Source organism: Herbaspirillum sp. GW821-FHT09A12, from assembly GCF_059418325.1.
On record NZ_JBWKPR010000007.1, the window covers coordinates 111,497 to 165,646 of the forward strand.

Consider the following 54,150-nt stretch of genomic DNA (forward strand, 5'->3'; position numbering starts at 1 on the left):
ACCAAGCCCGAGGCCATCGCCGAGAAGGCGTTCATGGCGGCGATCTACGGCAGCCACCCTTATGCCATTGACGCCAGCGAAGCCAGCGTGCAGGCCATCGGCCGCGATGATGTCGTGGCTTTCCATCGGGCCCACTATGTGGCCAACCGCGCCGTCATCGCCATGATCGGCGACATCACGCGCGCACAGGCCGAACAGATCGCGGCGCGGCTGACCCGCGAATTGCCGCAGGGCGCCCCGTTGCCGGCCTTGCCCGAAGTCGTCGCACCCACGGGCGGCGAGGTGCGTATCGCGCATCCGGCCTCGCAGTCGCACATCCTGATCGGGGCGCCCGCCATCCAGCGCGGCGATGCGGACTTTTTCGCGCTCACGGTCGGCAACTACATCCTGGGCGGCGGCGGTTTCGTTTCCCGCCTGACCGATGAAGTGCGCGAGAAGCGCGGCCTCACCTACAGCGTCTATAGCGGTTTCTCGCCGCTGGCGCAGCCGGGGCCGTTCCAGATCGGCTTGCAGACCAAGAAGGAGCAGACCGGGCAGGCGCTGCAGGTGGTGCGCGACACGTTGGCCAAATTCCTCAAGGACGGCCCGGCCGCGGCCGAGATGAAGGCCGCCAAGGACAATCTGACTGGCGGCTTCGCCTTGCGCATCGACAGCAACGCCAAGCTGCTGGAAAACATGGCCGTGATCGGTTTCTACGACCTGCCGCTGGATTACCTTGAGCGCTGGATCGGCCGCGTCCGCGAGGTCAGCATCGCCGACGTGCGCGCCGCATTGCGCCGTCATATCCATCCCGAGCAGTTGTCGACGGTCATCGTCGGCGCAGAGGCGCCGGCCGCACAGTGAGGACGGCGGCATGAACCAGGCAAACAGGAGTCGCCCGGCGCCCAAGGCCGGGCAAGGCGGCAAGCCGGCCTCGCGCGGCCCGCATCAGGTGCGCATCATCGGCGGCCAATGGAAGCGTACCCCGCTGCCGGTGCTGGATGCCGAAGGCTTGCGTCCGACCCCGGACCGCGTGCGCGAGACGGTGTTCAACTGGCTCACCCATTTGCTGGATGGCGATTGGAGCCGGGTGGCTTGTCTCGACTTGTTCGCCGGTTCCGGCGCGCTGGGGTTCGAAGCCGCCAGCCGCGGCGCGCGGCGTGTCGTGATGGTCGAGCAGAGCGGCCCTGCGGTGCGCCAGCTGGAAGCCAACCGCGACAAGCTCAAGGCCGATTCCATCGCCATCGTTCGCGGCGACGCGCAGGCCGTAGCGCGCCATGCCGCGCAGCGCGAACCGGGGGGATTTCAATTGGTGTTCATCGATCCGCCCTATCACCAGGGCTGGCTGGAAAAGATGCTGCCGGTATGCGAAGCGCTGCTGCCGCCGTCCGGTCTGGTCTATGCCGAAGCCGAGTTTCCGCTGGAGGGCGAACAGGCGCCGGCATGGATGGCGCCGTGGGAAGTGCTGCGTTCGGACAAGGCGGGCATGGTGTTCTATCATTTATTGCAACGCAAAAGCGGCGCGCAAATTCAGGCATAATGCGCGTTCTGATTGAATTGCCGGTGAGGAGACACCATGGTGACTGCAGTATATCCAGGGACATTCGATCCGTTGACGCGCGGCCATGAGGATCTGGTTCGACGCGCATCCGGATTGTTTGACAAATTGGTGGTCGGGGTAGCGGACAGCAAAAACAAGAAGCCGTTTTTTTCGCTTGAAGAGCGTTTGTCGATCGCCAACGAAGTGCTGGGACATTATCCGAATGTCCAGGTGGAAAGTTTTTCCGGATTGTTGAAGGACTTCGTGCGCCAGAACAATGCGCGCGTGATCGTGCGCGGCCTGCGCGCGGTGTCCGACTTCGAATACGAATTCCAGATGGCGGGCATGAACCGCTATTTGCTGCCGGACGTCGAAACCCTGTTTCTGACGCCGTCGGATCAGTACCAGTTCATCTCCGGCACCATTGTGCGCGAGATCGCGCAGTTGGGCGGCGATGTATCCAAGTTCGTGTTTCCTTCGGTCGAAAAGTGGCTGAAGGCCAAGATAGCGAAGCAGAACGGCTGAGGCCGGTTGCGGTAGCCAAATGCAGGCAGGGTAGGGAAATGAAGGTTGGAGCAGGAAAATTCGCAGACGGCAAGGCGCGGCGCGGGAACGGCGGCGCAAAGGAGCAGCCATGGCGCTGATGATTACCGACGACTGCATCAATTGCGATGTCTGCGAGCCCGAGTGCCCGAACGAAGCGATCTACATGGGGCCGCAGATCTATGAGATCAATCCGGACAAGTGCACCGAGTGCGTCGGCCATTTCGATGAGCCGCAATGCCAGCAGGTCTGCCCGGTCGCTTGCATCCCCTTCAATCCCGCGTGGCGCGAAAGCCGCGAGCAACTGATGGACAAGTACGAACGCCTGCAGGCTGGAGCCAAGCAAGGCTGAGGCCGGGATGCCCCATCCTGGCGCTGCGATAAAAGCCGGCATTGCCGGCTTTTATCTTTTGCCCGGGCCAAGCAAAGACAAGACACGACCATGCAACACATTCCCAAGCCTGCCATTGCGGCATTGCTGTTGAACACCACGATCTGGGGCCTGTCCTGGACCGGCATGCGCGCCCTGGAAGGCATGGGCTTGCATCCGCTGTGGGCCACCGCGGCGATCTTCGTGGGTTGCACCGCCATGCTGCTGGTGATCAAGCGCCGCGATATCGGGCAACTGCGCCGGCATCCCGAACTGCTGGGCGTGGCCTTGGCCACCGGGCTGACCAATGTCGCCTTCAACGTCGCCATCGCCTATGGCGACGTGGTGCGCGTGATCCTGCTGTTTTACCTGATGCCGATCTGGACCGTGGCGCTGGCGCGCGTGGTGCTGCGCGAAGCCATTACCGCGCGTTCGCTGGGGCGCGTGGCGCTGGGACTGACAGGCGCCGTGATCGTGCTGTACCAGCCGCGCCTGGGTTTGCCGCTGCCGCGCAGCTTGCCCGATTGGCTGGCGGTGCTGGGCGGCATGTGCTTCGCCGTCAACAATGTGCTGCTGCGCCGTTTGCACGGCGTGTCGGATGGCGCCCGCGCGATTTCCATGCTGAGCGGCGGGGCGTTCCTGGCTTGCCTGTTGGGCCTGGCGCTTGCGTTCTCGGGATGGATTGCCTGGCCAGCGGCCACGCCGATGGCGGCGTGGCCGCTGGTGGGGATGTGGTCGGTGCTGTTCCTGATATCGAACCTGTGCCTGCAATACGGCGTGGCGCGCTTGCCGGCCAATATCACGGCGGTGGTGATGCTGGCGGAGATCCTGGTGGCAAGCCTGTCGGCATGGCTGCTGGGCGCCGCCGAACTGCGGCCGCAGGATGTGGTCGGCGGCGTGCTCATCATTGCCGCCCCGTGGATCATCCGCGACCGGCGCGCGGTCGCGCCTGCGGCTGCCTGATCAGGCCATCGGCGCCAGCACCACGCGATTGCGGCCGCTTTCCTTGGCCTGGTAGAGCGCCTGGTCGGCAGCCTTGAGCATGGCCTGCTTGACTTCCTCGGCCGGGCGGCTGCGCTCCGGCGGCATCAGCGAGGCCGAGCCGATCGAAGCGGTGATCTTGAGCGGATCGCGCGAACCCTCGATCATGATGCCGCGGCCGCCGATGCCGGCGCGGATGCGCTCGGCGATGCGCGCCGCATCTTCGCGCGTGGCGTGCGTGAGCAGCACGACAAACTCTTCGCCGCCGAAACGGCCCAGCGCGTCCGACAGGCGCAGCTCCTTCTTGATCCGCGCCGCCACTTCGCGCAGCACATCGTCGCCGCTCTGGTGGCCGAACTGGTCGTTGACGCGCTTGAAATGGTCGATATCGATGAACAGGCAGGACAGCGCCGAGCGTTCGCGCTGGCCGCGCGCGACTTCCTCATGCATGCGCTGCTCGATATAGCGGCGGTTGTTGACCCCGGTGAGCGGGTCGGTGAGGCCGATATGTTTCAGGCGCTCGTTGTTGATCACGTTTTCGAGGCAGATCGCGGCTACCGTCGCCAGGCGCTGGATGAAGTCGGTGGCCAGCTTGCGCGTGAAGCGTTCCGGATAGGCGCTGCCCAGCGCCAGGTAGCCCAGCAGGCGATGCTGGCGCACCAGCGGCAGCACGGCCACGCTGACCGGCTGGTAGTTGGGAAATAGCGGGCCGTGCAGCGCCGCCAGGTACTCGCCAAGCCGGGGTTTCTCCGCCGACGGGCGGCGGCCGTCTTCATCGGGGAAGGCGATGTGCCGTTTCAGGAACAGCAGGTTGGGGAATTCGTTCAGGCCGATCTGCAGGTCGCGCAGGATGCGCTGGATCGCGTAGTCCTCGTCGATCAGGGACAGCGTCACGGTTTCCAGATTGAACACGCCGGGCATCATGGCCAGTATGGCCTCGATCAGCTCGCGGAATTCGCTGGCGCCGATGAGCTTCAGGTCGAAAGCCTGGTGGCGTTCGATGATGGATTGGTTGATGTGCGCCTGTTGCAGCAGATCCTGCAGCTCAGCCCGCAACTGCTGGTTGTCGGCGATGAGCGTTTCCGTGTCGACAGCGGATGTCATGTGCATTTTCCGGCGTTTGGCCGGCCCCCGTTGCGCAAACCGGTTTCCCGGTATCCCCTTGCTTTCCCGCCGGCGCTTGTGGCGTCCGGCAGCGTCATGCTGGCAGCTATATCGGCAGCTTCAGCCCCGCTCTGAAGCCCCGGTTTGAAACTCTGTCGCCAGAAGCGCCGCTATCTTAACCCCATTGCAAGAAATGTTCCCGCAGCCCTTCTTTGCGTTACCGTTTCAAGCGACCTGCGGCGCGAAGAAGCGCTCTCCCATCTCTTCCAGCCCCAGCGTGCGCAACACTTCCTGTAGCCGCTCGGCCGGACGGCGGCGCGGCAGGTCGCGGTATTGCGCGATGATCAGTTCATTCTTCATCGAATGCTCCCAGCCCACCAGCTCGGTCACGCTGACCTTGTAGCCGTGCGCTTCCAGTTGCAGACAGCGCAACACATTGGTGACCTGGCTGCCGAACTCGCGCGTGTGCAGCGGGTGGCGCCAGATCTCGGTGAGCGAATTGGCCAGCGACTTGCCCTTGTGGCGGTTCAGCACCGAAGCCACCTCGGCCTGGCAGCACGGCACCAGCACGATGAAACGCGCTTGCTTCTTCAGCGCGAAATGGATGGCGTCGTCGGTGGCGGTGTCGCAGGCATGCAGCGCGGTGACCACGTCGATCTGTTGCGGCAACTGGTCGGACACGATGGAGTCGGCCACCGACAGGTTGACGAAGGACATGCCGCCAAAGCCCAGGCGCGCGGCCAGTTCCTCGGACTTCTTCACCAGTTCTTCGCGGGTTTCGATGCCGTAGATGTGCGGCGCACCCTGCAATGCCTTGAAGAACAGGTCGTACAGGATGAAGCCCAGGTAAGACTTGCCGGCGCCGTGGTCGACCAGCGTCACGTCCGGATGGTCTTGCAGCACCTCGGCCAGCAGCGGTTCGATGAACTGGTACAGGTGGTAGACCTGCTTGAGCTTGCGGCGGCTGTCCTGGTTGAGCTTGCCGTCGCGCGTGAGGATGTGCAGTTCCTTGAGCAGTTCTATCGACTGGCCGGGGCGGATCTCATTGACCAGGGGCGCAGCATCGGCCGCTTGCGTCGGGCGCTTGGCGCGGCTTTTGTCGCTGCCCGGTGAGGGGATGGCTTGCTTGCTCATGGTGCTGCTATCAAGGTTGAAGCCGGCAGGATACCTGCCGGCGATGACTGCAATACGACAAAGCCTGGCGGCTGTGCGAAGTCAGACGTTGAATGGAAATAGTGGATGGAAGTCCACTTCATTGTGCAGATGCCTGCTTTTCAAACATGATGTCGAGAACGTACATAATGGGGGGGCTTGATTCAAGACAGTCTCCCTTAGGCAATCGCCTGGATGCCGTTCTTTTCTACTACGGTCAGCAGGCGCAAGGCCGGGCCGCCAGGTTTCTTTACGCCGCGTTCCCAGTCGGAGACAAGGTTCTTGCTCACGTTCAGGTAGAGGGCAAAGATGGGCTGCGACAAGTGCTCACGCTCGCGTAGCGCACGGATGCGTTCGGGGGGCATGGGTTGCGCCGGCGTCAGGCAGCTTTCGTCGAACTCGCGAATGGTCTGCTTGTTGATGGCGCCGACTTCATGCAGAGCCTCCATCGTCTCATGGATGGCCGCGTAGGCTTCACTCCTGTATTTCTTCGCCATGATCGTGTACCTCCGTAAATTGTCCTGCTTCGATCAGCTTCGCTAGGTGCGCTTCCGATAGTCCCAGTACATGCTCCGCCGCCTTCTTGAACGCAGCCTCTTCGTCATCGTCGATGTTGTCGCGTTCGTTCTTGGCGAATCCATACACGAAGAAAGCTCTCTCTACCACGCGGTACAGGATGATGGTGCGAAAGCCGCCCGACTTGCCTTGTCCAGGTCGCGCCACGCGCTGTTTGATGACGCCACCGCCTAGATCCGCATCAACTAATCCCCGTTCGGCGCGCTTGATAGCCTCTAGAAGACACTTTGTCTGCGATGCCCTGCTTGCGGGCAAAACGCTCGAACCAAGCGTTCTTGAAAACCCTCACGTAGTTCCCTGCGCAAATTAATCGTCACACATAGTATTACATGTGGCGATACCAATAGCAAGAGGGGCCTGGTTGACTGGAGAGCGCGGCTTGAGCACAGCTTCCAATGTTTCGCCATTCGGCGCTGTGGCGTAGTCGCCGATGGCGAGTACGCTTTCCTTGATATCCCCTTCACGGGCGAGCTTGATGCGGCAGCGCCACGCATTCATTGATGGATGGCGATGCGCAATATTGAACAAGCACAAACAAAAACCCCGCATTTAAGCGGGGTTGAAGGGATATTTGAACTTGGATAAACGTCGTTGAACAGTACGTTCCAGTTATACGTTGAACAGGAAGTTCATCACATCGCCATCCTTGACGATGTATTCCTTGCCTTCGGCGCGCATCTTGCCGGCTTCCTTGGCGCCTGCTTCGCCCTTGCAGGCGATGAAGTCTTCATAGGCGATGGTCTGGGCGCGGATGAAGCCGCGTTCGAAGTCGGTGTGGATCACGCCGGCGGCCTGCGGGCCGGTGGCGCCGACCGGCACCGTCCAGGCGCGCACTTCCTTGACGCCCGCGGTGAAGTAAGTCTGCAGGCCCAGCAGCTTGAAGGCGGCGCGGATCAGGCGATCCAGGCCCGGCTCCTGCATGCCCATGTCGGCCAGGAATTCGGCGCGGTCGGCGTCGTCCAGGTCGGCGATCTCGGCTTCGATGGCGGCGCAGATGGCCACGATGGGGGCGTTCTGTTCCTTGGCGTAGGCGGTCAACTGGTCCAGCAGCGGGTTATTGGTGAAGCCCGAGTCGGAAACGTTGGCCACGTACATGGCCGGCTTGGCGGTGATCAGGCACAGCGGCTTGATCAGCAGCATTTCTTCCGCATCCAGGCCCAGCGCGCGCACCGGCTTGGCTTCGTCCAGCGCCGGCATGATGCGTTCCAGCAGGGCCACCAGCTTGGCGGCATCCTTGTCGCCGGAGCGCGCCTTCTTCTGCTCGCGATGGATGGCCTTCTCGACGGTGCCCATGTCGGCCAGCGCCAGTTCGGTCTGGATCACGGCGATGTCATCGAGCGGATTGACGCGGCCGGCCACGTGGATGACGTTCGGGTCTTCGAAGCAGCGCACCACGTTGACGATGGCGTCGGTCTCGCGGATGTGCGACAGGAACTGGTTGCCCAGGCCTTCGCCCTTGGAGGCGCCCGCCACCAGGCCGGCGATGTCGACGAATTCGACCACGGCCGGCAGGATGCGCTCGGGCTTGACAATCTCGGCCAGCGCCGTCAGGCGCGGATCGGGGACTTCCACCACGCCCACGTTCGGCTCAATGGTGCAGAACGGATAGTTCTCGGCGGCGATGCCGGCCTTGGTCAGGGCGTTGAAGAGGGTGGATTTTCCGACGTTGGGCAGGCCCACGATGCCGCATTTGAGGCTCATGACAAATTCTTCCGAAAGCAAAACCGCCATTGTATCAAGCCGGGCGGGGTTGCCCTAGGGCGGGCATGCGCGGCCGGGCGCGAAACCGCATGCCGGCGACTTGCTGGAACGATGCGTATCGGCAGGCCTGCTCAAGAAGTAAGCAAACGTTGCATATGAACCACATTCCAATGAATTTGTTTGTTTTGCGGGGTTTTAATGACTGATATGTCATTAAGTGAGGTGTCGTTAAAAACCGGCAATTGACATGAAAATGTATGGAAGTTGTTAAGATCATGCATTTTCGTTGCAAGCCATTTACACGCTGTATTGCTGTCTTAAAAGCGATTTGTAAATTTTGCTCTACAATATCGGTTTTCCAGAGATATCAAAGAAACCGCTTTGCCAAATATCGTAGAAATCCGCGATCTGCATTTCCGTTATGGCGACCGTCCCATCCTGACCGGGTTGCGCATGGATTTCCCGCGCGGCAAGGTCGTGGCGGTGATGGGCGGTTCCGGTTCGGGGAAAACCACCATCCTGCGCCTGATCGGCGGCCAGTTGCATCCGCAGCAGGGTTCGCTGACGGTGGATGGCGAGAACGTCCCCGGGCTCGATACGAAGCAGCTCTATCTGCTGCGCCGCAAGATGGGCATGCTGTTCCAGAATGGCGCCTTGTTTACCGACATGACGGTATTCGACAACGTGGCCTTCCCGCTGCGCGAGCATACCGACCTGGGCGAGGAGCTGATCCGCGACCTGGTGCTGATGAAGCTCAACGCGGTCGGCCTGCGCAACGCCGCGGCCTTGAAGCCGGCCGAGATTTCCGGCGGCATGGCGCGGCGCGTCGCGCTGGCGCGCACGATCGCGCTCGATCCGCTGCTGATCATGTATGACGAGCCCTTCGCCGGCCTCGATCCGATTTCCATGGGCGTGACCGCCAACCTGATCCGTCGTCTGAACGACGCGCTGGGCTCGACCTCGATCCTGGTGTCGCACGATGTCAACGAATCCTTCGGCATCGCCGACTATGTGTATTTCCTGTCGCAGGGGCAGGTGGTGGCGCAGGGCACGCCGGCCGAGATGCGCACCTCGACCGATCCCTACGTCAAGCAGTTCGTGCATGCCGAGTCGGACGGCCCGGTGCCGTTCCACTATCCGGGCAAGTCGCTGGCCGAGGACCTGGGACTGGGAGGCCGCCCATGATCGTCAATTTGCTGGCCAGCCTGGGCCGCAGCATTCGCGAATTCATCGCCGGCACCGGTTTTGCCGCGCGCATGTTCTTCAATATGCTGGGGGCGTCGCTGGGCCTGTTGCGCCGTCCGCGCCTGATTACCGACCAGATCCACTTCATCGGCAACTATTCGCTGGTGATCATCGCGGTATCCGGCCTGTTCGTCGGTTTCGTGCTGGGGTTGCAAGGCTATTACACGCTCAATAAATATGGCTCCGAGCAGGCGCTGGGCCTGCTGGTGGCGCTGTCGCTGACGCGCGAACTGGGCCCGGTGGTGACCGCGCTGCTGTTCGCCGGGCGCGCCGGCACCTCGCTGACCGCCGAGATCGGCCTGATGAAGGCCGGCGAGCAGTTGTCGGCGATGGAAATGATGGCGGTCAATCCGTTGCAGCGCGTGGTCGCTCCGCGTTTCTGGGCCGGCGTGATCGCCATGCCGGTGCTGGCGGCGATCTTCAGCGCGGTGGGCATCATCGGCGGCTATGTGGTCGGCGTGCTGCTGATCGGCGTTGACGAGGGCGCCTTCTGGTCGCAGATGCAGGGCGGCGTGGATGTGTGGAACGACATCGCCAACGGCGTGCTGAAAAGCATCGTGTTCGGCATCGCGGTAACCTTCGTGGCGCTGTTCCAGGGCTATGAAGCGCAGCCGACGCCGGAAGGCGTGGCGCGCGCCACCACCCGCACCGTGGTGATCGCTTCGCTGATGGTGCTGGGCCTGGACTTCCTCCTGACCGCGCTGATGTTCAGCTGACAGAATCAATAAAAGGTATGACTATGCAACGTAAATCACTGGACGCCTGGGTTGGAATCTTCGTGCTGCTGGGCGTGGCCGCACTGGTGTTTCTGGCGCTCAAGGCCGGCAACATGAGCGCGATGTCGTTCGGCCAGAAAACCTACACCGTCAAGGCCAATTTCGATAACATCGGTGGATTGAAGTCGCGCGCGGCGGTCAAGAGCGCGGGTGTGGTGGTGGGGCGGGTCGATTCGATCCGCTTCGATGACCAGACCTTCCGTGCCATCGTCATCCTCAACATGGATGACGGCTACAAGTTTCCCAAGGACAGTTCCGCCAAGATCCTGACCTCGGGCCTGCTGGGCGAGCAATACATCGGCATCGAACCGGGTGGCGATACTGTCAACCTGGCCTCGGGCGATACGATAAAAATGACACAATCTGCCATTGTTCTGGAGAACCTGATCGGTCAGTTCCTCTACAGCAAGGCGGCAGAGGGAAAGGATGATTCGAAATGACTTACGCAGCACGCATCGGCGCATTTGCCCTGGCAGCGGCGGCCCTGACCGGTTGCGCCACCAGCAACAACAACCCCGGCGATCCGCTGGAGGGTTTCAACCGCGCCATGTTCAGCTTTAACGACACTGTCGACAAGGTGGCGCTCAAGCCAGTCGCACAAGCCTATGACACGGTGGTGCCGGATCCGGTGCAGGCCGGCGTGGGCAACTTCTTCGGCAACATCGGCGACCTGTGGTCGTCGATCAACCAACTGCTGCAGGGCCGTATCGAGCAGGGCGTGTCGACCTTCATGCGGGTGGCCATCAACACCACCTTCGGTCTGGGCGGTGTGCTGGACGTGGCGACCGAAGCCCGCCTGCCGCGCGAGAAGTCCGACTTCGGCCAGACCCTGGGCAAGTGGGGCGTAGGCTCCGGCCCGTATGTGGTGCTGCCGTTCTTCGGTCCGTCCACCATCCGCGACACCGCCGGCCTGCCGGTCGACCTGTATGGCGACCTGTGGACCTACAAGCGCCCGGTGCGCTGGCGTAACGTCGGCAGCGTGATCCGCGTGGTGGATCGTCGCGCCGAGTTGCTGGATGCCTCGACCCTGCTGGAAGATGCCGCGCTGGACAAGTACGACTTTGTGCGCGACACCTACCTGCAGCGCCGCCAGTCGCAAATCAACGGCGGCAATGCCGGCGCCGAGCAGAAGGAAGAGGCGGTCAAGCCTTGATGGCGCGGCCACGGCGGCGTTGCCGTCGGCGGCCGGCCTCTTGAAATTGCAGTAAATCGCACAAACTGTAAGATCCGTCGCCGTCTGTGACGGCGCGGGAACCCGATGGGGTGCGCGGTCTCGAAAGAAGGCCGGCAGTCGTCGGGCGTTTCACCGGCTCACCGACTTTCAGCGGCATGCGGATTCGCCGCTCCTATTCGAATGGACAAAGACCTATGAAGATGCTCACCAAATTTATCGCCATCGCCGTTTCCGCACTGGCCTTTTCCAGTGCCGCTTCCGCCCAGGAGGCGCCGGACGCGCTGGTCAAGCGCATCAGCTCGGAAGTGCTGGATACCGCCAAGAGCGACAAGGACATCCAGTCGGGCAACAACAACCGCATCATGCAACTGGTCGAGCAGAAGATCCTGCCTTATGTCGACTTCGAACGCATGACCCAGCTGGCGGCCGGCCGTTTCTGGCGCCAGGCTACCCCGGAGCAGCAACAGCAACTGATCACCGAATTCCGCAGCCTGCTGGTCTATACCTACTCCGGCGCGCTGTCGCAGGTGCGCGACCAGAAGATCGAATTCAAGCCGTTGCGCGCCGCTCCGACCGACACCGACGTGGAAGTGAATTCGCAAGTGATCTCGGCGCGCGGCGGCGAGCCGATCCAGCTGAGCTATCGCCTGGAAAAGAAGCCCGAAGGCTGGAAGCTGTATGACGTCAACGTGCTGGGCGCCTGGCTGGTGGAAGCCTACAAGGGCACCTTCACCAATGAAATCAACAAGGGCGGCATCGACGGCCTGATCAAGGCGCTGTCGGACAAGAACAAGCAACTGGCGGCGCGCTCGGCCGGCAAGAAGTAAGTTCAAGGCCCGATCCTACCGTTTCAGAAAGACCATCATGTTCAAGCCCGGCGCTTCGCTGACCGTCACCAATGCCCGTTCCGTCCTGAGCGAAGGGCTGTCGGCCATCGCCGCCGGCCAGGCCAGCATCGACGTCAGCGCAGTGGCGGTGGTCGACTCGTCGGCGGTGGCCACGCTCCTGGCCTGGCGCCGTGCGGCACAGGCCCGCGGCGCCGCGCTCGACTTTGGCGCGCTGCCGGCCAACCTGCAGAGCCTGGCCGACCTCTATGGCGTTTCCCCGCTGCTGCACGGCAATGGCTCGGCGGCGCCCACTTCCGCCACCGACCGACATCACTGACGGCCGCCGCCGCCGTCATGGCGGCACTCCCGAGGCTGCCGCCGCGTCTGCGGCAATCCGGCCCGGAAAATCGAATTCCCCTATAATCTCCTGTTTTACCGCCAGTTCATGACGCTGGTTCTGCGCCATTCCAGTGCGCCGCATCGTCGGCAAGCGGCATGGCCCATGGCGATGCTCTATGGCGCAGCGGCGCGGCGATCCATCCAATGACATCACAAGGCATCCGCAGGGACGCGACGACCGCCACGGCGGCCGCACCAGGATGCCGGGGCGAGGCCGACAGGGCGAATTCCTGTCACCTTATTCTTTCTTGCAAGTAACGAATGAAACGGGCTACCGGCAACATGGCCGCTTTGCAAATCAATGACATCAAGAAACGCTACCAGTCGCTGCAGGCGCTGGGCGGCGTTTCGCTGGCGATCGAAGAGGGCGAATTCTTCGGCTTGCTCGGCCCCAACGGCGCCGGCAAGACCACGCTGATCTCCATCATCGCCGGCCTGAACCGGGCCGACTCCGGCAGCGTCGCCATCCATGGCCACGATGTGGTCACCGACTATCGCGCCGCGCGCATGAAGCTGGGCGTGGTGCCGCAGGAGCTGGTGTTCGATCCCTTTTTCACCGTGCGCGAAACCTTGCGCATGCAGTCCGGCTATTTCGGTCTGAGGAACAACGACCGGTGGATCGACGAGGTCATGGAAAACCTCGACCTCACCAACAAGGCCGACACCAACATGCGCGCCCTCTCGGGCGGCATGAAGCGGCGCGTGCTGGTGGCGCAGGCGCTGGTGCACAAGCCGCCGGTGATCGTGCTGGACGAGCCGACCGCCGGGGTCGACGTGGAACTGCGCCAGACGCTGTGGAAATTCATCGGCCGCCTGAACCGCGAGGGTCATACCATCGTGCTGACCACCCACTACCTGGAAGAGGCGCAGGCGTTGTGCCACCGTATCGCCATGCTCAAGTTCGGCCGCGTGGTGGCGCTGGACTCCACCGAAGGCCTGATCAAGCGCATTTCCGGTTCGCAACTGGCGCTGCGCTTGAAGAACGGCGCCCTGCCGGACGCGCTCAAGGCGCTGGTGACCCATCCCGAAGAACTGTTGTCGGGCAATAAATACACGCTGCGCGTGAACGACTACCAGGAAGTCGAACCGATCCTGGCCGCGCTGCGCGCCGCGGGCGCCGAGATCGACGACATGCAATTGCAACAGGCCGACCTGGAAGATGTGTTCATCCAGATCATGGGAGATGAAAAATGACCGGCTTCCAGACCCTGTTCTACAAGGAAATCCTGCGCTTCTGGAAGGTGGCGACGCAGACCGTGACCGCGCCCATCATGACCGCGCTGCTGTACCTGCTGATCTTCGGCCACGTGCTGCAAGACCACGTGCAGGTCTATCCCGGCGTGCAGTACACCGGTTTCCTGGTGCCCGGCCTGGTGATGATGAGCGTGCTGCAAAACGCCTTCGCCAACAGTTCGTCCTCGCTGATCCAGTCCAAGATCACCGGCAACCTGGTGTTCGTGCTGTTGACGCCGCTGTCGCACTGGGAACTGTTCGGTGGCTATGTGCTGGCGGCGGTGGTGCGCGGCCTGGTCGTCGGCGCCGGCGTGTTCGTCGTCACCGCCTGGTTCGGCCGCCTGGATTTCGTGGCGCCGCTGTGGATTCTGGCGTTCGCCGTGCTGGGAGCGGCGATCCTGGGCACGATGGGCCTGGTGGCCGGCATCTGGGCCGAGAAGTTCGACCAGCTGGCGGCGTTCCAGAATTTCCTGATCGTGCCGCTGACCTTCCTGGCCGGCGTGTTCTATTCGATACACTCGCTGCCGCCGTTCTGGCAGGCGGTGTCGCATTTCAACCCGTTTTTTTATATGATCGATGGCTTTCGCTACGGCTTCTTCGGCCAGTCCGACATCAATCCCATGACCAGCCTTGGCATCGTGACCGTGTTCTTCGTGGCGCTGGCCACGCTGGCGGTGCGCCTGCTCAAGAGCGGCTACAAGCTGCGCGCCGGTTCGCACTGAAGCGCCGGCCCCATCATCGAACCTAGTGAAGAGCTGAACCATGCTACCCACACCCGAACTCGTCAAAAGCTATATCGTCGCCGGCCTTGAATGCCGGCATATCGAAGTCGAAGGCGACGGCCAGCATTTCAATGCCGTCATCGTTTCCGACGCCTTCGCCGGCAAGCGCCTGATCCAGCGCCACCAGCTGGTCTACGCCGCGCTGGGCGACCGCATGCGTGAAGAGATCCACGCGCTGTCGATGAAGACCCTCACTCCCGAAGAATTCCAGAAATAAGGCAAGAACATGGACAAGCTCCTGATCCGCGGCGGCAAGCGCCTCTCCGGCGAAGTCACCATCTCCGGCGCCAAGAACGCGGCGCTGCCCATCCTGTGCGCCGGTTTGTTGACGGCCGATGACCTGCACCTGAAGAATATCCCGCACCTGCAGGACGTGATCACCATCACCAAGCTGATGAAGCAGATGGGGCTGCGCGTGCAGGAAAACGGCGACGAGACCGTGCTCAACGGCAACGACATCACCAAGCTGGAAGCGCCGTATGAAATGGTCAAGACCATGCGCGCCAGTATCCTGGTGCTGGGCCCGCTGCTGGCGCGCTTCGGCGAAGCCAAGGTGTCGCTGCCGGGCGGCTGCGCCATCGGCTCGCGTCCGGTGGACCAGCACATCAAGGGCTTGCAAGCCATGGGCGCCGAGATTCATATCGACGCCGGCTATATCTATGCCAAGGCCAAGCGCCTCAAGGGCGCGCGCATCGTCACCGACATGATCACCGTCACCGGCACCGAAAACCTGCTGATGGCCGCCGTGCTGGCCGAGGGCGAGACCGTGCTGGAAAACGCCGCGCGCGAACCGGAAGTAGGCGACCTGGCCAACCTGCTGGTCAAGATGGGCGCCAAGATCGAAGGCATCGGCAGCGACCGCCTGGTGATCCAGGGCGTGGACAAGCTGCACGGCGCCACCCACGAAGTGATCGCCGATCGCATCGAGACCGGCACCTTCCTGTGCGCGGTCGCCGCCGCCGGCGGCGACGTCACGCTGCGCCGCACCCGTTCCGGCCTGCTCGACGCGGCGCTGGACAAGCTGCGCGAAGCCGGCGCCATCCTCACCTCGGGCGAGGACTGGATCCGTATCCAGATGGCCGCGCGCCCCAAGGCGGTGAGCTTCCGCACTACCGAATACCCCGGTTTCCCGACTGACATGCAGGCGCAATTCATGGCGCTGAACTGCATCGCCGACGGCACCAGCCACGTCACCGAAACCATCTTTGAAAACCGCTTCATGCACGTGCAGGAGCTCAACCGCCTGGGTGCGGCCATCGACATCGAAGGCAACACCGCCATCATCAAGGGCGTGGACAAGTTCGTCGGCGCGCCGGTGATGGCGACCGACCTGCGCGCCTCCGCCTCGCTGGTGATCGCCGGCCTGGCCGCGCAAGGCGAGACCCTGGTCGAGCGCATCTACCACCTCGACCGCGGCTACGATCGCATGGAAGCCAAGTTGTCGGCCATCGGCGCCGACATCGAGCGCGTCAAGTAACAGTACCGGACCTGAAGCAGACAACATGACCCAACAACTGACGCTGGCGCTGTCCAAGGGCCGCATCTTCGAAGAAACCCTGCCGCTGCTCCAGGCCGCCGGCATCACCGTGGCCGAAGACCCGGAATCGTCGCGCAAGCTGATCCTGCCGACCAACGACGCCGACGTGCGCGTGATCATCGTGCGCGCCTCCGACGTGCCGACCTACGTGCAATACGGCGCGGCCGACTTCGGCGTGGCCGGCAAGGACGTGCTGCTGGAGCATGGCGGCGAAGGCCTGTACCAGCCGATCGACCTCAACATCGCCAAGTGCCGCCTGTCGGTGGCGGTGCAGGAAGGCTTCGACTACGCCAACGCGGTGCGCCAGGGCGCGCGCCTGCGGGTGGTGACCAAGTACGTCAAGACCGCGCGCGAGCACTTCGCCGCCAAGGGCGTGCACGTCGACCTGATCAAGCTGTACGGCTCGATGGAGCTGGGCCCGCTGGTGGGCCTGTCGGACGCCATCGTCGACCTGGTCAGCACCGGCGGCACGCTGCGCGCCAACAAGCTGGTGGAAGTCGAGCACATCATCGATATCTCCTCGCGCCTGGTGGTCAACCAGGCTGCGCTGAAGTTGAAGCGCGAGCGCCTGCAGCCCATCCTCGACGCCTTCGAGAAGGCGTCCAAAGCCAAGTAAGACCGTAACGAAACCAAGCCGAACCCAGCCGTATTGCAGGTGACCCCATGAGCATTGCCATCCGAAAACTCGATTCCGCCGACGCCGGCTTCCGCGACAAGCTGTCGGCCGTGCTGGCCTTCGAAGCCGGCGAAGACGAGGCCATCGACCGCGCCGCCGCCGGCATCCTGGCCGACGTCAAGGCGCGCGGCGACGCCGCCGTGCTGGAGTACACGCAGCGTTTCGACCGCGTGCAGGCGGCTTCGCTGGCCGCGCTGGAAATCGGCAAGGAGGCCTTGCAGGCGGCGCTGGCCGGCTTGTCCGAGACGCGCCGTGCGGCGCTGCAAGCCGCCGCCGACCGCGTGCGCGCCTACCACGAGCGCCAGAAGAAAGAATGCGGCTCCGACGGTTTCCTGTACCGGGAGGCTGACGGCACTGAACTGGGCCAGAAGGTCACGCCGCTGGACCGCGTCGGCATCTACGTGCCGGGCGGCAAGGCCGCCTATCCCTCGTCGGTGCTGATGAACGCGATCCCGGCCAAGGTGGCCGGCGTGCAGGAAGTCATCATGGTGGTGCCCACGCCGGATGGCGTGAAGAATGAACTGGTGCTGGCCGCCGCCGCGATCGCCGGCGTGGACCGCGTGTTCACCATCGGCGGCGCGCAGGCGGTCGGCGCGCTGGCCTATGGCACGGCGACCATTCCGCAGGTGGACAAGATCGTCGGCCCCGGCAACGCCTACGTGGCCGCTGCCAAGCGCCGTGTGTTCGGGGTGGTCGGCATCGACATGATTGCCGGGCCTTCCGAGATTCTGGTGGTGTGCGACGGCAGCACCGACCCGGACTGGATCGCCATGGACCTGTTCTCGCAGGCCGAGCACGACGAGCTGGCGCAATCCATCCTGCTGTGTCCGGACGCCGATTACATCGCCAAGGTGGAAGCCTCGATCAACCAGCTGCTCGACGCCATGCCGCGCCGTGATGTGATCCGCACTTCGCTGACCGACCGCGGCGCGCTGGTGAAAGTGCGCGACATGGAAGAGGCCTGCGAGATCGCCAACATGATCGCCGCCGAGCACCTGGAAATCTCTACCGAAGATCCGCAGCGCTGGGCCGACCGGATCCGCCACGCCGGCGCCATGTTCCTCGGCCGTTTTTCGTCCGAAGCGCTGGGCGACTACTGTGCCGGTCCCAACCACGTGCTGCCGACTTCGCGCACTGCGCGCTTTTCGTCGCCGCTGGGCGTGTACGACTTCCAGAAGCGCTCGAGCCTGATCCGCGTATCCGAGGCCGGCGCCCAGACGCTGGGCAAGATCGCCGCGGAACTGGCCTATGGCGAGGGCCTGCAGGCGCACGCCCGTTCCGCCGAACTGCGCCTGAAGTGATGCGATGACGGCTGCCTCCGACCCGTTTGCAGGCGAAGGCTGGCTGGATCGCGTGCATTGCGAGGATGCGTTGCAGGGTTTGCGGCGCATTCCGGACGGCAGTATCGACCTCCTGATCGCCGACCCGCCGTACGGGCTGGGCAAGGACTACGGCAACGACTCCGACAAGCTCGATACCGTCGAATACCTGCGCTGGACCGAGCAATGGATCGATGCCGCGCTGCCCAAGCTCAAGGCCAACGGCAGCCTCTACATCTTCCTGACCTGGCGCTATTCGCCGGAGATTTTCGTCATGTTGAAGCAGCGCATGACCATGATCAACGAGATCGTCTGGGACCGCCGCGTGCCCTCCATGGGCGGCAGCACCCGGCGTTACTCCTCGGTGCACGACACCATCGGTTTCTTTGCGCGTGCCAAGGATTATTTCTTCGACCTCGACGCCATCCGCATCCCCTATGACGAGCAAACCAAGAAGGCGCGTTCGCGTTCCATCTTCGTCGGCGCCAAGTGGCTGGAGATGGGCTACAACCCCAAGGATGTCTGGAGCGTCTCGCGCCTGCACCGCGAACACAAGGAGCGCGCCGACCATCCCACGCAAAAGCCGCTGGAGATCGTCGAGCGCATGATCAAGGCGTCCTGTCCGCCGGACGGCGTGGTGCTCGACCCGTTCATGGGCAGCGGCACCACGGCGGTGGCGGCGCGCCGCTGCTGCCGGCGTTTCGCCGGCTTCGAACTCAATCCCGATTACTGCGAACTGATTCGCCAGCGCCTGGCGGCGCTGGAACCTGCGAGCCAACAAGATGAACAAGTCACCGGCTGACCCAAGCTCCTGCGACCCCTTGATTGCCAGCGTGATCCGTCCGCTGGTGCGCGGCTGGCAGGCGTATCACGTGCCTGACGCCGAGGGCATGCTCAAGCTGGATGCGATGGAGAATCCCTACCTCCTGCCGCCCGAACTGCGCCAGGCCCTGGCGCAGCGGCTGGCGCAGGCGGAACTGAACCGTTACCCGGTGCCGGGTTATGTGCGCTTGAAAGAGGCGATACGCAGCAAACTGGGGGTGCCGGACGGCTATGACGTGCTGCTGGGCAACGGTTCGGACGAGCTGATTTCCATCCTGTCGATGGCCTGCGCCGTGCCCGGCCGCAAGGTGCTGGCGCCGGAGCCCAGCTTCGTGATGTATCAGGTGTCGGCGCTGGCCGCCGGGCTGGACTATGTCGGCGTGCCGCTGCGCGAGGATTTCACGCTGGATCTGCCGGCGATGCTGGCGGCGATGGAGCTGCATCGCCCGGCCATCACCTATCTTTCCTATCCCAATAACCCGACCGGCACGCTGTTCGACGCGGACGACATCCTGCGCATCGTGCAAGCCGCCGCGCCGTATGGCCTGGTGGTGGTGGACGAGGCTTACCAGCCGTTCGCCCAGGCCAGCCTGATGCAGGCATTGCCGCAGTTCAACAATCTGGTGGTGATGCGCACGGTGTCCAAGCTGGGGCTGGCCGGCATCCGCCTGGGCTATATGTCGGTCGCGCCGGCGCTGTTGCGCGAATTCGACAAGATCCGCCCGCCGTATAACATCAATGTATTGACCGAGACGGTCGCGCTGTTCATGCTGGAGCACCTCGACGTGCTGGAAGCGCAGGCTGCGGCGCTGCGCAGCGCCCGCGCCGACCTGATGGCGCAACTGGCGGCGCTGGACGGGGTGGACGTGTTCCCGTCGGCCGCCAACTTCGTGCTGATCCGGGTCCCGGATGCCGAGAAAGTTTTCGGCGCTTTGCTCGCCGGTAAGGTGCTGGTCAAAAATGCCGGTAAAATGCATGCATTGCTGCATAACTGTTTGCGTATTACCGTTAGCACACAAGAAGAAAATACCGCTTTCCTGACGGCGCTGAAATCGGCGCTGCAAGCGCAATGAGGCACTTGCAGCCGGCGCTTCCGGAACCATCTTTGCAGAACCCTTTCGTTTGAATCCCGCTTTACCCTGACCATGTCTACACCCAGAACCGCGGAAGTCGTCCGCAACACCAACGAGACGCAGATCCGCGTCGCGATCAACCTGGACGGAACCGGCAAGCAAAAGCTCGATACCGGCGTGCCCTTCCTTGACCACATGCTGGACCAGATCGCGCGCCACGGCCTGATCGACCTTGATATCGAAGCCAAGGGCGATCTGCATATCGACGCGCACCACACGGTGGAAGACGTGGGCATCACCCTGGGCCAGGCCTTCGCCAAGGCCATCGGCGACAAGAAGGGCATCCGCCGTTACGGCCATGCCTACGTGCCGCTGGACGAAGCGCTGTCGCGCGTGGTGATCGACTTCTCCGGCCGTCCCGGCCTGGAATACCACATCCCGTTCACGCGTTCGATGATCGGCGCCTTCGACGTCGACCTGACCAGCGAGTTCTTCCACGGTTTCGTCAATCATGCGCAGGTGACCCTGCACATCGACAACCTGCGCGGCATCAATGCGCATCACCAGTGCGAGACCGTGTTCAAGGCATTCGGCCGCGCGCTGCGCATGGCGATCGAGCTCGATGAGCGCGCCGCAGGCACGATTCCATCCACCAAGGGCAGCTTGTAATCACCAGTATCCGGCGCGCTGTGCGCCGGACTTTCCGATATGAACAAAATTGTTGTAGTGGATTACGGCATGGGCAACCTGCGCTCGGTAGCGCAAGCCCTGCGCCATGTCGCGCCGGAAGCCGATGTACGCATTTCCGGCGAAGTCGCCGACATCCGCAATGCCGACCGTGTGGTGCTGCCCGGCCAGGGCGCCATGCCCGACTGCATGCGCTGCCTGCGCGAGTCCGGCCTGCAGGAGGCGGTGGTCGAGGCCGCGCGCAGCAAGCCGCTGTTCGGCGTGTGCGTGGGCGAGCAGATGCTGTTCGACTGGAGCGAGGAGGGTGATACCCCCGGCCTGGGCCTGTTGCCGGGCAAGGTGCTGCGTTTCGAGCTGGACGGCATGCTGCAGGACGACGGCTCGCGCTACAAGGTGCCGCAAATGGGCTGGAACCATGTCCGCCAGACGGCGCCGCATCCATTGTGGGAAGGGATTGCGGACCATGCCTTCTTCTATTTCGTGCACAGTTTCTATGCCGTCCCCGCGGACCAGGCGCATGTGGTCGGCCAGACTCCTTACGGCCGCGACTTCGCTTGCGCGGTGGCCCGCGATAATATCTTTGCAACCCAGTTCCACCCGGAAAAAAGTGCCGCTGCGGGTTTGCAGCTGTATCGGAATTTCGTACACTGGAAGCCCTGATTTTTGTATTTAAGGCAAGTCCGGCAAATCCTGCCGGGCCTGCCTTGCCCACAAACTCCTTTTACAGATAGTCATACCGTAGCCATGCTGCTGATACCCGCCATCGACCTGAAAGACGGTCATTGCGTCCGCCTGAAACAAGGCGATATGGAACAAGTCACCGTTTTCTCCGAAGACCCGGCAGAAATGGCCCTGCACTGGCTCAAGCAAGGCGCCCGCCGCCTGCACCTGGTCGACCTGAACGGCGCATTCGCGGGCAAGCCCAAGAACGAAGCGGCGGTCAAGTCCATCCTCAAGGCGGTCGCCGCCTACGCCGAGGAAAACGGCGTCGAAGAGATCCCCGTGCAACTGGGCGGCGGCATCCGCGACCTCGATACCATTGAGCGTTACCTGGATGACGGCCTGTCCTACATCATCATCGGTACCGCGGCGGTGAAGAACCCCGGTTTCCTGCATGACGCCTGCAGCGCCTTCCCCGGCCAGATCATCGTCGGCCTGGACGCCAAGGACGGCAAGGTCGCCACCGACGGCTGGAGCAAGCTGTCGGGCCACGAGGTGATCGACCTGGCCAAGAAGTTCGAGGGCTATGGCTGCGAAGCCATCGTCTATACCGACATCGGCCGCGACGGCATGATGGGCGGCGTCAACATCGAAGCCACCGTGCGCCTGGCGCAGGCGGTGTCGATCCCGATCATCGCCTCGGGCGGCGTGCACAACATCAAGGATGTGGAAGCGCTGTGCGGCGTGGAAGATGAGGGCATCGAGGCGGTCATCTGCGGCCGCTCGATCTATGAAGGCACGCTGGACCTGCGCAGCGCGCAGGACCGCGCCGACGAACTGACGCAAGCCGAAGGCGCGGATACCGAAGCCGGCGGCGACTGATGCAGCACATAAGGTAGCAAACAAGATGGCCCTCGCAAAACGCATCATCCCCTGCCTCGACGTGACCGCCGGCCGCGTCGTGAAGGGGGTCAATTTTCTCGAACTGCGCGATGCCGGCGATCCGGTGGAGATCGCGCGGCGTTATGACGAGCAGGGCGCCGACGAGCTGACCTTCCTCGACATCACCGCTTCCTCCGATGGCCGCGACCTGATCCTCGACATCATCGAAGCGGTCGCCTCGCAGGTCTTCATTCCGCTGACGGTGGGCGGCGGCGTGCGCGCGGTCGACGATGTGCGCCGCCTGCTTAACGCCGGCGCCGACAAGGTCGGCATCAACACTTCCGCCGTGACCAACCCGCAACTGGTGGCCGATGCCGCCAGCAAGTACGGTTCGCAATGCATCGTGGTGGCGATCGACGCCAAGCGCGCCGGCGACGGCAAGTGGGAGGTCTACACCCACGGCGGCCGCAAGGCCACCGGCCTGGACGCGGTCGAATGGGCGCGCAACATGGCGCGCCTGGGCGCCGGCGAGATCCTCTTGACCAGCATGGACCGCGACGGCACCAAGAGCGGTTTCGACCTCGATCTCACGCGCGCGGTATCGGAAGCGGTGAGCATTCCGGTGATCGCCTCGGGCGGCGTCGGCGGCCTGCAGGACCTGGCCGACGGCATTACCCGCGGCCGTGCCGATGCGGTGCTGGCCGCCAGCATCTTCCACTATGGCCAGCACACCGTGCAGGAAGCCAAGCGCTTCATGGCCGACCAAAACATTCCAATGAGGCTGGCATGAGCATCAGCGCCAAGTGGCTGAACAAGGTCAAATGGGATGAGGTCGGCCTGGTGCCGGTGATCACCCAGGAAGTCGGCAGCAACGATGTGCTGATGTTCGCCTGGATGAACCGCGAGGCGCTGGCCAGGACGGTTGAGATCGGCCAGGCCGTCTACTGGAGCCGCTCGCGCAAGAAGCTGTGGCACAAGGGCGAGGAGTCCGGCCACTTCCAGAAGGTGCACGAGATCCGCCTCGACTGCGACGAAGACGTGGTGCTGCTCAAGGTCGAACAGGTGGCCGGCATTGCCTGCCACACCGGCCGTCACTCCTGCTTCTTCCAGAAATTCGACGGCAGCGCCGACAATGGCGAATGGCTGACCGTGGAGCCGGTATTGAAGGATTTGCCGCCGGGCGCCGGCGGCGCGCCGGCGGCCAAGGCCGAGAAGGCCGCGGACAAGCCCAAGCGCACGCGCAAGACCGCCGACGCGGCCAAGGATACCGAACCGGGCAAGACCGAATCATGAGCGAAACATTGAAGCGCCTGGCCGAAGTCATCGAGTCGCGCAAGCCGGCCAACGGCGGCAACCCTGAAAAATCGTATGTCGCCAAGCTGTTTGCCAAGGGCGACGACGCCATCCTCAAGAAGATCGGCGAGGAAGCTACCGAAACCGTGATGGCGGCCAAGGATGCCCGCGTCTCGGGCGACAAGTCCAAGGTGCTCTACGAGTGTGCCGACCTCTGGTTCCATTCCATGGTGATGCTGGCCCAGTTCGACCTGAAGCCCCAGGACGTGCTCGACGAGCTGGCGCGCCGCGAAGGCCTTTCCGGCCTGGAAGAAAAAGCCGCGCGCAAGGATTGAGCGCGATCCCCCATCTGAGCAGGAGAACGGTGTTGGATAATTGTATTTTTTGCAAGATCGCCGCCGGTGAAATCCCGTCGAAGAAGCTGTACGAAGACGAGGATGTGGTCGCTTTCCACGACATCAACCCGGCCGCGCCGGTGCATTTCCTGATCGTGCCGCGCCAGCACGTCGCCACGCTGTCGGACTGCGGCCCCGGGCAGGCCGCCTTGCTGGGCAAAATGGCGCTGCTCGCGCCCAAGCTGGCGGCCGAGCAGGGCTGCGGCTTCCAGGTCGATGCCGACGGCAACCGCAGCGGCGGTTTCAAGACGCTGTTCAATACCGGACCGGATGGCGGGCAGGAGGTGTACCATCTGCATATGCACGTCATTGGCGGCCCGCATCCGTGGCGGGTACGCTTCGTGCAACAATAATGAGCCGGCGCGCATGCAGCGCCGGCAGGGACAAGGAACGTTTTGTAGACAGGGCAGGGATGTCCGCTTAGGAGAAGAGAATGGGTTCGTTCAGTATTTGGCATTGGCTGATTGTTCTGGTGATCGTCATGCTGGTTTTCGGTACCAAGAAGCTCAGCAACATGGGCTCCGACCTGGGCAAGGCCGTCAAGGGTTTCAAGGACGGCGTCAAGGGCGCTGAAGACGAGCAGGCCAAGGATCCGGCCATCGATGTCCAGGCCAAGGAAAAAGACAAGTCCGGCAGCTGATCAAGCGGCGCCTGTTGCGCGCCCGCTGCAGCGGCGCTATGCCGCATGCACGAGGGAAGCGTTGCAGGCCGCCTCCAGATTTCCGCGTCCGCCGCTGGTTCGGCGGGCACGTCCACCGCGCCTCGTTGCGCCTTGCCTGTTGTACTTTGCCATTAATGTCCAAGATCCATGATTGATATCGGCCTTTCCAAGCTGGCCCTGATCGGCGTGGTCGCGCTGGTCGTGATCGGCCCCGAGCGGCTGCCCAAGGTGGCGCGCATGGCCGGCACCCTGTTCGGCCGCGCACAGCGTTACATCAACGACGTCAAGAGCGAGGTCAGCCGCGAGATCGAGCTGGACGAGCTGCGCAAGATGCAAAAGGATGTGGAGCAGGCGGCCAGCGACGTGTCGGGCAGTATCCACAAGAGCGTATCCGACACCCAGGCCTCGCTCAACGACGCCTGGAACGGCGGCGACGACGCTTCGGTCGGCGACAGCGCCGCCTCGGGCGCCGGCAGCTGGAACCGCACGCCCAGCGCCGATATGCTCTCGATCAAGGCCAAGGCGTTCCGCCGCAAGAAACTGGCGCGCACCACCGCCGTCCCGGCCTGGTACAAGCACCAGAGCGGGCGCAAGACACGCGTGATCTCGGCCTCGGCGCGAGTGGCAAAATATCGTCCGATCGGCGCCGGCAAGTCGGCCGGTTTCTTTTAATCCCGACGGCGCCCCGCGTCCTCACCTTACCTTTGCGCAGCAAACTCCATGGCTGAAGAAAACAATACGGCCGGCACCGAAGACAGCTTCATCTCGCACCTGATCGAACTGCGTAGCCGCGTCGTCAAGGCCGCGGCGGTGGTGCTGGTGGTCTTCCTGTGCATGATGCCTTTCGCGGCCCACATCTTCGACGTGCTGGCGGCGCCGATGATCCATGCGCTGCCGGTGGGCAGCAAGATGATCGCCACCGGCGTCATTACCCCCTTCCTGATCCCGATCAAGGTCACCATGCTGGTGGCGGTGCTGGTTTCGCTGCCCTGGGTGCTGTACCAGCTATGGGCCTTCGTCGCCCCGGGCCTGTACGCGCATGAAAAGAAGCTGATCGCGCCGTTGGTGATTTCATCCTCGCTGCTGTTCGTCATCGGCGTGGCGTTCTGCTATTTCTTCGTATTCGGCGTGGTGTTCCCGTTCATCAACAACTTCGCGCCCAAGTCGGTCTCGGTGGCGCCGGACATCGACAGCTACGTCGACTTCGTGCTGACCATGTTTGTCGCCTTCGGGGTCACTTTCGAAGTGCCGGTGATCGTGATCGTGCTGGTGCGCATGGGCCTGGTGCCGTTGCAGAAACTCAAGCAGATCCGCCCGTACGTGATCGTCGGCGCTTTTGTGGTCGCTGCCGTGGTGACGCCGCCCGACGTCATGAGCCAGCTGATGCTGGCTGTGCCCTTGGTGCTGCTGTATGAGATAGGCCTGATTGTGGCGCCCATCTTCGAACGCGCCACGCGCGCGCCGGATGGCGAAGAGGCCAAATCTTCCGCTGCCGAGTAGGTCGGCCGCCTGTCCACTCCTCGAGCATCCCGGCCTGCGACGGCCCGCATTTGAGAGGACGCAGATCATGTTGAACAATAAACGTGTTGTCGTGACCGGAGGCGGTCGCGACTTTGGCCAGGCGGTGTCGGTCTGGCTGGCCCGCGAAGGGGCTCATGTCGATCTATGTGCGCGCCAGTTGTCCAGCGCCCAGGCTACCTGCGAAATCATCCAGGGCGAAGGCGGCTCGGCCCGTGCCTACCAGTGTGATATCGCCGATGCAGCATCGGTGCGCGCTTTCGCCAAACACCTGCAGGAAGATGAGCGTCCGGTGGACGTCCTGGTGCTGAGCGCGGCGCAGTGGCTCGAAGGATCGCTTGGAGAGGCCGACAGCGATGAAGACATCGCCGGCACCATCAACTCCGGGCTGATCGGTTCGATCATCCTGACCCGGGCGCTTTTGCCCAGTTTGCGTCGCTCAGATGCGGCCGACATCATGGCCATGATTTCAGTATGTGGCGTGCCACAGTTCACCAATTCCATCGCCCACCCGGCCTTCTTTGCCGCCAAGCATGGGATGAGCGGTTTCTGCCAGAACATGGCACATCAGCTGGCCCAGGAAAAAATTCGCGTCACTGGCTTTTATCCGCCCGATTTCGAAGTGACCGGCCTGGATGAAACGGTCAACCCTGCGGGCCAACTGCTCAATGGGCGTTCCATTTGGGAGACGATGCGCTTCGTGCTGACCCAGCCGCGCAGTTGCCATATCGATGCTGTGCATTTCCGGGGGCCTACCCGCGCGTGAGCTTTTTCACGTTCGGGCTTTCCCGGGCGTTTATTCTTCCGCCGCCTGCAGCGCAATATTGCGCAGCCAGTTCACCAGCGGATAAGCATCCTTGAATCCGGCCAGCACGTCCTTCTTCAGGTCGGCCGGCACTTTCTTCTTGATGCTGGTTTCGGTCCACACGATGAAGCTTTTCAGCTTCACGTATTCGATATTCGGGCTGTCCGGATCGAAGCCCTTGGGCGGGCGCACCAGCTTGCCTTCGTCCTGCAGGTCGCCGTAGGTTGCCACCAGTTTCTTGTTCTTGCGCATCTTGTTGAAGCCCGGCGCATCGCTGATGACCTGGTTGCGGATAGCGCGCAGGCGATCCGATGGCGGCATGTATTCGCCGCCGGCGATGAGCAGCTTGCCGTTCGCGTCGATGTGGAAGTAATAGGCCGGGCCGCCGCCCTGGCTGGGCTTTTTCAGGCCGCTGGCGGTGATGGCGGCGGAGAAATGGGTCTTGTACGGGCTCTTGTCGTGCGAGAAGCGCATGTCGCGGTTGATGCGGAACAATGCCTTCTTGGGATTGCATCCCGCGATGGCGGGATCGAACTTGGCGATGTCGGCGATCAACTGCGTGGTCAGCGCCAGGAACTCTTCGCGCAGGATGTCGTAGCGCGGCTTGTTCATCACGAACCAGGCGCGGTTGTTGTTCTCGGACAGTTCGGCCAGGAACTGGGTCAGGTCGCGCACGTGCATCTTGTTCGATCTCCTTGTGATGGCGATGGCCGCGCCCCGCTGTCGGGGCGCGTGGTATCGGGCATTCTAGCCCTTCTGGCTCTTCTTATTCTTCGTCGCTGTCATCGGTCTTGGGCGGCGGCGGACGCTTGCCCACGGTGATGCTGAGCTTGGTTTCCTGCGCCCGGCGCAGCACCGTCATGGCAATGTTCTGGCCGGGCGTGAGCTGGGCGATCACGTTGAGCATCTCGGTGGTGTCGGAGACCGGTTTGCCTTCGATGCTGACCAGGATGTCGCCCGGTTTCATGCCGGCGCGGTCGGCCGGGCCGCCTTTCAACACGCCGGCGATGATGGCGCCGGTCTTCTTGCCCAGGCCGAAGCTTTCGGCCAGTTCCGGCGTGATGTCTTGCGGCTCGACGCCGATCCAGCCGCGCACCACCTGGCCGTGGCTGATGATGGCTTCCATCACGGTCTTGGCGGTCGACATCGGGATGGCGAAGCCGATGCCCAGGTTGCCGCCGGTGCGCGAATAGATCGCGGTGTTGACGCCGAGCAGGTTGCCGTTGGTGTCGACCAGCGCGCCGCCGGAGTTGCCGGGGTTGATGGCGGCGTCGGTCTGGATGAAGTTCTCGAAGGTGTTGATGCCGAGATGGTTGCGGCCCAGCGCCGAGATGATGCCCATGGTGACGGTCTGGCCCACGCCGAAGGGGTTGCCGATGGCCAGCACCACATCGCCCACCGAACTGCTCTCGGGATGTCCCAGCGTGATGGCCGGCAGGTTGGGCAGCTCGATCTTGATCACCGCCAGGTCGGTTTCAGGGTCGATGCCGACTACCTTGGCGGTCGCCTTGCGGCCATCGGCCAGCGCCACTTCGATCTGGTCGGCCGCTTCCACCACATGGTTGTTGGTCAGGATATAGCCTTGCGGGCTGACGATCACGCCCGAGCCCAGGCTGGATTGCTTGTCGTCCTGCTGCTGGTCGTCGAACTGGTCGCCGAAGAACTTGCGGAAGAAGGGATCGTTCTGGAACGGGCTTTTTTGCGGACGCGCTTCCGTGGTGGTGAAGATGTTCACCACGGATGGCATGGCCTGCCGCGCGGCGTGCTGATAGGAACTGAGCGCGGGCGCGTCGGGGGTGGCTTCCTGCATTTGCACTGTGGACTGGGCGGGGCGTGCGCGGGAGCTGAAGGTGCCGGATGTCCAGTCGGGCTTCAAGGTCGTTACAATGAACCACACTGCCAAACCGATTGTCACGGTTTGGGCAAACAACAACCATAAACGTCGCATATAGAAACCAGATGAGGATGAAAATGAGCCGGCAAGTTACCAGGGACGCGTTCGGGAAATATCTCGGCCAGACGCTCAATGCCGTGCAATACCGCGATTATTGCCCAAACGGCCTGCAGGTGGAAGGGCGGGCGGCGATTGCCAGGGTCGTCAGCGGCGTGACCGCGAGCCTGGCGCTGATCGAAGCCGCCCTCGATCTGAAGGCCGACGCCATCCTGGTCCACCACGGTTATTTCTGGCGCGGCGAGGATATGCGGGTGATCGGCGCCAAGCAGCGCCGGCTAAAGCTGCTGCTGTCCAACGATGTCAACCTGTTCGCCTACCATCTTCCGCTGGATGCGCATCCGCAATTGGGCAACAACGCGCAGCTTGCGCGCCAGCTCGATCTGGCCGCCAGCGGCCGTTTCGGCGACGACGACCTGGGCTGGCTCGGGCGCAGCAACTCGCCTTCAGTGAAGACGGCCGCCGATCTCGCCGCGCTGATCGAAAAGCGCCTGGGACGCATGCCGCTGCTGATCGGCGATCCGCAGCAAGCGCTGGGCGAGATTGCCTGGTGCACCGGCGCGGCGCAGGGCATGTTGGCCGATGCGATCGCGGCCGGCGCTTCGGCGTATATCAGCGGCGAGATTTCCGAACCCACGGTGCATCTGGCGCGCGAGACCGGCACCATCTATATCGCGGCCGGCCATCACGCCACCGAGCGCTATGGCGTGCAGGCGCTGGGCGCGCACGCGGCGGAGCATTTCGGCATCGAACACCGGTTTATCGACATCGATAATCCGGTTTGAACGCGGCTTGAGCGCGGTTTGACCGGGAGCACAGCCCCGGCGCCGCGTATGCCATCAAAAACCCCGCATGGGGCTTTTTGATGGCGCAGTTGCCGGTTTACTTCTTCAGCGCATCGCGGATTTCGCGCAGCAGCAGGACGTCTTCCGACGGTTCCGCAGGCGCTGCTGCTTCCTCTTGCTTGGCGGTCAGGTCGCGTGCCTTGTTGATGATGCGAATCATCTGAAAGATGATGAACGCCAGGATCACGAAGTTGATCAGGATGGTCACGAAATTGCCGTAGGCGAATACCGCGCCGGCCTTCTTGGCCTCGACCAGCGACAAGCCGTAGGGCTGGCCGTTGAGCGGGATGTAGTAGCTGGCGAAATCGAGGCCGCCGAAGATTTTGCCGACGACCGGCATGATGATGTCCTGCACCATGGATTCGACGATTTTGCCGAAGGCGCCGCCGATGATGACGCCGACTGCGAGGTCGACTACGTTGCCCTTGACCGCAAATGCGCGGAAGTCTTTGAGCATGCTCATGGTTGATTTCTCCTGTGGAAGATTGCTATTTGTCTATGAAGGGATGGCGCTAGGGCGTTATATCCCGTCGCGCCTGAAAAGTAAATTGGCGGCGATCTTGTGCTGCATCGCAAAATAAGAGGCAAAAAGATCAGATTGACAACAGGTTGCGCCGCGCCGAATGGTTTTTTGCGCCAGTCGGCGCCATAACTGCCCGTTAGCTTCAAAACCCTATTCAGCTTATATATAATCAAAAGTTGCATGAGGGTCACTTAGAAGGTCCACGCTAACTTACATATGGAGATAGGGGTCTTTATGACGGATGAGAATCAGGTCGACGCAAGTCGACGAGGTTTGCTTGTTGCCACTTGCGCGGCCGGCGGTGTAGCAGGGTTGGCCACTGCCGGAGCTTTCGTCTCTACCTTGCAGCCGTCGGAACGGGCCAAGGCCGCGGGCGCACCGGTTGAAGTCGATATCTCGGCCTTGGCTCCCGGTGAAATGCGTACCGTGGAATGGCGCGGCAAGCCGGTCTGGATTCTCAAGCGTACCCCCGAGATGGTGGCGTCGCTCAAGCAGGTGGATGGCGAAGTGGCCGATCCGCAGTCCAAGCGCACTGATTTCTCCGAGACGCCCGACTATGCGCTCAACGAATGGCGCTCAATCCGCAAGGATCTGCTGGTGGTGGTCGGCATTTGCCCGCACCTCGGTTGCTCCCCCAGCGCACGTTTCCAGTCCGGCCCGCAAGCTTCGCTGCCGGATGACTGGCATGGCGGTTTCCTGTGCCCCTGCCACGGTTCCACGTTCGATCTCGCCGGGCGCGTCTACAAGAACAAGCCGTCCCCAGACAACCTCCAGGTGCCGCGTTACATGTTCGAAGGCGACAGCAGGCTGGTCATCGGCAAAGACGAAAAAGGGGAGGCATGACCATGGGTGCATTCCACGAAAAGAAACTGCCAGACGATGCGCCGGTCTCCGCCAAGGCGCTTAACTGGATCGACGCCCGTTTTCCGCTGACCTCGACCTGGAAAGCCCACCTTTCCGAGTATTACGCGCCCAAGAACTTCAATTTCTGGTACGCCTTCGGCTCGCTGGCGCTGTTGGTGCTGGTGATCCAGATCGTCACCGGCATCTTCCTGGTGATGCACTACAAGCCCGATGCCAACCTGGCCTTCGCCTCGGTGGAGTACATCATGCGCGATGTGCCCTGGGGCTGGCTGGTGCGCTACATGCACTCGACCGGCGCTTCGGCCTTCTTCATCGTGGTCTACCTGCACATGGTGCGCGGCCTGCTCTACGGCTCCTACCGCAAGCCGCGCGAGCTGGTGTGGCTGTTCGGCGTGGCGATCTTCCTGTGCCTGATGGGCGAGGCCTTCATGGGCTACCTGCTGCCCTGGGGGCAGATGTCGTACTGGGGCGCGCAGGTGATCGTCAACCTGTTCGGCGCGATCCCCTTCATCGGCCCTGACCTGTCGCTGTGGATCCGCGGCGACTACGTGGTCTCCGACGCTACCCTGAACCGCTTCTTCTCGTTCCACGTGATCGCCATTCCGCTGGTGCTGATCGGCCTGGTGGTGGCGCACATCATCGCGCTGCACGAAGTCGGCTCGAACAACCCCGACGGCATCGAGATCAAGGACAATCTTGATGCCAACGGCGTGCCGCTGGATGGCGTGCCGTTCCACCCGTACTACTCGGTGCACGACATCTTCGCCGTGTCGATCTTCCTGATCGTGTTCTCGGCGGTGGTGTTCTTCGCGCCGGAGATGGGCGGTTACTTCCTGGAGTACAACAACTTCATCCCGGCCGATTCGCTCAAGACGCCGCCGCACATCGCGCCGGTGTGGTACTTCACGCCGTTCTATTCGATCCTGCGCGCCACGACGGCCGACTTCATGGGCTGGCTGATCGCCGGGGTGGCGGCCTATGTCGCACTGCTGGTGTTCAAGTCGCGCCTGGGCAGCATGCTCAAGATCGCCGCCATCGTGATCGGCCTGGCAGTGATCGCCGGCATGCTGGTGTTCGACGCCAAGTTCTGGGGCGTGGTGCTGATGGGGCTGTCGGTGGTGATCCTGGGCGGCTTGCCGTGGCTGGACCAGTCGCAGGTCAAGTCCATCCGTTACCGTCCGGACTGGCATAAATATATTTATCTTGTCTTTGGCGTTGCCTTTATTGCGCTGGGTTATCTGGGCGTGCAGCCGCCGACTGCCATCGGTACTGTCATCTCCCAGGTCTGCTCGATCATCTACCTCGGCTTCTTCCTGCTGATGCCGTGGTGGAGTGCCGCCGGCACGTTCAAGCCGGTGCCCGACCGTGTCGTCTACCATCCGCACTAAGCCAGCCGCCAAAAGGACAAGAAGATGAAATTGCTGAAGAGACTGATCGCCACGCTGGCGCTGTTGCCGGCGTTCGCTTGCGCCAACGAGGGCAGTTTTGCGCTGGATCATGCGCCGGATCGCACCAAGGATGTTTCTGCATTGCAAAACGGCGCCAAGCTGTTTGTGAACTATTGCCTGAATTGCCATGCGGCATCATCGATGCGCTACAACCGCCTGCGCGACATCGGCCTGTCGGAAGACCAGATCAAGAATAACCTCTTGTTTACAGGGGAAAAAGTCGGAGATCTGATGAAAATTTCGATGCAGCCGCAGGACGCCAAAGCCTGGTTCGGGGCCACCCCGCCGGACCTTTCGGTGATCGCGCGGGCCAAGGCATCCGAACTTGGATCGGGTCCGGACTGGATTTATACCTACCTGCGCAGTTATTATAAGGACGACAGCCGCCCCACCGGCTGGAACAACATGCTTTTCCCCAATGTCGGCATGCCGCACGTGTTGTGGGAATTGCAAGGAATCCGGGGCGCCAAGTACGTCGAGGAGAAAGATCCCCACGACGAAGGCAAGACTATCCACAAATTCGCGGGATTCGAGCAGATCAAACCGGGCAAGATGAGCGCAATCGAATATGATAACGCCGTCGCCGATCTGGTCGGCTATCTGCAGTGGATGGCCGAACCTGCGCAGAATACGCGCAAACGGCTTGGCGTCTGGGTACTGTTGTTCCTGGGCGTCTTCCTGGTTCTGACGTGGCGTCTGAACGCTTCCTACTGGAAGAACGTCAAGTAAAATCTCGACTCCGCGAAGTTTGCGGAATTGCGTATCGGGGTGAGCGTTATGCGTCTCGCCCCCCTTTTGTTTTTAGGGCTCTACAAAAATGATGGTTCTTTATTCGGGCACGACCTGCCCATTTTCGCAACGTTGCCGCCTTGTCCTGTTCGAAAAGGGCATGGATTTTGAAATCCGCGATGTTGACCTGTTCAACAAGCCGGAAGACATTTCCGTCATGAACCCCTACGGCCAGGTGCCGATCCTGGTCGAGCGCGACCTGGTGCTGTACGAGTCGAACATCATCAACGAATACATCGATGAGCGTTTCCCGCACCCGCAACTGATGCCGGCCGATCCACTCATGCGCGCCCGTGCCCGCCTGATGCTGTTCAACTTCGAGAAGGAACTGTTCATCCACGTGCACACGCTGGAGAATGAAAAGTCCAGGGCTGCCGAGAAGAACCAGGAGAAGGCCCGCAACGAAATCCGCGACCGCCTGACCCAACTGGCGCCCCTGTTCCTGAAGAACAAGTACATGCTGGGCGACGAGTTCTCCATGCTGGACGTGGCCCTGGCGCCGCTGCTGTGGCGCCTGGATCACTACGGCATCGAGCTGTCCAAGACCGCAGCCCCGCTGATGAAGTACGCCGAGCGCATTTTCTCGCGCCCGGCCTACATCGAAGCGCTGACCCCGTCGGAAAAGGTCATGCGCCGTTAAGTCGCACATGCCGTACATGCCGCCCGTTCCCGCGCCTCCGGCCGGGACGGCGGCAGCAGTCCAGACCGTTTTGCAGTTCCACCCCGGCCATGCCGGCAGATGCGCAGGCCCATGTCCGTGCATCGCACTACACACCCAGTCATGCCTGAAGTTTCAACCAAGCCTTATCTGCTGCGCGCCATTTACGAATGGTGCACCGACAACGGCTTCACCCCCCATATCGCAGTAGTGGTCGACAGCCGTACGCGCGTACCGATGCAATTCGTCAAGAACGGCGAAATCGTCCTCAACATCAGCTTCGAGGCCACCAGCAGCCTGAAGATGGAAAATGACAGCATCAGCTTCAGCGCGCGTTTTGGCGGCGTTTCCAGGGACATCATGATCCCGGTCGAGAACGTCATCGCCATCTACGCCCGCGAGAACGGGCAGGGCATGGCCTTCGAGGCGCCCAACCTGGGCGCTGCGCCCGACGAGGCTGAAGAAGAAGGTGAGAAGGATGGGGGCGCCCCCATGCTGTCTTCCGTCCCGGTTTCGGAGCCCGAGAAAAAGCCTGCCGCAACCGAAGCGCCGGGCGATGACGACCCGGAGCCACCGAAAAAAGGCGGGCGCCCTGTACTTACCCGCATCAAGTAGGCTATAATCGCCGGCTAAAGTTTTTGCTGGCTTAGCTCATCTGGTAGAGCACCTGACTTGTAATCAGGGGGTGGCGGGTTCAAGTCCTGCAGCCAGCACCAATGTCGAAGCGGCCCACAGTGATGTGGGCCGCTTTTTTTTGCTTCGCAATTTTTGCACTTACGTGATGTCGCAATAAATCAATCGCATTTCTTTGCGCCAGAATTCATTAGGTGAATTTTGAGAAATAGCGCTCACGCCTGGAGCGGGTCGCGCCTAGGCGGTGCAGTATCTTGCTCACCATGGGGTTATTTGGCGGCTTCAAGTCCGGCATGCTCAATCCGGCCAAGGTGGTCCAAGAAATTCGCGCGCGATCAGCTATGCACGGCTTGTGCCACCAGGCGCACGCCGAGCGCAGCGCAGACACGGTTGACCGTGTCGAAGCGCGGGGAGCTGCCAGGGCGCAACGCCTTGTAAAGCGCTTCGCGCGTAATGCCTGCCGACTTGGCAATTTCCCCCATGCCACGAGCACGCGCGATGTCGCCAAGTGCCGACGCCAGCAAAGCCGCGTCGTTCGCTTCCAGAATGTCGGTGAGATAGGCCGCAATGGTTTCCTCGTTATCGAGATAAGGGGCGGCGTCGAATTCTGGCAGCTCGTCAACTTTAATTCGTTTGGTCATAGTCATTTCCTTTCGTTAATCCAACATCGCTGCGAGCGCCTTGGCGCGCTTGATATCGTTCTTTTGTGAACGTTTTGAGCCGCCAACGAGCAGCACGACCATGTGCGCGCCGCGCTGCGTGAAATACACACGCCATCCAGCCCCAACATGAATGCGGAGTTCCGAGACGCCTTCGCCAACTGGCTCAACATCACCCATGAGTCCGAGTTCCAATCTTTTGATTCTTGCCACGACAAGGCCACGAACCGAGGAATCTTTCAGGCCGTCGAGCCATGCCGTGAATTCTGGGAGTGGTTTTATTGAGAACATGTTTGCATTGTAATCGATCGATTACAAATTATCAAAACGATGCCCTGAATGCTTCCTTGATTGCTGCGACCAAGGAGCGGGTGCAAGGACTCACGTAGAGCGTCCAGGCAAGGCGACAAGGATGTCGGCGAGAGTAAGGGGGGGGCGAGGGCCACGGCCTCACTTTGGCCATCTTGAGTCGCCTATGGCGATGTCTAAAAATATTGTCAAAATGGAATATTTAAGGCGATTTTACGCTGGCGCGTGCAGTTGCCCCATCCCGCGCCTGCCGGCTTTTCCGGGCTGTTTTGACTTAAAAATGCGTCACCGGCAAAAGTAAGCCCCCATGACATAGGAGCCGGTCCGAAGGGCGAATTTGACGCATTTTGATGTAGCTAGGAGTAATGCGGTTCAGTTAAGGCTAATTCTGAACCACTGATCACAGAGCCCGTTCGGGCTGAGTAGGCCCGCCAGGGCCGTATCGAAGCCAGCGCGCCAGCGTTAGCGGTCTTGCCTGCCCTTCGATACGCTGCTGCGCAGCTACTCAGGGTGAACGGAGTCTGGACTCCACAATGAGCCTTTTCTTGTGCTTGCAGCGTCCTGCGGGAAGACTGCCGAATCCGCTCATCTCCATTCACTTCGGATGATCGTCGGCGGCGAAGCGAAAACCCATGGTGCGCGCATGATAATAAAGGCCGCCATCCTGCACGATCAGGAACAAGGCGCGCGACTTGCCCGCATTGTGATGTGAATGCAACGCGGCCGGCGGCGTGATCATGGTGGCCCAGGGCGACCAGTCGCACCGCTCGCCGGCTACCATGGAATGGCAGCCTTCACCCTGGACGATCAGCGTGATCGCGGCCGAATTATGGCTGTGCGCGCGTTGCGCTTCAGCCGGCGGCAAGGTGTTGAACGACAGGGTCAGGGTCGGCAGGATATTGTGGCTGGCTTCCATCTTTTCTGTGGAGAAGATCAGCGCCAGCCCCGAAGTTTTTGCATCTTGCGTGGCGGCGAACACGTGCTCCAGTTGCAGCGCGATTTCCGCCGCCGGGTAGTGCACCGGCGCAGTAAATCCCGTTCCCGGCTGCAAGCCGTCATGCGCCAGTTGCGGGTCATTGGCGACCATCCACAGCGTGGCGCCGTCGCCGCCGCCCTGCAACACGATATCCGCGCCGCCCGGCAGCAGGAAGACATCGCCCTGGGCCCAATGGAAGTTTTCTGTCTCCTGCGCGCCCTGGCACAGCGTGGCGCCGCTGCCTGCAATCACATACCAGATCGATCCGGTGGCGGCGATGTTTGCCGACAAGCTGCCGCCGGGTGCAATACGCGCATAGCGTGCCAGCATCAGCGGCGTCGTCGCCGGAAAACCGCATCCCAGCTCGGCCGAACGGTCGCACAGAATATAGGCGCTGTTGCCGCCGCAGCCGGTCTGTTGCGCCAACGCAGCGGCGGGTTCGGCGCGGAAGACATGCGCCGGCACCGGCGGCAGTTTTACATTGAAGGCATTGCCGGAGTTGAAATAGCGCGCCCGCGACTGCGCCGCATCGGCCGGCGCCGACGGCAATTGCACCGGCATGTCGGCCATGTTGACGGGTTTTTCCTGCTTGCCGGCGAGATCTGCTTGCATGTCAGCTCCCGGCCAGTTGCATCAGCGTATCGAGCAGTACATTGGCGCCGGCGCCGACCTGTTCCGGCTCGCTCCATTCGTGCTCGGCATGGCTGACGCCGCCGCGGCACGGGATGAAGATCATGGCGCTCGGACATAAGGGGGCCATGTAGCGCGCATCGTGGCCGGCAGCCGACAGCAGGCGCATTGAGGGCAAGCCGCGGGCTGCGGCGGACTGTTCGACCAGGTCCTGCAGCGCGGCGTCGAACTCGTTGGAGGGGGCATTCACCAGCAGCCTGACCTCGGCTTCGCAGGGCCGTACTTCCGTGTTGCAGATCGCCTCGACCTGGTTGCCCAGGGCATTCAGGATCGCATTGTCGGGATGGCGCAGGTCGATGCTGAAACTAAGCGAGCCGGCGATTACCGATGGCGCGTTCGGCAACACCTGCACGCGGCCGATGGTGAACTTGACGATGTCGTCGTAGCCGCCGATCTGGGTATCCAGCGCGCAGCAGATGCGGGCGAAGGCGGTCACGGCATCGCGCCGATCGCGCATGGCCAGCGTGCCGGCATGGCCGCGCGCGCCCTGTATCGTGACTTCAAAGGTTTTCTTGCCCTGGATCGCGGTGACCACGCCTATGGTTTTTTCTTGCGCTTCCAGCACCGGGCCTTGTTCGATATGCGCCTCGACGTAGCCGGCCAGCGGAAACCCGAGCGGTCGTTGCGGCAGATGCGCGAAGGTGTGCAGCAAATGATCCAGCGCATCGCCGGCCAGCACGCCGTCGACATCGCGCGCGGCGCGGATGTCGGTCATCGAGCGATGATGCGCAAAGCCTTCCGACCCCATCATGCCGGGGGCGAAGCGCGAGCCTTCTTCATTCATCCAGGCCACCATGATCAGATCGCGCTGTGGCCGCCAGCCGCTTTCGGACAGGCTGACCAAGACTTCCAACGCCGCCAGTACGCCGTACACGCCGTCGAAGCGGCCGCCGGTCGGCTGCGAATCGAGATGGCTGCCGCTCAACACCGGCAAGGCCGCCGCATCGCGCCCGGCCAGCCGCAAAAACAGATTGCCGGCCGCATCGGTGAAGGCATCCAGTCCGGCCTCCGTCGCCCACGCCAGCATCACATGCCAGGCCTCGATTTCTTCGGCGCTGAGCGCCTGCCGGTTGACGCCGCCATTTGGCGTGGCGCCGATCTGCGCCAGCGTCATCAGGCGTTGCCAGAGCCGGGTTTGATTGATATTGCTGGGAGCGGATGCAAACATGGACATGTCCTCAATCGGTACGCATGACTTGATCCGGATTGGCGCGCGGGTCGCGCTTGCGCCAGGCGCCGGCTTCCACCTGGGCGATGAACTCGGCCACTTCCTGATTGAACCTGGCCGGCTCTTCCAGGTTCAGCGTGTGGCCGGTCTTGGGGAACACCACCAGGCCGCAGGCCGGAATGGTTTTCTTGAGATAGATGCCGGGTTGCAGGCAGTGGTCGTCTTCATCGCCGACCATCACCAGCGCCGGCAACTGCATCGCCTTCAGGCCGTCTTCCAGATCGTAGAAGGAAGGACGCCGCGCCTGCACGCCGCGCATGGTCATCGACGCGCCCCTGGCCGAATGGGTGGCCAGGCGCGCGGCAAAGTCGGCCCAGCCGCGCGGATCCTTGTTCTGGAATTGCACGCGGCTGGCGCCCAGCGCATAAATCTTCGCGAAGGCTTCCGAACCCATGCTTTCAAACTTGTCGGCCACGGTGCGCGAGACGCCGCGGAAGTACTCTTCGAGATCCTTTTCACAGCCGTAACCGGCCCCGGCGATGGTCAGCGACAGCGCGCGCTCGGGCGCCATCAGGCCGAAATGCACGGTGGCGAAACCGCCCATGGACAAACCGACGATGTGCGCCTTGTCTATGCCCAGGCCATCCAGCACCGCAACCGCATCTTCCACCGCCTTGACCTGTGAATAATCGTCCAGGTTGTCTGGAACGTCGGACGGCGGATAGCCGCGCGCGGCGTACGTGATGCAGCGATGGCGGCGGCTGAAGTAGCTGAGCTGCGGCTCCCAGGCCAGGTGATTGCCGCCGAATTCGTGGATGAACAAGATCGGCGTGCCGCTGCCGCATTCTTCCACATGCAACTGAAAATTGTCTTTGGTGGTGATGAACATGGGCTGCTCCTGCTTCAGAATGTGGTGGATCAAAATTGCGGACGGGTTTCCTTGACGGCACGCGCTTCTTCCACCATCTCCGGCAGGATGGCGCAGAAGTCTGTCACCCATTGAGCCGGCACCGAGGTGCTGATCTTGATGAAGCGCTCGCCGAAGCGCTGGGTGTGGTACGCGCCCTGGCGTATCATGAAACCGCGTCGCAGATAGCAATCAACCAGCGCCTCCGGCTTGATGTCGGCGCCTATGGTTTCCAGCACCAGGAAATTGCCCTGCGACGGATACACCGGCAAAGCCAGGCCGGGGATCTTCGCTACCGCGGCCGCGATCGCCGCCTTGTTGCCGCGGTCGATGGCGCGCACTTCCTGCATCCATTCCTGCTTGATCGCCAGCCCGGCCTGCGCCGCGCGTTGCGCCACCACGCTGGCGCCCAGCACGCTGCTGGTGAAGCCGGCGATTTCTTCGAGCAGCTTGGGCGACGCCACCAGTGCGCCGATACGCAAACCGGCCAGCCCCAGCCATTTGGAAAAACTCAGCGACACCACGGCGTTGTCGGGCGCGGCATGGATCGCCGGGTAATGGCTGTCGGCGAAATCGCGATAGGTGCAGTCATGCACCAGCAGCGCGCCGCACTCGTTGGCGATGGCCGCGAACTCTTCGATCTCGGCCCGGCTGTAGCAGATGCCCAGCGGATTGTTGGGGTCGACCAGATAGATGACGGCGGTGCGCTCATCGACGACCGCGCGCAAGGCGTCGGCGCTCAGCCGGTAATTGCAGGCCGCATCGTAGATCGGGATTTCGATCACTTCTGCGCCTTGCTGGCGCGCGAACAGGCAGGGCCATTTCCAGGTCGGATCGGTGGTGACGAAGGTGGTGCCGGGGCGGCAGCGCGCGCGGCATACCATCGCCAGCGCATTGACGCCGCCGTCGGTGATCAGCGCTTTGGCGTCCGGCGTGCCGAGGTCGGCCACGATGGCGTCGCGCAGCGCTTCGAAGCCCAGCGGCGGGGCGTAGGCGTTGAACTCGCCGGCCTCGATCGAGGCGATCATCGCCGCCTGCACCGACGGATGCGCCGGGATGTGATTGGTGTTCTGTCCCAGCCAGCGCAGGCCGGTGGTGGAAAACAGTTCATCGAAATACTTGTTGCGGATATCGGCGTTCGACGGTGTGGCGGTGTTGGACATGCGGTTCTCTTTTCGTATTGAAAGCGGCCAGGTCAGGCGCGATGAAGGTGCTGCCTCAGAACATGTTCTCAGATCACCGAGCCGCGCGACGCGATGCCGCCGTCGATGGTGACGATGGTGCCGGTGATATAGCCGGCTTTCGGCGAGGACATGAAGGACACCAGGTCGGCCACTTCTTCCGAGGTCGCCGGGCGCTTGCCGGGATATTTGTCGAACAGTTCTTCCCAGCGCGTCTCGTCGCCCAGCATGTCGATGGCCTTGCGCTTCATGATCTTGAGCATGCGGTCGGTGGCGACCGGGCCGGGATTGATGCCGACCACGCGGATGCCGTCGTTCAGGCTGGCGCCGCCCAGCGCCTTGGTGAAGGACATCAGCGCGGCGTTGCCGGTGCTGCCGGCGATGTAGCTGGCATCCCAGTTTTCGCCGGAGTTGCCGATGACGTTGATGATGACGCCGTCGCGGCCCTTCATCTTGCCGTAGAAGGCGCGCGCCAGCGTGATGTAGCCGAATACCTTGAGGTCGAAGCCCTTGCGCCAGGCTTCGTCGTTGACGATTTCCAGCGAGCCGGCCGGGATGTCGCCGGCGTTGTTGATCAGGATATCGACGTAGCCGACTTGCTCCACCAGCGCCTCCATGGCGGCGGTCGAGGACAGATCCAGCGCATGCACCGTCACCTTGATGCCCGGATAGCGTTGTTCGAGGTCGGCCTTGGCGCTGCTCATGGCGTCGCCGTTGCGCGCGGCCAGATGCAGCGTGCGGCAGCCTTCTTCGGCGTAGCTGTAGGCGCAGGCCAGGCCGATGCCTTTGGATGCGCCGGTGATCAAAACGGATTTGGTGTTCAGATTCAGCTGCAAGATGACTCTCCTGTGGGTGGGGTTAGGATATTGATATACAAAATCTAGCAATTTGCATACCAACTTCGCCGGCACACCACAAAAAGACGTCTTTACTGCCGATTTATTGCCCGAAAACTCAGTTGACGACGTTGAAATGGGCGATGAAGTCGCTCAGGTTGTCGCCCAGCAGGCTGATGTGGCCGCGCATCGCCGCGTGCGCGCGTTCGCCGTCATGGGCGAAGATCGCCTGCATCACTTCCTCGTGCTCGCGCAAGGTGTCGGCGATGCGGCCCGGCATATAGGTGACCTGGCGGCGGTAGGCGCCGACGCGGTTGCGCAGCGAGCGCGTCTGCTCGGCCAGGAACTCGTTGCGCGCCACGCTGTAGATGGCTTCGTGGAATTCCTTGTTGATATCGTAGAACTCGTTGGCGGTGCCTTCGGTGGCGGCCGCTGTCAGTCGTGCATGGATCTGTTCCAGCTGCGCGCGCTGCTCGGGCGAGATGCGGCGCGACGCCAGGCGCGCGCACAAGCCTTCCAGCTCGGCCATGACCTGGAACATCTCCAGCAGGGCCTGCACCTTGATGGTCCGGACCGTGACGCCCTGATGGCCGCGCAGGTCGACCAGGCCGCTGGCCGAAAGCAGGCGCAACGCCTCGCGCACCGGGGTGCGGGAAACGCCGAAGCGCTCGGCGATCTCCTTTTCGTCGAGCCGCATGCCGGGCCTTAGCGTGCCGTTGGCGATGTCGCGCTCGAAGCGTCGCTGCAGACTGTCGGCCAGTGTTTCATTGGGCTGGATCTCCAGCGTTTCACGCGCCACCGGAGTGCGTGAAGCCTCTTTTTGGGGGCGGGCGATCTCTTTTTGTGCACTTTCAGTCATTTTTATAATACCAATTGACGTTAATAATATACATAGTACTTCATTGTCCGCTTCTTCCGGCGACATGCCATGTTTGTGACGACTGCCTGTGACTCTCCATTCCGGGCGCCTTCCGGCACCGGCATATGCGCCGCCAACTCAGCAATTACCGCGCCAGCACAAGCATGCAGGCTACTCATGTTAACGCCGAATGTGCGGCGCCGACATGATTTGATGTACCTTTTGGCACGCATGTTGCTTAGTTGGGAATAACAATATGGAAGGGTTGGTATACATTGATGGCTACTATGCATTCCAAGATGGCGCTCCAGACCGCTCAAGGCGGTACCCATAGTACGCTGGGCGCGCCCGGCCAAGCCCGGCTTGAGACGGCGCCGGCAGCGGTTTGCGCTTCCTTGCTCAGGCTGGACGGCATTTCCAAAACCTTCGGCGGCACTACGGCGTTGCAAGGCCTGGACGTCGATATCCGCAAAGGCGAATTCGTCACCGTGGTCGGCCCCAGCGGCTGCGGCAAAAGCACCTTGTTCAATATTGTGGCTGGCCTGGAAGAGCCGGACGCCGGCGGCGTGCTGACCTTCGACGGTCGCCAGCAAAAAGCCTCGGCGCTGCTCGGCCAGGTCGCCTTCATGCCGCAAAAGGATTTGCTGCTGCCCTGGCGCAGCGTGATCGACAACGCCATCCTGGCGATCGAGATGGATGGCATGGGCAAGAAAGAAGCGCGCGCGCTGGCGCTGAAAATGCTGCCCGAATTCGGCCTGGCCGGTTTCGAAAACCAGTTCCCGCACCAATTGTCCGGCGGCATGCGACAGCGCGTGGCGCTGATGCGCACCTTCCTGTTCAAGCGCGACCTGATGCTGCTGGACGAGCCGTTCGGCGCGCTCGATGCCTTGACGCGCACGATGATGCAGCGCTGGTTGCTGGACGTCTGGCAACAACACAATCGCACCATCCTGTTCATTACCCACGACGTCGACGAAGCGATCTTTCTTGGCGACCGCGTACTGGTGGTGACCGCCCGTCCGGGCCGCATCAAGCTGGAACAGAAAATCGACCTGCCGCGCCCGCGTCGTCCGGAACTGGTGACCGAGCCGGCCTTCATCGCGCTCAAGCGCAGCTTGCTCGAAGCCATCGAGGAAGAAAGCATGAAGTCCTTCGTCTGATAAAGAAAGAGGAACGCCAAGATGACACTCATGAGCCGTCCCGCCCCGCTGTCGCGCAAGGCCGACATCGCGCCTGACGAATGGGAAGCGCGCGTGGCACTTGCGGCCTGCTATCGCCTGGTCGCCCGGCTCGGCATGGACGACCTGATCTACAACCATATCTCGGCGCGCGTGCCGGGCCGCGACGACCAGTTTCTGATCAATCCCTACGGCCTGCTGTTCGAGGAAATCAATGCCTCCAGCCTGGTCAAGATCGATCTGGACGGCAACAAGATCGACGACACGCCGCATGAAGTCAACGTCGCCGCCTTCGTGATCCACGGCGCGATCCACAGCGCCCGCCACGATGCCGCCTGCGTGTTGCACACCCATTCCGACGCCAGCGTGGCGGTCTCGGCGCAATCGGAAGGACTGCTGCCGCTGTCGCAATTTGCGATGCGTTTCTACCAGCGCCAGGCTTTCCACGATTACGAAGGCGTCGCCATCGATCGCGATGAGCAGCGGCGGCTGGTGGTCGATCTCGGCGAGTCGCGCCTGATGCTGATGCGCAATCACGGCGTACTCAGCGTGGGGCGCACGCCAGGCGAAGCCTTCATGCTGTTGTATTACTTCGAACGTGCGGCGCGTATTCAACTGGCATTGCAGGCGGCAGTCGCCGGCGGCGCCGACATTGTCGTGCCGCCGCACGATATCTGCGAAAAGGCAGCCTGCCAGTTCTGGGAGCAACAGGGCGACATCCTGGTGCCCGGCGAACGCGAATGGCCTGCGCTGTTGCGCCAACTGGATCGTCACGATTCATCTTTCAGGGAATAGGATCACCATGAATACCCGCGTTGCCGAATTTGCCTCTCCGAACCAACTTGCGACCGCAGTCGCCGATGCCGCACTCGATCTGGTCCCGCTGACGCCGGGTTTCGGCGCCGAAGTGCGCGGCCTGGACCTGAGCCAGGAACAGGACGACGCCACCGTCGATGCGCTGATCGCCGCGCTGAACCGGCATTCGCTGCTGATCGTCAAGCGCCAGAACATCAGCCAGGAGCAGCACGTCGCATTGAGCCGCCGCTTCGGAGACTTGATGATCCACGTGCTCAAGCAATTTCTGACCACCGGCCATCCCGAGATTTATGTGCTTTCCAACGTGGCCGAGAACGGCAAGCCGATCGGCAATCACAAGGAAGGCTGGAACTGGCATTCGGATTTGTCCTACATGGCGGAACCGAGCATGGGTTCGCTGCTGCACGCCATCGAGACGCCGCCGGAAGGCGCCGACACGCTGTTCGCCAGCATGCATACCGCTTATGAAGCGCTCGATCCGGCCATGCAGCGGCGTATCCGAGACCTGAAGGCGGTGCATTCCTATACCGGCTATTACGGCAAGGCCTTTGCCGACCGCGCGCCGCTGAGCGACGAGCAAAAAGCCAAGACCCCGGACGTGGTGCAGCCGGTGGTGCGCACGCATCCGGTCACCGGCCGCCTGTCGCTGTATGTCGGCCAGGATATCGTCAAGGAAATCGTCGGCCTGCCGGCGGCAGAGAGCGCCGCCCTGCTGGCTGAACTGAATGCGCATGCGGTCAGCGGCGCCTTCACTTATCGCCATAAATGGAGCGACGGCGATCTGGTGATCTGGGACAACCGCTGCACCATGCATTGCGCCACACCCTACGACGACAACAAGTATCGCCGCGTCATGCATCGCACGACGGTGCGCGGCGACCGGCCGTTCTGAGATAGCCGAGCCGGATTTCACACTTGAGTCTTTCAAATTCCATTCAGCAATCCCATTCTTGAGGAATATCCCATGTTGAAACGTCGTTTTCTCCTGGCACTGGGCGCCGCCGTGGCCTGCGCCGGATTTTCCGCGTTGGCGCAATCGGCCGAGCTGACCAAGGCATCGTTGCGCCTGAAGTGGTTGCCGCAAACCCAGTTCGCGGGTTTCTACGTGGCGCAGGCCAAGGGCTACTACAAGGCCGAGGGCATCGACCTGACCATCAACCCGGGCGGCCCCAATCTGCTGACCGAAAATCTGGTGGCGGCCGGCACCGACACCTTCGGCCTGTCCGGCGGCACCGACAGCGTGTTCGCCGCGCGCGACAAGAACCTGCCCATCGTCAGCATCGGCGTGGCGCATCAGGTGACGCCGTTCGTCTTCGTGGCGCGCAAGGATGGCCCGATCAAGACGCTGGAAGATTTCAAGGGCAAGAACATCACCGCCTGGTTCACCGGCGCCAACTATGTGCTGCTGGGCATGCTGGCCAACAAGGGCATCACGCCCGAGCAGATCAAGCTGCAACCGCAGCAGGTGAGCGTGACGCCGTTTGTCGACGGCAGCGTGGATGTGATCACCGCCACCTGGTACAACGAACTCAACACCATCAAGAGCCGCATGGGCGCCGACAAGCTGCGCCTGTTCGTGGCCGAGGACTACGGCATCAGTTTTCCGCGCGACACGCTGATCGTTTCGGAAAAAACGGCGAAGGAAAAGCCCAGGCTGGTGGAAGCTTTCCTGCGCGCCACCCTGCGCGGCTGGAAGGATGCCATCAACGATCCGAAAGGCGCGGTGGACACGGTCATGAAGATTGCGCCGACGCTCGAACGCGCGCATCAGGAAGCCATGCTGACCGAAGTGATACGTCTGATGAAGGCCGGCGACGCCGAAAAGAACGGCCTGTTCGCCATCGACCCGAAGGCCGTGGTCAAGGCGCATGACTTCCTGCTGAAATACAAGGTGATCAGCAAGCCGGTCGATCTCAATGCCGCTTTCAACGCCAGCTTCCTGAACGCCATTCCGCTGGCGGACCGTCTGCCATGATCGCGCTCCCTTCCACCAATACGCGCTTGCCTGCGGCAGCCGGCGCGCTGCTGCGCGGCCTGCTGTTGATCGCCGGCTTCGCGCTGGTGTGGGAGGGATGCGTGCTGTTCTTCGACATCCCGCTGCATTACCTGCCGCGCATCAGCGCCATCCTTGGCGCCATCTTCGCCACGCCGCAGGCCTATGTCGACGGCTTTTTGCGCACCTTGTCCGAAACCCTGATCGGCTTCGCCGCCGGCGCCGTGGTCGGCGTGCTCAACGGCGTGCTGTTCTCGCGTTCGCGCCTGTTGCGCAGCATGGTGTTTCCGCTGTTCGTGGTGTCGCAGACGATCCCCGTGATCGCCTTCGGCGCGCTGGTGGTGCTGTGGTTCGGCAATACCCTGTTGGCCAAGGCGGTGATTGCGTTTTATCTGACTTTCTTCCCGGTCACGGTCAACACGCTGGTTGGATTGCAGGCGGTCGATCCGCGCCAGATCGCCTTGCTGCGCAGCTTCGGCGCATCGCGCATGCAATTGCTGCTGCGTTTGCAACTGCCGATTGCGCTGCCGCAGATTTTCGTGGCGCTGCGCCTGGGTTCGACCCTGAGTCTGGTCGGCGCCATTGTCGGCGAATGGTTCGGTGACACCACCGGCTTGGGCGTGCTGCTGCTGCAGGCGATGTACAACGAAAATGTGGTCGCGTTGTGGGCGGCGATGCTGGCCTCGGCGCTGCTGGGCACCGCTTTCTACGGATTGCTGGCCTGGATTGAACATCGATTCGTCTTCTGGAAAAGCGAGTTGGCATGAGCGAGACCCTGCATATTTCAACCGACGCCGGCATCGAGGCGAAGACGGCAAAAAAACAGAAGCCGGCGCAAGTCCCCGCAGCCGATGGCAAGCAATCGCCGCAAGCCGCAATCGGCTGGGCCGTGCTGGGCGCGGTGGCGCTGATCGTGCTGTGGGAAGGATCGGTGCGGCTGCTGTCGTTGCCGGCTTACATCCTGCCCAAGGTCAGCGACATCCTGCTGGCGGTGTTCACCCAGCGCACGGCCTTGTTCGAGGCGGCGCAGATGACGGTGATGGAGGCGCTCAGCGGATTCATCCTGGGCACGCTGGCCGGTGTCGCGCTGGCGGTGGTCATGACCATGATCCCCGCCGTGCGGCGCGCGATGCTGCCGGTCGCGATTGCGATCAATTCGGTGCCGGTGGTGGCCTATGCGCCGCTGGTGCTGCTGTGGTGCGGCATCGGTCCGCAATCGAAGATCGTGATGGTGACGCTGGCGGTCGGTTTTACCATTTTCCTCAACGCGCTGGCCGGCCTGGACCAGATCGACCAGCGCGCCGTTGCATTGATGCGCAGCTTCGGCGGCAATCGCTTCGCGGTGCTATGGCGTTTGCGTATCCCGGCAGCCTTGCCGCTGATCGCCGCCGGCATGCGGGTTTCCACGGTGCGCAGCATGATCGTGGCGATCGTCACCGAAATGCTGGGCGCCACCGGCGGCCTGGGCTGGATGATTTTTCAGGCGGTGCTGCAGATCGACTTCGTCCAGGTCTGGTCCGCCATTTTCGTCGCCTCGGCGGCAAGCATGATTTTCTTTGGCGCGGTGGGCTACGCCGAGCGCAAGATCGTGTTTTGGAAATAAGCGCCTGTCGTTCATTTTCCGGCATCGCGATCCGGCATCGCGATGGCAGCGGATCAACCGTGGCCGATGACGCCGGCAATCCCACCGGCGGCGCCAAATAAAAATACCACCAGCCACGGTGGAAATTTCCAGAACATCAGGGCAACCAGCGCCAAGATTGCCATGGCAAAGTCAATCGGTTGGTGAATGGCGCTGGTCCACACCGGCTGGTATAAAGCCGCCAGCAACAGGCCGACCACGCCAGCATTGACGCCGGAGAGGGCGGCCTGCATGCGGGAATTTCCGCGCAGGCTGTCCCAGAAGGGAATGGCGCCGGCCACCAGCAGGAACGACGGGGCAAATATCGCCAGCAGGCAAATCAGGCCGCCAGCCCATCCGGAAGGGGAGGCATTCATGGATGCGCCCAGGAAAGCGGCGAATGTGAACAACGGGCCGGGGATGGCCTGGGCGGCGCCATAACCGGCCAGGAACGTATCGTTATCGACCAGCCCTGACGGCACCACTTCGGATTGGAGCAATGGGAGAACGACATGGCCGCCACCGAAAACCAGTGAACCTACGCGGAAAAACGAACTGATGTCGGCAATGGCGCCATGCGGGAACGAAGCGGCCAATATGGGAAGGCCGATGAGCAGGCAGGCAAAGAGCAGCAACAGGCAGGCGCCTGCCCGGCGGCTTACGCGCAGCGGCAAAGATTCATGGGCGTGCGCAGCGCCGGGCTTGAACGCCAGCATGCCGATCAGTCCGGCTGCTGCGATGACGGTCAACTGGCCGAATGCGTTGGGCAGGAGCAGGGCGATACATGCGGCAACAGCCATGATGGAGATGCGGGCGGCATCGGTGCATAGATTGCGCGCCATTGCCCACACAGCCTGCGCAACTACCGCCACGGCAACGACCTTCAAGCCATGCAATGCTTCTGGCGGAACGAGTGTCCCGAAATGGGAAATGCCAAGGGCAAACAGTATCAATGCAATGGCTGAGGGCAAGGTAAAGCCAGCCCAAGACGCTATTGCGCCAGGATAGCCATGCCGGAGCAGTCCAATGGCAATGCCGACCTGGCTGCTGGCAGGGCCGGGAAGGAATTGGCATAAAGCGACCAGATCCGCGTAACTCCGCTCAGAGAGAAATCGTCTTTTGGTAACGAATTCATTGTGGAAGTAGCTGAGATGGGCAATCGGGCCGCCAAACGAGGTGAGGCCAAGACGAAGGAAAATGAGGAACAGGCCACAGATACTCTCGTGATCGTTGGCTGATTTTTTTGGGTTTGAGTCCATGTGGCCGTCATTGGGGAAGCGAAGCAGGCGTCGTGACCATGCACCGATCAATCGTCGCCATTATCGTCCATGAAGGGCAAGTATTGCCGCTCTGAAAGCGCGCAATCTTGTCGCTCAGGAAATTTCCGATGCCGTGGATGCCCGGACTCCTGTAAAACATTGAAGTCGGTTCAAGCCGGCAGTTTCTTTGCGTTTTACAGGATGTGCAGGTATGGATTTCCCCAGTATTGTCATGATTGATGCCAGTCCCGAGGCTGCCGATCTGGTTCGCTTCGCGCTCTGGCGGGGCAATCTGCGTTGTTCCTTCCAGGTGTGTTCCGATGCGGCGACGGCCCGCCGCTGCCTGTTGCAGCAGCGCCGCCGCGCCAGCGACGGTCCGTTGCCGTCGCTGATCCTGCTGGAGTCCGACCTGGACTGCGGCGATGGCCTGGAGGTGTTGCGGGAATTGCGCGCCGACCCGCATTTGGCCGATGTTCCGGTGGTGGTTTTCCCTTCATGCGATATGGAGGGGGAAGCCGCGGCGCTGGCCGCCGGCGCTACCGAATACATGCCCAAGCCGGTGGATGCCGAACGGTATGCGCGCTGTATTGCCGAGTTCTATCGGCGCTGGTGCCTGCCTCAGGGGCAGGCGGCCGATGGCGCGCCGGTGTCGGGCAAGGCGCGTCCGGGCGACTGGATGCGCCCTGCGACACAGTGGAGAAAGCCGCCTGTTGTCGATTGAATGATTGCGCATGACGCAAACAAAAGGGCCGCGAGGCCCTTTTGTTTATCTGCGTCTTTGCTGTCGGTGCGCTGCCGTTCAGCGCTTGGTCTTGATCTTGGGCGTGGGCAGCGCGGTCTTGTACTTGATCTGTTTGAGCGCGAAGCTGGAGCGGATGTTCTTGATGCCGGGGATCTTGGTCAGGTGGTCGACGATGAAGTGTTCCAGCGTCAGCAGGTCGGGCACGACGATGCGCAGCAGGTAATCCTCGTCGCCGGTCATCAGATACACTTCCATGACTTCATCGAAAGCGCTCACCGCGCTTTCAAACTGGGCCAGCGCTTCGGCGCCCTGGCGCTCCAGGATCACCTTGACGAACACGTTGACCTTCAAGCCCAGCAGGTAGGGATCGGCCAGCGCCACATAGCGCGAGATGATGCCCTCGGTCTCCAGGCGCTTGACGCGCGCCAGGGTCGGCGAGGGGGAAAGGTTGATGCGGCTGGCGAGTTCCAGATTGCTGATCGAGCTGTTCTCCTGGAGGATGTTCAGGATCCGCAAATCGGTGGTATCTAGTTCCATTATCGAAATTTAATTCTGTAAGTTTCAATTTTTCAGCATGTGATGCTGAATATTGTATGACAACTTCTCATTTTAAGTGACTCATGCCGGAGCATCAGGCGTATCGTAAGCCAACCATGAATAAAAACGCTGAATAAGGCGTCCGGCGTGAGGAGATCAATGGCGCGGCCTGTGTTTTACCGGCTTTTTGTCTCTTTGCATAGATTTGCGTAGCAATGGCCTCGATTCGGCCTGCATTGCAACAACAGGAGATCAGGAAGTGGAGATGTCGTCAGCCAATGGTATTGCCCGCGATATTGATATCGATGCCCAGGAAACCCAGGAATGGCTGGAGGCGCTGCAAAGCGTGCTGGCCGAAGCCGGCCCCGAGCGGGCGCGCTTCCTGCTCTCCCGGCTGTCGGCCGCCGCCCGGCAACACGGCATCAACTGGCGCGATGCGCGCAATACCCCTTACCTGAACACCATCCGTCCTGAACAGGAACCACCTTTCCCCGGCGGCTCCGACGCGCAGGCCATCGAAGAGCGCATCGCCAGCATCATGCGCTGGAACGCGCTGGCCATGGTGGTGCGCGCCAACCGCTCCTATGGCGAGCTGGGCGGCCACATCGCCAGCTTCGCCTCGGCGGCCGACCTGTTCGAAGTCGGCTTCAACCATTTCTTCCGCGCACGCGACGACCAGTTCGCCGGCGACATCGTGTATTTCCAGCCGCACTCGGCGCCGGGCATCTATGCGCGCGCGTTCCTGGAAGGCGCGCTGTCCGAAGAGGACCTCGGCTACTACCGCCGTGAAATAGAAGCCAAGCGCGCCGGCAAGCAGGGCCTGTCGTCCTATCCGCATCCCTGGCTGATGCCCAAGTTCTGGCAGTTCCCCACCGGCTCGATGGGCATCGGCCCGATCAACGCGATCTACCAGGCGCGTTTCCTGCGCTACATGGAGCATCGCGGTCTGTTGCAGGACCAGAACCGCAAGGTATGGGGCGTGTTCGGCGACGGCGAGATGGACGAGCCTGAATCCCTGGCGGCGCTCTCGCTGGCCTCGCGCGAGAAGCTGGATAACCTGATCTTCGTGGTCAACTGCAACCTGCAGCGCCTGGACGGTCCGGTGCGCGGCAACGGTCACATCGTCGATGAGCTGGAGACCTTGTTCGCCGGCGCCGGCTGGAATGTGGTCAAGTTGCTGTGGGGCTCGGACTGGGATGCGCTGTTCGCGCGCGACAAGGACGGCGAGCTGGTCGATGCGCTCAACCGCACCGTCGATGGCCAGTTGCAGACCTTCGCCGCCAACGACGGCGCTTTCAACCGCGAGCACTTCTTCGGCCAGACGCCCGGCACCCAGGCGATCGGCGCCACGCTGACCGATGAAGAGATCAACCGCCTGCGCCGCGGCGGCCACGACATGAAGAAGATCTTCTCGGCCTACCAGGCCGCCGCCAGCCATCGCGGCCAGCCGACCGTGATCCTGGCGCAGACCAAGAAGGGTTACGGCATGGGGGCGGCCGGCGAAGGCAAGATGACCACCCACCAGCAAAAGAAGCTGGATGAAGAAAGCCTGCTGCAATTCCGCGACCGCTTCAAGCTGCCGCTGTCGGATGAGCAATGCCGCTCGCTGGCCTTCTACAAGCCGGCCGACGACAGCGCCGAGATGAAGCATCTGCATGCGCGTCGCGCCGCGCTGGGCGGCTATATGCCGCGCCGCCAGGCCGGCGATGCCAAACGCGCGGTGCCGCCGATGGCATCGCACAGCAAGTTCGCGCTGGAGGCCGAGGGCAAGGAAATGTCGTCGACCATGGCGCTGGTGCGCCAGCTCGGCAACCTGTTGAAGGACAAGGAGTTCGGCCGGTACGTGGTGCCGATCGTGGCCGACGAGGCGCGCACCTTCGGCATGGCCAACCTGTTCCGCCAGGTCGGCATCTATTCTTCCCAGGGCCAGTTGTACGAGCCGGAAGACATCGGCTCCATCCTCTACTACCGCGAAGCCAAGGACGGCCAGATCCTGGAGGAGGGCATCACCGAAGCCGGCGCCATCTCTTCATGGACGGCGGCGGCGACCGCCTACTCGGTGCACGGCACGCCGATGCTGCCGTTCTACATCTACTACTCGATGTTCGGTTTCCAGCGCATCGGCGACCTGATCTGGGCCGCGGCCGACCAGCGCGCACGCGGCTTTCTCATCGGCGCCACCTCGGGGCGCACCACGCTGGGCGGCGAAGGCTTGCAGCACCAGGACGGCAGCAGCCATGTGGTGGCGGCGTCGATCCCGAACTGCGTGTCTTACGATCCGGCCTATGCGTATGAGCTGGCGGTGATCGTCGACGACGGCATGCGCCGCATGCTGGAACGCAATGACGACGTGTTCTACTACGTCACCGTGACCAACGAGAACGAGGCGCAGCCGAGCATGCCGGCCGGGGTCGAGCAAGGCATCCTGCGCGGCATGTATTGCCTGGGCAGGAAGGCGAAGCCGCAGGCGCGCCTGCTCGGTTCCGGCCCGATCCTGAAGGAAACCGTAGCCGCCGCCGCGCTGCTCGAAAAGCATTGGCAGATCGACGCCGAGGTGTGGAGCGTGACCAGCTTCATCGAGCTGGCGCGCGACGGCGTGGCCGCGCAGCGTCAGCAGCGCCTGGCCGGCGGCGCTGCGCAAGCGTATGTGACGCAGCAACTGCAAGGCAGCGATGCGCCGGTGATCGCGGTGAGCGATTACATCCGCACGCTGCCTGAAAGCATCCGCGCCTTCGTGCCGGGCAGGTATGTCACGCTGGGCACCGATGGTTTCGGGCGCAGCGATACGCGGGTCAACCTGCGCGATTTCTTCGAGATCGATGCGCGCTGGATTGCCTATACCGCGCTGACCGAAGTGTTCGGCGACGACCGCGCCAAATTGCAGGCTGCCGCATCGACGCTGGGGATCGATACCGGCAAGCCGCTGTCTTCCTCGGTGTGAGCGCATGCCGGCGCCGGCCCATGCATGAATGCCGGCGCGGGGATTGAAAATCTCTCATCGAAGCGGCGCGCCGCGTTTGCTATAGTGAAAGCCGCCTGTGCGCAACAGGCGGCTTTTTTTTACGGCCGCGCTGGCGCATTGACATTCACCCACAAGATCAGACAGGAGTAGACACAATGGCAGCACCGAAACGAATTGCGCTGGTCACCGGCGCGGGCTCCGGCATTGGCCGGCAGATCACCCTGGCGCTGCTGCGCGACGGCTATGGCGTGGCCCTGGCCGGCCGCCGCCAGGATGCGCTGGCAGAGACCGTGAAGCTGGCCGGCGAGCATGGCGCCAACGCGCTGGTGGTCGCCGCCGACGTCACCGATCCGGCTTCGGTGAAGAACCTGTTCGCCAAGACCAAGGAGCGTTTCGGCCGTCTCGACATGGTGTTCAACAACGCCGGCATCTTCGCGCCGCCGGTGTCGCTGGAAGAGTTGACGGTGGAACAGTGGAAGTCGGCGGTGGACATCAACCTGACCGGTGTCTTCCTGTGCACGCAGGAAGCTTTCCGCATCATGAAGGAGCAGTCGCCGCGCGGCGGCCGCATCATCAACAACGGTTCGATCTCGGCGCACGCGCCGCGCCCGTTCTCGGCGTCGTACACCGCGACCAAGCATGCCATCACCGGCCTGACCAAGGCCACCTCGCTGGACGGCCGCCAGTACGACATCGCCTGCGGCCAGATCGACATCGGCAACGCCTCGACCGACATGACCACGCTGATGAAGAAGGGCACGCTGCAGGCCGACGGTTCGACCAAGGTGGAGCCGACCATGGATGCCGAGCATGTGGCCCGTGCCATCCTCTACATGGACAGCCTGCCGCTGGACGCCAACGTGCAGTTCATGACGGTGATGGCGACCAAGATGCCTTACATCGGCCGCGGTTGATCACTGTTGGTCTGCAATAAGAAAAACGCGCCGCAGGTTTTCCTGCGGCGCGTTTCGTTTGGGGCATGCGTTACGCTGCCGGTTCAGTCCGATGCGGGTTTCATTCCTTGCCATTCCGGCGT

At 62.4% G+C, this 54,150-nt stretch carries 64 protein-coding genes and 1 tRNA gene (2 of these 65 only partly in view); 46 read left to right on the forward strand and 19 right to left on the reverse strand.

The genetic code is table 11. From position 1 onward, the window contains the following. The 5 genes from AC07N6_RS16160 to AC07N6_RS16180 form a co-directional block, all read left to right on the forward strand. A protein-coding gene (locus AC07N6_RS16160) for a M16 family metallopeptidase (RefSeq protein WP_494782795.1) crosses the window boundary here: on the forward strand, positions 1–843 show its 3' portion. It extends 495 nt beyond the left edge of the window; only the last 843 of its 1,338 coding nucleotides appear in the window; its start codon lies beyond the left edge, outside the window; its stop codon occupies positions 841–843. Between the two features lie 10 nt (positions 844–853). Beyond that, a complete protein-coding gene (gene rsmD, locus AC07N6_RS16165) occupies positions 854–1,519 on the forward strand; it encodes a 16S rRNA (guanine(966)-N(2))-methyltransferase RsmD (protein ID WP_494782794.1) in 666 nt (221 codons plus the stop codon). A 36-nt stretch (positions 1,520–1,555) separates the two neighbouring features. Then, positions 1,556–2,044, forward strand: a complete 489-nt coding sequence (gene coaD, locus AC07N6_RS16170; protein ID WP_079218081.1) for a pantetheine-phosphate adenylyltransferase — start codon at positions 1,556–1,558, stop codon at positions 2,042–2,044. Positions 2,045–2,153: 109 nt separating this feature from the next. Beyond that, positions 2,154–2,414, forward strand: coding sequence for a YfhL family 4Fe-4S dicluster ferredoxin (locus AC07N6_RS16175; protein ID WP_050466691.1), 261 nt, complete (start codon positions 2,154–2,156; stop codon positions 2,412–2,414). Between the two features lie 90 nt (positions 2,415–2,504). Continuing rightward, positions 2,505–3,395 carry a DMT family transporter gene (locus AC07N6_RS16180; protein ID WP_494782793.1) on the forward strand — a complete coding sequence of 297 codons (891 nt, stop codon included), beginning with the start codon at positions 2,505–2,507 and terminating at the stop codon, positions 3,393–3,395. On the opposite strand, the gene AC07N6_RS16185 is transcribed toward AC07N6_RS16180, so the two are convergent. The 5 genes from AC07N6_RS16185 to ychF all read right to left on the reverse strand — a co-directional run bounded on the left by AC07N6_RS16185 (position 3,396) and on the right by ychF (position 7,946). Next, positions 3,396–4,517, reverse strand: coding sequence for a GGDEF domain-containing protein (locus AC07N6_RS16185; RefSeq protein WP_494782792.1), 1,122 nt, complete (start codon positions 4,515–4,517; stop codon positions 3,396–3,398). 225 nt (positions 4,518–4,742) lie between these two features. Further along, positions 4,743–5,651, reverse strand: a complete 909-nt coding sequence (locus tag AC07N6_RS16190; protein WP_494782791.1) for a class I SAM-dependent methyltransferase — start codon at positions 5,649–5,651, stop codon at positions 4,743–4,745. Between the two features lie 197 nt (positions 5,652–5,848). Continuing rightward, on the reverse strand, positions 5,849–6,166 hold the full coding sequence (locus AC07N6_RS16195) for a helix-turn-helix domain-containing protein (RefSeq protein ID WP_494782790.1): 318 nt from the start codon (positions 6,164–6,166) through the stop codon (positions 5,849–5,851). After that, positions 6,144–6,500, reverse strand: a complete 357-nt coding sequence (locus tag AC07N6_RS16200) for a type II toxin-antitoxin system RelE/ParE family toxin (protein WP_494782789.1) — start codon at positions 6,498–6,500, stop codon at positions 6,144–6,146. Before AC07N6_RS16200 ends, AC07N6_RS16195 begins: the two co-directional genes overlap by 23 nt. Before the next feature lie 354 nt (positions 6,501–6,854). Further along, entirely contained in the window at positions 6,855–7,946 is a 1,092-nt protein-coding gene (ychF, locus tag AC07N6_RS16205; protein ID WP_494782788.1) for a redox-regulated ATPase YchF, read from the reverse strand. A 381-nt stretch (positions 7,947–8,327) separates the two neighbouring features. Between ychF and AC07N6_RS16210 the strand changes: the two genes are divergently transcribed. The 25 genes from AC07N6_RS16210 (at position 8,328) to AC07N6_RS16330 (ending at position 26,671) form a co-directional block, all read left to right on the forward strand. Then, entirely contained in the window at positions 8,328–9,131 is an 804-nt protein-coding gene (locus tag AC07N6_RS16210; protein ID WP_494782787.1) for an ABC transporter ATP-binding protein, read from the forward strand. Beyond that, positions 9,128–9,907 (forward strand): lipid asymmetry maintenance ABC transporter permease subunit MlaE, encoded by a 780-nt coding sequence (gene mlaE / locus AC07N6_RS16215; RefSeq protein ID WP_494782786.1) that lies wholly within the window; start codon positions 9,128–9,130, stop codon positions 9,905–9,907. Before AC07N6_RS16210 ends, mlaE begins: the two co-directional genes overlap by 4 nt. Before the next feature lie 23 nt (positions 9,908–9,930). Next, complete coding sequence (gene mlaD / locus AC07N6_RS16220; RefSeq protein ID WP_494782785.1) at positions 9,931–10,407, forward strand: outer membrane lipid asymmetry maintenance protein MlaD; 477 nt, start codon at positions 9,931–9,933, stop codon at positions 10,405–10,407. Next, positions 10,404–11,120, forward strand: a complete 717-nt coding sequence (locus tag AC07N6_RS16225) for an MlaA family lipoprotein (RefSeq protein ID WP_494782784.1) — start codon at positions 10,404–10,406, stop codon at positions 11,118–11,120. Before mlaD ends, AC07N6_RS16225 begins: the two co-directional genes overlap by 4 nt. Before the next feature lie 215 nt (positions 11,121–11,335). Beyond that, the gene (locus AC07N6_RS16230; protein WP_494782783.1) at positions 11,336–11,968 is read left to right on the forward strand and encodes an MlaC/ttg2D family ABC transporter substrate-binding protein; all 633 of its coding nucleotides are present in this window, start codon (positions 11,336–11,338) and stop codon (positions 11,966–11,968) included. Between the two features lie 37 nt (positions 11,969–12,005). Then, a complete protein-coding gene (locus AC07N6_RS16235; protein WP_494782782.1) occupies positions 12,006–12,305 on the forward strand; it encodes an STAS domain-containing protein in 300 nt (99 codons plus the stop codon). Between the two features lie 344 nt (positions 12,306–12,649). Further along, positions 12,650–13,561, forward strand: coding sequence for an ABC transporter ATP-binding protein (locus AC07N6_RS16240; RefSeq protein WP_494782896.1), 912 nt, complete (start codon positions 12,650–12,652; stop codon positions 13,559–13,561). Next, positions 13,558–14,322, forward strand: coding sequence for an ABC transporter permease (locus tag AC07N6_RS16245; RefSeq protein ID WP_494782781.1), 765 nt, complete (start codon positions 13,558–13,560; stop codon positions 14,320–14,322). The genes AC07N6_RS16240 and AC07N6_RS16245 overlap by 4 nt, the downstream gene beginning before the upstream one ends. A 40-nt stretch (positions 14,323–14,362) precedes the next feature. Beyond that, the gene (locus AC07N6_RS16250; RefSeq protein ID WP_141913712.1) at positions 14,363–14,599 is read left to right on the forward strand and encodes a BolA family protein; all 237 of its coding nucleotides are present in this window, start codon (positions 14,363–14,365) and stop codon (positions 14,597–14,599) included. Positions 14,600–14,608: 9 nt separating this feature from the next. Then, positions 14,609–15,859 (forward strand): UDP-N-acetylglucosamine 1-carboxyvinyltransferase, encoded by a 1,251-nt coding sequence (gene murA / locus AC07N6_RS16255; RefSeq protein ID WP_050466679.1) that lies wholly within the window; start codon positions 14,609–14,611, stop codon positions 15,857–15,859. A gap of 25 nt (positions 15,860–15,884) precedes the next feature. Then, entirely contained in the window at positions 15,885–16,535 is a 651-nt protein-coding gene (gene hisG / locus AC07N6_RS16260) for an ATP phosphoribosyltransferase (protein WP_494782780.1), read from the forward strand. A 47-nt stretch (positions 16,536–16,582) separates the two neighbouring features. Continuing rightward, a complete protein-coding gene (gene hisD, locus AC07N6_RS16265; protein ID WP_494782779.1) occupies positions 16,583–17,896 on the forward strand; it encodes a histidinol dehydrogenase in 1,314 nt (437 codons plus the stop codon). Between the two features lie 4 nt (positions 17,897–17,900). Continuing rightward, positions 17,901–18,716, forward strand: coding sequence for a DNA-methyltransferase (locus AC07N6_RS16270; RefSeq protein WP_494782778.1), 816 nt, complete (start codon positions 17,901–17,903; stop codon positions 18,714–18,716). Next, entirely contained in the window at positions 18,697–19,809 is a 1,113-nt protein-coding gene (hisC, locus tag AC07N6_RS16275) for a histidinol-phosphate transaminase (protein WP_494782777.1), read from the forward strand. Before AC07N6_RS16270 ends, hisC begins: the two co-directional genes overlap by 20 nt. A gap of 72 nt (positions 19,810–19,881) precedes the next feature. Further along, positions 19,882–20,478 carry an imidazoleglycerol-phosphate dehydratase HisB gene (gene hisB / locus AC07N6_RS16280; protein WP_050466674.1) on the forward strand — a complete coding sequence of 199 codons (597 nt, stop codon included), beginning with the start codon at positions 19,882–19,884 and terminating at the stop codon, positions 20,476–20,478. 39 nt (positions 20,479–20,517) lie between these two features. Beyond that, the gene (hisH, locus tag AC07N6_RS16285) at positions 20,518–21,156 is read left to right on the forward strand and encodes an imidazole glycerol phosphate synthase subunit HisH (RefSeq protein WP_494782776.1); all 639 of its coding nucleotides are present in this window, start codon (positions 20,518–20,520) and stop codon (positions 21,154–21,156) included. An 84-nt stretch (positions 21,157–21,240) separates the two neighbouring features. Next, on the forward strand, positions 21,241–22,038 hold the full coding sequence (gene hisA, locus AC07N6_RS16290) for a 1-(5-phosphoribosyl)-5-[(5-phosphoribosylamino)methylideneamino]imidazole-4-carboxamide isomerase (RefSeq protein WP_494782775.1): 798 nt from the start codon (positions 21,241–21,243) through the stop codon (positions 22,036–22,038). 25 nt (positions 22,039–22,063) lie between these two features. Further along, complete coding sequence (hisF, locus tag AC07N6_RS16295; RefSeq protein ID WP_494782774.1) at positions 22,064–22,828, forward strand: imidazole glycerol phosphate synthase subunit HisF; 765 nt, start codon at positions 22,064–22,066, stop codon at positions 22,826–22,828. Continuing rightward, positions 22,825–23,331 (forward strand): phosphoribosyl-AMP cyclohydrolase, encoded by a 507-nt coding sequence (gene hisI / locus AC07N6_RS16300; RefSeq protein ID WP_494782773.1) that lies wholly within the window; start codon positions 22,825–22,827, stop codon positions 23,329–23,331. Before hisF ends, hisI begins: the two co-directional genes overlap by 4 nt. Continuing rightward, positions 23,328–23,666 (forward strand): phosphoribosyl-ATP diphosphatase, encoded by a 339-nt coding sequence (locus tag AC07N6_RS16305; RefSeq protein WP_494782772.1) that lies wholly within the window; start codon positions 23,328–23,330, stop codon positions 23,664–23,666. The genes hisI and AC07N6_RS16305 overlap by 4 nt, the downstream gene beginning before the upstream one ends. Positions 23,667–23,698: 32 nt before the next feature. Beyond that, on the forward strand, positions 23,699–24,079 hold the full coding sequence (locus AC07N6_RS16310) for a histidine triad nucleotide-binding protein (protein ID WP_494782771.1): 381 nt from the start codon (positions 23,699–23,701) through the stop codon (positions 24,077–24,079). Positions 24,080–24,159: 80 nt separating this feature from the next. After that, entirely contained in the window at positions 24,160–24,366 is a 207-nt protein-coding gene (tatA, locus tag AC07N6_RS16315) for a Sec-independent protein translocase subunit TatA (protein ID WP_050466667.1), read from the forward strand. A 168-nt stretch (positions 24,367–24,534) separates the two neighbouring features. After that, a complete protein-coding gene (tatB, locus tag AC07N6_RS16320) occupies positions 24,535–25,059 on the forward strand; it encodes a Sec-independent protein translocase protein TatB (protein WP_494782770.1) in 525 nt (174 codons plus the stop codon). Between the two features lie 48 nt (positions 25,060–25,107). Further along, positions 25,108–25,887 carry a twin-arginine translocase subunit TatC gene (gene tatC, locus AC07N6_RS16325; protein ID WP_494782769.1) on the forward strand — a complete coding sequence of 260 codons (780 nt, stop codon included), beginning with the start codon at positions 25,108–25,110 and terminating at the stop codon, positions 25,885–25,887. A 67-nt stretch (positions 25,888–25,954) separates the two neighbouring features. Next, positions 25,955–26,671: an SDR family oxidoreductase gene (locus tag AC07N6_RS16330; protein WP_494782768.1), complete on the forward strand. Its 717-nt coding sequence runs from the start codon at positions 25,955–25,957 to the stop codon at positions 26,669–26,671. A gap of 30 nt (positions 26,672–26,701) precedes the next feature. On the opposite strand, the gene AC07N6_RS16335 is transcribed toward AC07N6_RS16330, so the two are convergent. Together AC07N6_RS16335 and AC07N6_RS16340 are read right to left on the reverse strand one after the other, a co-directional pair. Next, the gene (locus tag AC07N6_RS16335; RefSeq protein ID WP_494782767.1) at positions 26,702–27,391 is read right to left on the reverse strand and encodes a DUF2461 domain-containing protein; all 690 of its coding nucleotides are present in this window, start codon (positions 27,389–27,391) and stop codon (positions 26,702–26,704) included. 85 nt (positions 27,392–27,476) lie between these two features. Further along, on the reverse strand, positions 27,477–28,658 hold the full coding sequence (locus AC07N6_RS16340) for a S1C family serine protease (protein ID WP_494782766.1): 1,182 nt from the start codon (positions 28,656–28,658) through the stop codon (positions 27,477–27,479). Positions 28,659–28,681: 23 nt separating this feature from the next. On the opposite strand from AC07N6_RS16340, the gene AC07N6_RS16345 reads away from it, so the two are divergent. Continuing rightward, on the forward strand, positions 28,682–29,446 hold the full coding sequence (locus tag AC07N6_RS16345) for a Nif3-like dinuclear metal center hexameric protein (protein ID WP_494782765.1): 765 nt from the start codon (positions 28,682–28,684) through the stop codon (positions 29,444–29,446). Positions 29,447–29,543: 97 nt separating this feature from the next. On the opposite strand, the gene mscL is transcribed toward AC07N6_RS16345, so the two are convergent. Further along, entirely contained in the window at positions 29,544–29,969 is a 426-nt protein-coding gene (mscL, locus tag AC07N6_RS16350) for a large conductance mechanosensitive channel protein MscL (RefSeq protein WP_494782764.1), read from the reverse strand. A gap of 294 nt (positions 29,970–30,263) precedes the next feature. Here mscL and petA point away from each other — a divergent pair, with 294 nt between their 5' ends. The 6 genes from petA (at position 30,264) to AC07N6_RS16380 (ending at position 34,504) form a co-directional block, all read left to right on the forward strand. Then, positions 30,264–30,872, forward strand: coding sequence for a ubiquinol-cytochrome c reductase iron-sulfur subunit (gene petA / locus AC07N6_RS16355; RefSeq protein ID WP_494782763.1), 609 nt, complete (start codon positions 30,264–30,266; stop codon positions 30,870–30,872). A 2-nt stretch (positions 30,873–30,874) separates the two neighbouring features. Beyond that, positions 30,875–32,281 carry a cytochrome b gene (locus tag AC07N6_RS16360; RefSeq protein ID WP_494782762.1) on the forward strand — a complete coding sequence of 469 codons (1,407 nt, stop codon included), beginning with the start codon at positions 30,875–30,877 and terminating at the stop codon, positions 32,279–32,281. Positions 32,282–32,305: 24 nt separating this feature from the next. After that, entirely contained in the window at positions 32,306–33,070 is a 765-nt protein-coding gene (locus tag AC07N6_RS16365) for a cytochrome c1 (RefSeq protein ID WP_494782761.1), read from the forward strand. Between the two features lie 88 nt (positions 33,071–33,158). Beyond that, positions 33,159–33,770, forward strand: a complete 612-nt coding sequence (locus tag AC07N6_RS16370; protein WP_494782760.1) for a glutathione S-transferase N-terminal domain-containing protein — start codon at positions 33,159–33,161, stop codon at positions 33,768–33,770. A 141-nt stretch (positions 33,771–33,911) separates the two neighbouring features. Beyond that, positions 33,912–34,403 carry a ClpXP protease specificity-enhancing factor gene (locus AC07N6_RS16375; protein ID WP_494782759.1) on the forward strand — a complete coding sequence of 164 codons (492 nt, stop codon included), beginning with the start codon at positions 33,912–33,914 and terminating at the stop codon, positions 34,401–34,403. A gap of 25 nt (positions 34,404–34,428) precedes the next feature. Beyond that, positions 34,429–34,504 (forward strand) — tRNA-Thr (locus AC07N6_RS16380). A gap of 252 nt (positions 34,505–34,756) precedes the next feature. Here the strand turns inward: AC07N6_RS16380 and AC07N6_RS16385 are convergent. From AC07N6_RS16385 to AC07N6_RS16420, 8 genes are all read right to left on the reverse strand, one after another. Beyond that, positions 34,757–35,062, reverse strand: coding sequence for an addiction module antidote protein (locus AC07N6_RS16385; protein WP_494782758.1), 306 nt, complete (start codon positions 35,060–35,062; stop codon positions 34,757–34,759). 15 nt (positions 35,063–35,077) lie between these two features. Beyond that, positions 35,078–35,371 carry a type II toxin-antitoxin system RelE/ParE family toxin gene (locus AC07N6_RS16390; RefSeq protein WP_494782757.1) on the reverse strand — a complete coding sequence of 98 codons (294 nt, stop codon included), beginning with the start codon at positions 35,369–35,371 and terminating at the stop codon, positions 35,078–35,080. A 613-nt stretch (positions 35,372–35,984) separates the two neighbouring features. Beyond that, complete coding sequence (locus tag AC07N6_RS16395; protein ID WP_494782756.1) at positions 35,985–36,977, reverse strand: cupin domain-containing protein; 993 nt, start codon at positions 36,975–36,977, stop codon at positions 35,985–35,987. 1 nt (position 36,978) lies between these two features. After that, on the reverse strand, positions 36,979–38,223 hold the full coding sequence (locus AC07N6_RS16400) for a Zn-dependent hydrolase (RefSeq protein ID WP_494782755.1): 1,245 nt from the start codon (positions 38,221–38,223) through the stop codon (positions 36,979–36,981). Between the two features lie 10 nt (positions 38,224–38,233). Continuing rightward, positions 38,234–39,112 (reverse strand): alpha/beta fold hydrolase, encoded by an 879-nt coding sequence (locus AC07N6_RS16405; protein ID WP_494782754.1) that lies wholly within the window; start codon positions 39,110–39,112, stop codon positions 38,234–38,236. Positions 39,113–39,141: 29 nt separating this feature from the next. Then, the gene (locus tag AC07N6_RS16410; RefSeq protein WP_494782753.1) at positions 39,142–40,293 is read right to left on the reverse strand and encodes a pyridoxal phosphate-dependent aminotransferase; all 1,152 of its coding nucleotides are present in this window, start codon (positions 40,291–40,293) and stop codon (positions 39,142–39,144) included. Between the two features lie 68 nt (positions 40,294–40,361). Beyond that, entirely contained in the window at positions 40,362–41,147 is a 786-nt protein-coding gene (locus AC07N6_RS16415) for an SDR family oxidoreductase (RefSeq protein WP_494782752.1), read from the reverse strand. A 118-nt stretch (positions 41,148–41,265) separates the two neighbouring features. Further along, entirely contained in the window at positions 41,266–42,006 is a 741-nt protein-coding gene (locus AC07N6_RS16420) for a GntR family transcriptional regulator (protein WP_494782751.1), read from the reverse strand. A gap of 278 nt (positions 42,007–42,284) precedes the next feature. On the opposite strand from AC07N6_RS16420, the gene AC07N6_RS16425 reads away from it, so the two are divergent. From AC07N6_RS16425 to AC07N6_RS16450, 6 genes are all read left to right on the forward strand, one after another. Further along, entirely contained in the window at positions 42,285–43,166 is an 882-nt protein-coding gene (locus AC07N6_RS16425) for an ABC transporter ATP-binding protein (RefSeq protein WP_494782750.1), read from the forward strand. A 21-nt stretch (positions 43,167–43,187) separates the two neighbouring features. After that, complete coding sequence (locus AC07N6_RS16430; RefSeq protein WP_494782749.1) at positions 43,188–43,979, forward strand: class II aldolase/adducin family protein; 792 nt, start codon at positions 43,188–43,190, stop codon at positions 43,977–43,979. Positions 43,980–43,986: 7 nt separating this feature from the next. Beyond that, positions 43,987–44,892, forward strand: a complete 906-nt coding sequence (locus tag AC07N6_RS16435) for a TauD/TfdA dioxygenase family protein (RefSeq protein WP_494782748.1) — start codon at positions 43,987–43,989, stop codon at positions 44,890–44,892. A gap of 72 nt (positions 44,893–44,964) precedes the next feature. Beyond that, complete coding sequence (locus AC07N6_RS16440; RefSeq protein WP_494782747.1) at positions 44,965–45,975, forward strand: ABC transporter substrate-binding protein; 1,011 nt, start codon at positions 44,965–44,967, stop codon at positions 45,973–45,975. After that, complete coding sequence (locus tag AC07N6_RS16445; protein ID WP_494782746.1) at positions 45,972–46,760, forward strand: ABC transporter permease; 789 nt, start codon at positions 45,972–45,974, stop codon at positions 46,758–46,760. Before AC07N6_RS16440 ends, AC07N6_RS16445 begins: the two co-directional genes overlap by 4 nt. Continuing rightward, positions 46,757–47,596, forward strand: a complete 840-nt coding sequence (locus tag AC07N6_RS16450) for an ABC transporter permease (protein WP_494782745.1) — start codon at positions 46,757–46,759, stop codon at positions 47,594–47,596. The genes AC07N6_RS16445 and AC07N6_RS16450 overlap by 4 nt, the downstream gene beginning before the upstream one ends. A 53-nt stretch (positions 47,597–47,649) precedes the next feature. On the opposite strand, the gene chrA is transcribed toward AC07N6_RS16450, so the two are convergent. Further along, positions 47,650–48,873 carry a chromate efflux transporter gene (chrA, locus tag AC07N6_RS16455; protein ID WP_494782744.1) on the reverse strand — a complete coding sequence of 408 codons (1,224 nt, stop codon included), beginning with the start codon at positions 48,871–48,873 and terminating at the stop codon, positions 47,650–47,652. A gap of 211 nt (positions 48,874–49,084) precedes the next feature. On the opposite strand from chrA, the gene AC07N6_RS16460 reads away from it, so the two are divergent. Continuing rightward, positions 49,085–49,594: a response regulator gene (locus AC07N6_RS16460; protein WP_494782743.1), complete on the forward strand. Its 510-nt coding sequence runs from the start codon at positions 49,085–49,087 to the stop codon at positions 49,592–49,594. Between the two features lie 78 nt (positions 49,595–49,672). Here AC07N6_RS16460 and AC07N6_RS16465 read toward each other — a convergent pair whose 3' ends face one another. After that, complete coding sequence (locus AC07N6_RS16465; RefSeq protein ID WP_494782742.1) at positions 49,673–50,152, reverse strand: Lrp/AsnC family transcriptional regulator; 480 nt, start codon at positions 50,150–50,152, stop codon at positions 49,673–49,675. A 265-nt stretch (positions 50,153–50,417) separates the two neighbouring features. On the opposite strand from AC07N6_RS16465, the gene mdeB reads away from it, so the two are divergent. Beyond that, complete coding sequence (gene mdeB / locus AC07N6_RS16470; RefSeq protein ID WP_494782741.1) at positions 50,418–53,093, forward strand: alpha-ketoglutarate dehydrogenase; 2,676 nt, start codon at positions 50,418–50,420, stop codon at positions 53,091–53,093. A 176-nt stretch (positions 53,094–53,269) separates the two neighbouring features. Continuing rightward, the gene (locus AC07N6_RS16475; protein WP_494782740.1) at positions 53,270–54,028 is read left to right on the forward strand and encodes an SDR family oxidoreductase; all 759 of its coding nucleotides are present in this window, start codon (positions 53,270–53,272) and stop codon (positions 54,026–54,028) included. A gap of 83 nt (positions 54,029–54,111) precedes the next feature. Here AC07N6_RS16475 and AC07N6_RS16480 read toward each other — a convergent pair whose 3' ends face one another. Continuing rightward, on the reverse strand, positions 54,112–54,150 hold the 3' end of the coding sequence (locus AC07N6_RS16480; RefSeq protein WP_494782739.1) for a UbiX family flavin prenyltransferase. It continues 546 nt past the right edge of the window; the window shows 39 of its 585 coding nt (coding positions 547–585); its start codon lies beyond the right edge, outside the window; the stop codon is at positions 54,112–54,114.

Coding starts and splice junctions, on each gene's coding strand:
- petA (WP_494782763.1), top strand. CDS start 30,264: ATGACGGATGAGAATCAGGTCGACGCAAGTCGACGAGGTTTGCTTGTT.
- mlaE (WP_494782786.1), top strand. CDS start 9,128: ATGATCGTCAATTTGCTGGCCAGCCTGGGCCGCAGCATTCGCGAATTC.
- AC07N6_RS16235 (WP_494782782.1), top strand. CDS start 12,006: ATGTTCAAGCCCGGCGCTTCGCTGACCGTCACCAATGCCCGTTCCGTC.
- tatB (WP_494782770.1), top strand. CDS start 24,535: ATGATTGATATCGGCCTTTCCAAGCTGGCCCTGATCGGCGTGGTCGCG.
- hisB (WP_050466674.1), top strand. CDS start 19,882: ATGTCTACACCCAGAACCGCGGAAGTCGTCCGCAACACCAACGAGACG.
- AC07N6_RS16435 (WP_494782748.1), top strand. CDS start 43,987: ATGAATACCCGCGTTGCCGAATTTGCCTCTCCGAACCAACTTGCGACC.
- tatC (WP_494782769.1), top strand. CDS start 25,108: ATGGCTGAAGAAAACAATACGGCCGGCACCGAAGACAGCTTCATCTCG.
- AC07N6_RS16195 (WP_494782790.1), bottom strand. CDS start 6,166: ATGGCGAAGAAATACAGGAGTGAAGCCTACGCGGCCATCCATGAGACG.
- AC07N6_RS16420 (WP_494782751.1), bottom strand. CDS start 42,006: ATGACTGAAAGTGCACAAAAAGAGATCGCCCGCCCCCAAAAAGAGGCT.
- AC07N6_RS16225 (WP_494782784.1), top strand. CDS start 10,404: ATGACTTACGCAGCACGCATCGGCGCATTTGCCCTGGCAGCGGCGGCC.
- AC07N6_RS16410 (WP_494782753.1), bottom strand. CDS start 40,293: ATGTCCAACACCGCCACACCGTCGAACGCCGATATCCGCAACAAGTAT.
- hisD (WP_494782779.1), top strand. CDS start 16,583: ATGAGCATTGCCATCCGAAAACTCGATTCCGCCGACGCCGGCTTCCGC.
- AC07N6_RS16385 (WP_494782758.1), bottom strand. CDS start 35,062: ATGACCAAACGAATTAAAGTTGACGAGCTGCCAGAATTCGACGCCGCC.
- hisH (WP_494782776.1), top strand. CDS start 20,518: ATGAACAAAATTGTTGTAGTGGATTACGGCATGGGCAACCTGCGCTCG.
- AC07N6_RS16365 (WP_494782761.1), top strand. CDS start 32,306: ATGAAATTGCTGAAGAGACTGATCGCCACGCTGGCGCTGTTGCCGGCG.
- AC07N6_RS16270 (WP_494782778.1), top strand. CDS start 17,901: ATGACGGCTGCCTCCGACCCGTTTGCAGGCGAAGGCTGGCTGGATCGC.
- AC07N6_RS16370 (WP_494782760.1), top strand. CDS start 33,159: ATGATGGTTCTTTATTCGGGCACGACCTGCCCATTTTCGCAACGTTGC.
- coaD (WP_079218081.1), top strand. CDS start 1,556: ATGGTGACTGCAGTATATCCAGGGACATTCGATCCGTTGACGCGCGGC.
- AC07N6_RS16465 (WP_494782742.1), bottom strand. CDS start 50,152: ATGGAACTAGATACCACCGATTTGCGGATCCTGAACATCCTCCAGGAG.
- AC07N6_RS16340 (WP_494782766.1), bottom strand. CDS start 28,658: ATGCGACGTTTATGGTTGTTGTTTGCCCAAACCGTGACAATCGGTTTG.
- hisI (WP_494782773.1), top strand. CDS start 22,825: ATGAGCATCAGCGCCAAGTGGCTGAACAAGGTCAAATGGGATGAGGTC.
- murA (WP_050466679.1), top strand. CDS start 14,609: ATGGACAAGCTCCTGATCCGCGGCGGCAAGCGCCTCTCCGGCGAAGTC.
- AC07N6_RS16305 (WP_494782772.1), top strand. CDS start 23,328: ATGAGCGAAACATTGAAGCGCCTGGCCGAAGTCATCGAGTCGCGCAAG.
- ychF (WP_494782788.1), bottom strand. CDS start 7,946: ATGAGCCTCAAATGCGGCATCGTGGGCCTGCCCAACGTCGGAAAATCC.
- AC07N6_RS16185 (WP_494782792.1), bottom strand. CDS start 4,517: ATGACATCCGCTGTCGACACGGAAACGCTCATCGCCGACAACCAGCAG.
- AC07N6_RS16440 (WP_494782747.1), top strand. CDS start 44,965: ATGTTGAAACGTCGTTTTCTCCTGGCACTGGGCGCCGCCGTGGCCTGC.
- AC07N6_RS16405 (WP_494782754.1), bottom strand. CDS start 39,112: ATGTTCATCACCACCAAAGACAATTTTCAGTTGCATGTGGAAGAATGC.
- AC07N6_RS16400 (WP_494782755.1), bottom strand. CDS start 38,223: ATGTTTGCATCCGCTCCCAGCAATATCAATCAAACCCGGCTCTGGCAA.
- hisG (WP_494782780.1), top strand. CDS start 15,885: ATGACCCAACAACTGACGCTGGCGCTGTCCAAGGGCCGCATCTTCGAA.
- AC07N6_RS16445 (WP_494782746.1), top strand. CDS start 45,972: ATGATCGCGCTCCCTTCCACCAATACGCGCTTGCCTGCGGCAGCCGGC.
- AC07N6_RS16450 (WP_494782745.1), top strand. CDS start 46,757: ATGAGCGAGACCCTGCATATTTCAACCGACGCCGGCATCGAGGCGAAG.
- AC07N6_RS16190 (WP_494782791.1), bottom strand. CDS start 5,651: ATGAGCAAGCAAGCCATCCCCTCACCGGGCAGCGACAAAAGCCGCGCC.
- AC07N6_RS16180 (WP_494782793.1), top strand. CDS start 2,505: ATGCAACACATTCCCAAGCCTGCCATTGCGGCATTGCTGTTGAACACC.
- AC07N6_RS16460 (WP_494782743.1), top strand. CDS start 49,085: ATGGATTTCCCCAGTATTGTCATGATTGATGCCAGTCCCGAGGCTGCC.
- AC07N6_RS16175 (WP_050466691.1), top strand. CDS start 2,154: ATGGCGCTGATGATTACCGACGACTGCATCAATTGCGATGTCTGCGAG.
- AC07N6_RS16475 (WP_494782740.1), top strand. CDS start 53,270: ATGGCAGCACCGAAACGAATTGCGCTGGTCACCGGCGCGGGCTCCGGC.
- hisA (WP_494782775.1), top strand. CDS start 21,241: ATGCTGCTGATACCCGCCATCGACCTGAAAGACGGTCATTGCGTCCGC.
- AC07N6_RS16240 (WP_494782896.1), top strand. CDS start 12,650: ATGGCCGCTTTGCAAATCAATGACATCAAGAAACGCTACCAGTCGCTG.
- mdeB (WP_494782741.1), top strand. CDS start 50,418: ATGTCGTCAGCCAATGGTATTGCCCGCGATATTGATATCGATGCCCAG.
- AC07N6_RS16430 (WP_494782749.1), top strand. CDS start 43,188: ATGACACTCATGAGCCGTCCCGCCCCGCTGTCGCGCAAGGCCGACATC.
- AC07N6_RS16245 (WP_494782781.1), top strand. CDS start 13,558: ATGACCGGCTTCCAGACCCTGTTCTACAAGGAAATCCTGCGCTTCTGG.
- AC07N6_RS16230 (WP_494782783.1), top strand. CDS start 11,336: ATGAAGATGCTCACCAAATTTATCGCCATCGCCGTTTCCGCACTGGCC.
- mscL (WP_494782764.1), bottom strand. CDS start 29,969: ATGAGCATGCTCAAAGACTTCCGCGCATTTGCGGTCAAGGGCAACGTA.
- AC07N6_RS16250 (WP_141913712.1), top strand. CDS start 14,363: ATGCTACCCACACCCGAACTCGTCAAAAGCTATATCGTCGCCGGCCTT.
- AC07N6_RS16395 (WP_494782756.1), bottom strand. CDS start 36,977: ATGCAAGCAGATCTCGCCGGCAAGCAGGAAAAACCCGTCAACATGGCC.
- AC07N6_RS16330 (WP_494782768.1), top strand. CDS start 25,955: ATGTTGAACAATAAACGTGTTGTCGTGACCGGAGGCGGTCGCGACTTT.
- rsmD (WP_494782794.1), top strand. CDS start 854: ATGAACCAGGCAAACAGGAGTCGCCCGGCGCCCAAGGCCGGGCAAGGC.
- AC07N6_RS16390 (WP_494782757.1), bottom strand. CDS start 35,371: ATGTTCTCAATAAAACCACTCCCAGAATTCACGGCATGGCTCGACGGC.
- AC07N6_RS16360 (WP_494782762.1), top strand. CDS start 30,875: ATGGGTGCATTCCACGAAAAGAAACTGCCAGACGATGCGCCGGTCTCC.
- AC07N6_RS16375 (WP_494782759.1), top strand. CDS start 33,912: ATGCCTGAAGTTTCAACCAAGCCTTATCTGCTGCGCGCCATTTACGAA.
- AC07N6_RS16335 (WP_494782767.1), bottom strand. CDS start 27,391: ATGCACGTGCGCGACCTGACCCAGTTCCTGGCCGAACTGTCCGAGAAC.
- AC07N6_RS16345 (WP_494782765.1), top strand. CDS start 28,682: ATGAGCCGGCAAGTTACCAGGGACGCGTTCGGGAAATATCTCGGCCAG.
- hisF (WP_494782774.1), top strand. CDS start 22,064: ATGGCCCTCGCAAAACGCATCATCCCCTGCCTCGACGTGACCGCCGGC.
- tatA (WP_050466667.1), top strand. CDS start 24,160: ATGGGTTCGTTCAGTATTTGGCATTGGCTGATTGTTCTGGTGATCGTC.
- hisC (WP_494782777.1), top strand. CDS start 18,697: ATGAACAAGTCACCGGCTGACCCAAGCTCCTGCGACCCCTTGATTGCC.
- AC07N6_RS16425 (WP_494782750.1), top strand. CDS start 42,285: ATGGCTACTATGCATTCCAAGATGGCGCTCCAGACCGCTCAAGGCGGT.
- chrA (WP_494782744.1), bottom strand. CDS start 48,873: ATGGACTCAAACCCAAAAAAATCAGCCAACGATCACGAGAGTATCTGT.
- mlaD (WP_494782785.1), top strand. CDS start 9,931: ATGCAACGTAAATCACTGGACGCCTGGGTTGGAATCTTCGTGCTGCTG.